Origin of the sequence: Iningainema tapete BLCC-T55, from assembly GCF_014698965.1 — a bacterium.
Classification (GTDB): Bacteria; Cyanobacteriota; Cyanobacteriia; order Cyanobacteriales; family Nostocaceae; genus Iningainema; species Iningainema tapete.
The window spans coordinates 1-57,671 of the sequence record NZ_JACXAE010000013.1 but is presented as its reverse complement, the minus strand read 5'-3'; the positions used below and the strand labels follow the sequence as shown (position 1 = coordinate 57,671).

General features: G+C 41.1%; 47 protein-coding genes and 1 pseudogene (1 of these 48 running past the window's edge). 24 read left to right on the top strand and 24 right to left on the bottom strand.

The window, feature by feature from the left end:
- Window positions 1-687, bottom strand: the 5' portion of a protein-coding gene (locus tag ICL16_RS02730; protein WP_190825358.1) for an alpha/beta fold hydrolase. 165 nt of this gene lie to the left of the window's left edge; only the first 687 of its 852 coding nucleotides appear in the window; it begins with the start codon at window positions 685-687; its stop codon lies beyond the left edge, outside the window.
- Between the two features lie 62 nt (window positions 688-749).
- Window positions 750-1,478 carry a lysophospholipid acyltransferase family protein gene (locus tag ICL16_RS02725; protein WP_190825357.1) on the bottom strand — a complete coding sequence of 243 codons (729 nt, stop codon included), beginning with the start codon at window positions 1,476-1,478 and terminating at the stop codon, window positions 750-752.
- Between the two features lie 493 nt (window positions 1,479-1,971).
- On the opposite strand from ICL16_RS02725, the gene metG reads away from it, so the two are divergent.
- From metG to lptC, 3 genes are all read left to right on the top strand, one after another.
- Entirely contained in the window at window positions 1,972-3,564 is a 1,593-nt protein-coding gene (gene metG / locus ICL16_RS02720; protein ID WP_420485244.1) for a methionine--tRNA ligase, read from the top strand.
- 140 nt (window positions 3,565-3,704) lie between these two features.
- Complete coding sequence (locus ICL16_RS02715) at window positions 3,705-4,334, top strand: LabA-like NYN domain-containing protein (RefSeq protein WP_190825580.1); 630 nt, start codon at window positions 3,705-3,707, stop codon at window positions 4,332-4,334.
- Window positions 4,315-5,514, top strand: a complete 1,200-nt coding sequence (lptC, locus tag ICL16_RS02710; RefSeq protein WP_190825355.1) for an LPS export ABC transporter periplasmic protein LptC — start codon at window positions 4,315-4,317, stop codon at window positions 5,512-5,514. Before ICL16_RS02715 ends, lptC begins: the two co-directional genes overlap by 20 nt.
- 53 nt (window positions 5,515-5,567) lie before the next feature.
- Here lptC and ICL16_RS02705 read toward each other — a convergent pair whose 3' ends face one another.
- Window positions 5,568-6,890 (bottom strand): D-alanyl-D-alanine carboxypeptidase, encoded by a 1,323-nt coding sequence (locus ICL16_RS02705; protein WP_190825354.1) that lies wholly within the window; start codon window positions 6,888-6,890, stop codon window positions 5,568-5,570.
- Between the two features lie 454 nt (window positions 6,891-7,344).
- On the opposite strand from ICL16_RS02705, the gene plsX reads away from it, so the two are divergent.
- The 6 genes from plsX to ICL16_RS02675 all read left to right on the top strand — a co-directional run bounded on the left by plsX (window position 7,345) and on the right by ICL16_RS02675 (window position 12,415).
- Complete coding sequence (gene plsX / locus ICL16_RS02700) at window positions 7,345-8,358, top strand: phosphate acyltransferase PlsX (protein WP_190825353.1); 1,014 nt, start codon at window positions 7,345-7,347, stop codon at window positions 8,356-8,358.
- Window positions 8,359-9,378, top strand: coding sequence for a beta-ketoacyl-ACP synthase 3 (locus ICL16_RS02695; protein WP_420485243.1), 1,020 nt, complete (start codon window positions 8,359-8,361; stop codon window positions 9,376-9,378). It begins immediately after the preceding gene.
- Window positions 9,379-9,458: 80 nt separating this feature from the next.
- Window positions 9,459-10,340 (top strand): ACP S-malonyltransferase, encoded by an 882-nt coding sequence (fabD, locus tag ICL16_RS02690; protein ID WP_190825352.1) that lies wholly within the window; start codon window positions 9,459-9,461, stop codon window positions 10,338-10,340.
- A gap of 4 nt (window positions 10,341-10,344) precedes the next feature.
- Window positions 10,345-10,980 (top strand): lysophospholipid acyltransferase family protein, encoded by a 636-nt coding sequence (locus ICL16_RS02685; RefSeq protein WP_190825351.1) that lies wholly within the window; start codon window positions 10,345-10,347, stop codon window positions 10,978-10,980.
- 84 nt (window positions 10,981-11,064) lie between these two features.
- Window positions 11,065-12,102, top strand: coding sequence for an AI-2E family transporter (locus ICL16_RS02680; RefSeq protein WP_190825350.1), 1,038 nt, complete (start codon window positions 11,065-11,067; stop codon window positions 12,100-12,102).
- Window positions 12,103-12,106: 4 nt separating this feature from the next.
- Window positions 12,107-12,415 carry a DUF2288 domain-containing protein gene (locus ICL16_RS02675; RefSeq protein WP_190825349.1) on the top strand — a complete coding sequence of 103 codons (309 nt, stop codon included), beginning with the start codon at window positions 12,107-12,109 and terminating at the stop codon, window positions 12,413-12,415.
- 33 nt (window positions 12,416-12,448) lie between these two features.
- On the opposite strand, the gene ICL16_RS02670 is transcribed toward ICL16_RS02675, so the two are convergent.
- The 6 genes and pseudogenes from ICL16_RS02670 to ICL16_RS02645 all read right to left on the bottom strand — a co-directional run bounded on the left by ICL16_RS02670 (window position 12,449) and on the right by ICL16_RS02645 (window position 16,346).
- The gene (locus ICL16_RS02670) at window positions 12,449-12,913 is read right to left on the bottom strand and encodes a type II toxin-antitoxin system VapC family toxin (protein WP_190825348.1); all 465 of its coding nucleotides are present in this window, start codon (window positions 12,911-12,913) and stop codon (window positions 12,449-12,451) included.
- The gene (locus ICL16_RS02665) at window positions 12,910-13,152 is read right to left on the bottom strand and encodes a hypothetical protein (RefSeq protein ID WP_190825347.1); all 243 of its coding nucleotides are present in this window, start codon (window positions 13,150-13,152) and stop codon (window positions 12,910-12,912) included. The genes ICL16_RS02670 and ICL16_RS02665 overlap by 4 nt, the downstream gene beginning before the upstream one ends.
- A gap of 181 nt (window positions 13,153-13,333) precedes the next feature.
- Window positions 13,334-14,002: a serine protease family protein gene (locus tag ICL16_RS02660; RefSeq protein ID WP_190825346.1), complete on the bottom strand. Its 669-nt coding sequence runs from the start codon at window positions 14,000-14,002 to the stop codon at window positions 13,334-13,336.
- Window positions 14,003-14,157: 155 nt separating this feature from the next.
- The gene (locus ICL16_RS02655; RefSeq protein WP_190825345.1) at window positions 14,158-14,517 is read right to left on the bottom strand and encodes a hypothetical protein; all 360 of its coding nucleotides are present in this window, start codon (window positions 14,515-14,517) and stop codon (window positions 14,158-14,160) included.
- Complete coding sequence (locus tag ICL16_RS02650; protein WP_190825344.1) at window positions 14,510-14,851, bottom strand: DUF5674 family protein; 342 nt, start codon at window positions 14,849-14,851, stop codon at window positions 14,510-14,512. The genes ICL16_RS02655 and ICL16_RS02650 overlap by 8 nt, the downstream gene beginning before the upstream one ends.
- A gap of 187 nt (window positions 14,852-15,038) precedes the next feature.
- A pseudogene (locus ICL16_RS02645) lies at window positions 15,039-16,346 on the bottom strand (AAA-like domain-containing protein).
- A gap of 253 nt (window positions 16,347-16,599) precedes the next feature.
- Here ICL16_RS02645 and ICL16_RS45230 point away from each other — a divergent pair.
- Window positions 16,600-17,487: an AAA-like domain-containing protein gene (locus ICL16_RS45230; RefSeq protein ID WP_238360566.1), complete on the top strand. Its 888-nt coding sequence runs from the start codon at window positions 16,600-16,602 to the stop codon at window positions 17,485-17,487.
- The gene (locus ICL16_RS45225; RefSeq protein WP_238360565.1) at window positions 17,384-18,526 is read left to right on the top strand and encodes a WD40 repeat domain-containing protein; all 1,143 of its coding nucleotides are present in this window, start codon (window positions 17,384-17,386) and stop codon (window positions 18,524-18,526) included. Before ICL16_RS45230 ends, ICL16_RS45225 begins: the two co-directional genes overlap by 104 nt.
- Before the next feature lie 39 nt (window positions 18,527-18,565).
- Here the strand turns inward: ICL16_RS45225 and ICL16_RS02635 are convergent, their stop codons facing one another.
- From ICL16_RS02635 to hmpF, 4 genes are all read right to left on the bottom strand, one after another.
- Window positions 18,566-18,868, bottom strand: a complete 303-nt coding sequence (locus ICL16_RS02635) for a hypothetical protein (protein WP_190825343.1) — start codon at window positions 18,866-18,868, stop codon at window positions 18,566-18,568.
- A 24-nt stretch (window positions 18,869-18,892) separates the two neighbouring features.
- Window positions 18,893-19,633 (bottom strand): phosphodiester glycosidase family protein, encoded by a 741-nt coding sequence (locus ICL16_RS02630; RefSeq protein WP_190825342.1) that lies wholly within the window; start codon window positions 19,631-19,633, stop codon window positions 18,893-18,895.
- A gap of 121 nt (window positions 19,634-19,754) precedes the next feature.
- Window positions 19,755-19,997, bottom strand: coding sequence for a hypothetical protein (locus tag ICL16_RS02625; protein WP_190825341.1), 243 nt, complete (start codon window positions 19,995-19,997; stop codon window positions 19,755-19,757).
- A 1,160-nt stretch (window positions 19,998-21,157) separates the two neighbouring features.
- The gene (gene hmpF, locus ICL16_RS02615) at window positions 21,158-22,870 is read right to left on the bottom strand and encodes a pilus motility taxis protein HmpF (RefSeq protein WP_190825340.1); all 1,713 of its coding nucleotides are present in this window, start codon (window positions 22,868-22,870) and stop codon (window positions 21,158-21,160) included.
- A 393-nt stretch (window positions 22,871-23,263) separates the two neighbouring features.
- Between hmpF and ICL16_RS02610 the strand changes: the two genes are divergently transcribed.
- From ICL16_RS02610 to ICL16_RS02580, 7 genes are all read left to right on the top strand, one after another.
- On the top strand, window positions 23,264-24,421 hold the full coding sequence (locus ICL16_RS02610; RefSeq protein ID WP_190825339.1) for a response regulator: 1,158 nt from the start codon (window positions 23,264-23,266) through the stop codon (window positions 24,419-24,421).
- Window positions 24,422-24,618: 197 nt separating this feature from the next.
- On the top strand, window positions 24,619-24,984 hold the full coding sequence (locus tag ICL16_RS02605; RefSeq protein WP_190825338.1) for a response regulator transcription factor: 366 nt from the start codon (window positions 24,619-24,621) through the stop codon (window positions 24,982-24,984).
- A gap of 14 nt (window positions 24,985-24,998) precedes the next feature.
- A complete protein-coding gene (locus tag ICL16_RS02600) occupies window positions 24,999-25,529 on the top strand; it encodes a chemotaxis protein CheW (protein WP_190825337.1) in 531 nt (176 codons plus the stop codon).
- Between the two features lie 15 nt (window positions 25,530-25,544).
- Window positions 25,545-28,340, top strand: a complete 2,796-nt coding sequence (locus tag ICL16_RS02595) for a methyl-accepting chemotaxis protein (RefSeq protein ID WP_190825336.1) — start codon at window positions 25,545-25,547, stop codon at window positions 28,338-28,340.
- Window positions 28,341-28,440: 100 nt separating this feature from the next.
- Window positions 28,441-32,829, top strand: coding sequence for a hybrid sensor histidine kinase/response regulator (locus tag ICL16_RS02590; protein ID WP_190825335.1), 4,389 nt, complete (start codon window positions 28,441-28,443; stop codon window positions 32,827-32,829).
- A gap of 43 nt (window positions 32,830-32,872) precedes the next feature.
- Window positions 32,873-33,676, top strand: a complete 804-nt coding sequence (locus tag ICL16_RS02585) for an Rpn family recombination-promoting nuclease/putative transposase (protein WP_190825334.1) — start codon at window positions 32,873-32,875, stop codon at window positions 33,674-33,676.
- 291 nt (window positions 33,677-33,967) lie between these two features.
- Window positions 33,968-36,031, top strand: coding sequence for a prolyl oligopeptidase family serine peptidase (locus ICL16_RS02580; protein WP_190825578.1), 2,064 nt, complete (start codon window positions 33,968-33,970; stop codon window positions 36,029-36,031).
- A gap of 68 nt (window positions 36,032-36,099) precedes the next feature.
- Here ICL16_RS02580 and ICL16_RS02575 read toward each other — a convergent pair whose 3' ends face one another.
- The 4 genes from ICL16_RS02575 to ICL16_RS02565 form a co-directional block, all read right to left on the bottom strand.
- Window positions 36,100-37,548, bottom strand: a complete 1,449-nt coding sequence (locus ICL16_RS02575) for a Fic family protein (protein WP_190825333.1) — start codon at window positions 37,546-37,548, stop codon at window positions 36,100-36,102.
- The gene (locus ICL16_RS45220; RefSeq protein WP_238360564.1) at window positions 37,538-37,693 is read right to left on the bottom strand and encodes a hypothetical protein; all 156 of its coding nucleotides are present in this window, start codon (window positions 37,691-37,693) and stop codon (window positions 37,538-37,540) included. The genes ICL16_RS02575 and ICL16_RS45220 overlap by 11 nt, the downstream gene beginning before the upstream one ends.
- A 12-nt stretch (window positions 37,694-37,705) precedes the next feature.
- Window positions 37,706-38,113, bottom strand: a complete 408-nt coding sequence (locus tag ICL16_RS02570; protein ID WP_190825332.1) for a hypothetical protein — start codon at window positions 38,111-38,113, stop codon at window positions 37,706-37,708.
- A 341-nt stretch (window positions 38,114-38,454) separates the two neighbouring features.
- Complete coding sequence (locus ICL16_RS02565) at window positions 38,455-38,844, bottom strand: winged helix-turn-helix transcriptional regulator (protein ID WP_190825331.1); 390 nt, start codon at window positions 38,842-38,844, stop codon at window positions 38,455-38,457.
- A 228-nt stretch (window positions 38,845-39,072) separates the two neighbouring features.
- On the opposite strand from ICL16_RS02565, the gene ICL16_RS02560 reads away from it, so the two are divergent.
- Window positions 39,073-43,542: a two-partner secretion domain-containing protein gene (locus ICL16_RS02560; RefSeq protein ID WP_190825330.1), complete on the top strand. Its 4,470-nt coding sequence runs from the start codon at window positions 39,073-39,075 to the stop codon at window positions 43,540-43,542.
- 103 nt (window positions 43,543-43,645) lie between these two features.
- Window positions 43,646-44,089, top strand: a complete 444-nt coding sequence (locus ICL16_RS02555) for a hypothetical protein (RefSeq protein ID WP_190825329.1) — start codon at window positions 43,646-43,648, stop codon at window positions 44,087-44,089.
- Between the two features lie 151 nt (window positions 44,090-44,240).
- Here ICL16_RS02555 and ICL16_RS02550 read toward each other — a convergent pair whose 3' ends face one another.
- The 5 genes from ICL16_RS02550 to ICL16_RS02530 form a co-directional block, all read right to left on the bottom strand.
- Complete coding sequence (locus ICL16_RS02550) at window positions 44,241-44,735, bottom strand: hypothetical protein (protein ID WP_190825328.1); 495 nt, start codon at window positions 44,733-44,735, stop codon at window positions 44,241-44,243.
- Between the two features lie 159 nt (window positions 44,736-44,894).
- Window positions 44,895-45,137, bottom strand: a complete 243-nt coding sequence (locus ICL16_RS02545; RefSeq protein WP_190825327.1) for a hypothetical protein — start codon at window positions 45,135-45,137, stop codon at window positions 44,895-44,897.
- A gap of 45 nt (window positions 45,138-45,182) precedes the next feature.
- The gene (locus tag ICL16_RS02540) at window positions 45,183-45,443 is read right to left on the bottom strand and encodes a hypothetical protein (protein WP_190825326.1); all 261 of its coding nucleotides are present in this window, start codon (window positions 45,441-45,443) and stop codon (window positions 45,183-45,185) included.
- 265 nt (window positions 45,444-45,708) lie between these two features.
- Window positions 45,709-47,271, bottom strand: coding sequence for a serine hydrolase (locus ICL16_RS02535; protein ID WP_190825325.1), 1,563 nt, complete (start codon window positions 47,269-47,271; stop codon window positions 45,709-45,711).
- A 172-nt stretch (window positions 47,272-47,443) separates the two neighbouring features.
- Window positions 47,444-48,181 carry an RNA methyltransferase gene (locus ICL16_RS02530; protein WP_190825324.1) on the bottom strand — a complete coding sequence of 246 codons (738 nt, stop codon included), beginning with the start codon at window positions 48,179-48,181 and terminating at the stop codon, window positions 47,444-47,446.
- A gap of 359 nt (window positions 48,182-48,540) precedes the next feature.
- Here ICL16_RS02530 and ICL16_RS02525 point away from each other — a divergent pair, with 359 nt between their 5' ends.
- On the top strand, window positions 48,541-50,826 hold the full coding sequence (locus ICL16_RS02525; protein ID WP_190825323.1) for a glycosyltransferase family 2 protein: 2,286 nt from the start codon (window positions 48,541-48,543) through the stop codon (window positions 50,824-50,826).
- Window positions 50,827-50,926: 100 nt separating this feature from the next.
- Here the strand turns inward: ICL16_RS02525 and ICL16_RS02520 are convergent, their stop codons facing one another.
- Complete coding sequence (locus ICL16_RS02520; protein WP_190825322.1) at window positions 50,927-51,565, bottom strand: fasciclin domain-containing protein; 639 nt, start codon at window positions 51,563-51,565, stop codon at window positions 50,927-50,929.
- 271 nt (window positions 51,566-51,836) lie between these two features.
- On the opposite strand from ICL16_RS02520, the gene ICL16_RS02515 reads away from it, so the two are divergent.
- Window positions 51,837-52,802 (top strand): NAD(P)-dependent oxidoreductase, encoded by a 966-nt coding sequence (locus ICL16_RS02515; protein ID WP_202895385.1) that lies wholly within the window; start codon window positions 51,837-51,839, stop codon window positions 52,800-52,802.
- 20 nt (window positions 52,803-52,822) lie between these two features.
- Here ICL16_RS02515 and ICL16_RS02510 read toward each other — a convergent pair whose 3' ends face one another.
- Complete coding sequence (locus tag ICL16_RS02510; RefSeq protein ID WP_337906892.1) at window positions 52,823-53,689, bottom strand: DUF4058 family protein; 867 nt, start codon at window positions 53,687-53,689, stop codon at window positions 52,823-52,825.
- A 115-nt stretch (window positions 53,690-53,804) separates the two neighbouring features.
- Here ICL16_RS02510 and ICL16_RS02505 point away from each other — a divergent pair, with 115 nt between their 5' ends.
- On the top strand, window positions 53,805-56,078 hold the full coding sequence (locus ICL16_RS02505; RefSeq protein WP_190825321.1) for a DEAD/DEAH box helicase family protein: 2,274 nt from the start codon (window positions 53,805-53,807) through the stop codon (window positions 56,076-56,078).
- Between the two features lie 17 nt (window positions 56,079-56,095).
- Complete coding sequence (locus tag ICL16_RS02500) at window positions 56,096-57,514, top strand: coiled-coil domain-containing protein (RefSeq protein WP_190825320.1); 1,419 nt, start codon at window positions 56,096-56,098, stop codon at window positions 57,512-57,514.
- Window positions 57,515-57,671: the final 157 nt, after the last annotated feature.

Sequence of the window (57,671 nt, the reverse complement as noted above, 5' to 3'; positions counted from 1 at the left end):
TGGGAGAACATTCGCTAAGCGTTTGGCTTCACTCATTGAAGGTAAAAGCCGATCTTCAGCACTGCCTACTACCAAAACTGGTTGAGTCAGTTTACGTAACTGGTGATCATTAACATTGAACTCCCTAATTAAAGATAACCGCCACAAAACGGTTTCTGGTGGTACTGAACGCACTGTTTTCAAAAGTTCTTCGCGATCGCTCCGCGAAATTCTTGTCAATGCTGCTAAAAATGGTAACAAACCGACTGCGCCGATGTCATATAAGAAAGCTGGTGTAAAGTAAATTAATTGTGAAGCCCAATCGTACCAAGAGCGAAGATGAAAACTAGAAGCTGGATTAATCAAAATGATGCGCTTAAATAACTGCGGTGCAGCAATCGCCACTTTTTGCGCCAAACAACCTCCAAACGATTCCCCACAAAGGTAAACAGAACGTGGGGAACTTTTTTCCAGTTCAGCGTGAATTAAGTTCAACACGTTGTGAGTTAACACATGCCAACTAGTCAAATCGTTTCTGGGAATTGCTAAACAACGCACATCAAACCCTGCTTCTAATCCGGCAGTTTGCGATCGCAACAGTTGCCCAGTACCATCCATTCCGGGCAGATACACAAATAACGGATACTCAGGCTGCAACCGTTTAGGCGTGAGGAAACACGGATTTAGCTCAACTTGTGGAGTAGTCATGGGTTAGGAGACAACAGACAACAGACAACAGACAGTACAGACGTTCCGTCGGAACTTCTTGACTAATAAGAACCTTGATGTAGCAAGTTAGTAATTTCCGAGTGACAGTGATTAGTTAGTTCTGCCACAACAGTTTTCGCTTGTTTTCCCTGATATTGTTTTTGATGTTGCGCCTGAATCCAAAAAGGACGCCCAACTAATACCGCAACACGACGATAAATAATCAGAGGATGCCAACCTGGTTGATCGAATAAAGGTTCTGTTGGGTCAAAGATACTTAGTAGTTTGAGCGGTACAGCGGATGTGTTAACTTCTTCTAGGGAGGCGATCGCGATCGGTAAAATTGCTAAATCTTCCACACCAGCCCGTAATGCTAAATGGGCAAATCCGCGTTGAAATTCGTAAACATTGTTTGGCTGAGTAAATTTCACCATTGGTGCAGTTCCTTCTGGAAATACTCCCACCACTTGCTTTGATTGCAGTAGCATCTGTGACTGCTGAAAAAAGCTCAACTGACGTTGTTGAGTCGCTTCTGACAAAGGAAAGCATCCCAATTGTCCTGTGACAATTTCCCGCATTACTGGTACTTGCCCCATATAATGATGACAGGCAAAGCGAATTGGACGCGATATCGCTGCCATTAAAACTGGTGCATCCATGAAACTGCGGTGATTGCTTACCACTAGTACACTTGCGTCTTGGGGAATGCGGTCTTCATGGTAAAGAAACATTTTCGTTGACCATAACGCTAGTATTGCGCGAGAAATATCTAAAGGACTATTTAAACTCATGCCTTTTCAATATAATTTTTCCAACAATATTTCCATTTATCTTAATTGACGTTTACATTTCTTAACCTATTATACGACTTCCTTTAGATAGAAATGACTTGTATAGGGACGCGCTCATTTTCTTCGGACAAATATTTTATGTCCTGTTTCTATATTTGCTTTCTTGTATAGCACTCCTAAATGATTTGTAAACACAAGTCTTTCTTTTCTTGGCGTTCTTCTCAACTCCAGTCGGAGACGCTGCGCGTTCGCGTAGCGTCCCGAAGGGAAGGTGTCTTGGCGGTTTATAACTCAATCAGGATTCCCATAGAAAGAATAATTTTGAATTTATACCGCTCATTTACCAATGCCAAAACAGAGAAATTTGCTAATATTAAAAGTGACAGTTGAAAAAAAAGTAGTTATATTGTATAATGGCGTGGTTTTATCTACATAAGTTAAGTAAGATAGAAAACGTTTTAACAAGTAGTTTTTCCGATGTGCATGAATGAGCGTGAATAAAATAGAAAAAACATTTGCCCTAACGACACCGCTATACTATGTCAACGATTTGCCCCATATTGGCAGCGCTTACACGACAATGGCGGCAGATGTGGTGGCAAGGTTTCACAGACTCAAAGGAAGTTCAGTACTGTTGATTACAGGTACAGATGAACACGGACAGAAGATTCAGCGCACAGCTCAAAGTAAAGGACAGCCACCCCAAAACTTTAGCGATCAAATGTCTGCTGGCTTCATGTCTCTGTGGGAATTACTCAATATTCAACACGACAGATTTATCCGCACCACTGATGAGCGTCATCAAGCAATAGTCGAGGAATTTTTCCAGCGAGTATGGGAAACAGGAGATATATATCTAGGGCAACAAAAGGGTTGGTACTGCGTCTCCTGTGAAGAGTTTAAAGAAGAGAGGGAATTACTATCAGGACATCGCTGTCCCATTCACACTAACAAAGAAGTAGAGTGGCGGGATGAGCAAAACTACTTTTTTCGCTTATCCAAATATCAAACACAACTCCAGGCACTCTACCAAGAATTCCCGGATTTTATCCAGCCCGAATCACGTCGTAATGAAGTCCTAAACTTTGTCAATCAAGGGTTGCAGGACTTTTCCATTTCACGGGTGAATCTAGAGTGGGGTTTCCCAATCCCAGTAGATCCTAAACATACCATTTACGTCTGGTTTGATGCATTGCTGGGTTATGTCACCGCCTTGCTAGAACCAGAAGAAACGCCAACTTTAGAAAATGCCCTCTCCAAATGGTGGCCAATTAACTTACACCTGATTGGCAAAGATATCCTACGATTTCATGCAGTTTACTGGCCAGCAATGCTTATGTCAGCAGGCTTACCTATGCCAAATCAAGTATTTGGGCATGGCTTTTTAACCAAAGATGGTCAGAAAATGGGTAAAAGTCTGGGTAACACCCTCGATCCCATTACGCTAGTTAAGTGTTATGGTGCAGATGCCGTTCGTTATTACTTCCTTAAGGAAATCGAATTCGGCAAAGATGGCGATTTTAATGAAAGTAGATTCATTAATGTTTTAAATGCAGATTTGGCAAATGATTTAGGTAATTTGCTCAATCGCACTTTAAACATGGTGAAGAAATATTGTGCTGGCAATGTGCCGCCAGTAACAAATGAAGATATCCCCAAAGATCATCCTTTGAAAGCCATTGGATTACGTCTAGGGGAGCAAGTAAAAGATGCCTATGAAACGCTAGTTTTCAGTCAAGCATGTGAAGCTATTCTTTTGCTAGTGCAAGCTAGTAACAAGTTTATCGACGAACAAGCACCTTGGACATTATACAAACAGGGACAACAGCAAGCTTTAGAACAAGTACTGTATGCAGTTTTGGAGTCAGTTAGATTAGCCGCTTATCTTTTGTCTCCAGTTATTCCAAATATTAGTAGCGATATTTATCAGCAATTGGGCTTTGGAATAGACTTCAACAATCAAGTGCAAACTTCTATTGCCGCACCTTTTACCATTCATAGTTCATGGGGAATACTAACTAATCAAAACAAGTTTGGTGAACCCCACCCAATTTTTAAACGCATAGAACAGCCTAAAAACGGGTAAATCCTTTCAAACTTAGATTTTGTTAAATTTACAGGGCTAAATAAAGCCCTATAAGCTTATCATAAGCCGCTCTAACTTGTATCTACAAAGTAAAAATTAGTATCAATTATTACATTGATAATAAACGAGGTATGACAATGATGTTGAATAATTTGGAAAATGACTCAATCTTCACTCCGGAACAAGTTCTGGAGAATCGGGGTCGTGTAGCTATATTTATTGATGGTTCAAATTTATTTTATGCAGCACTACAACTAGGAATTGAAATTGATTACACTAAACTATTGAGCAGATTAACAGGTGGCTCTAGACTACTACGAGCTTTCTTTTATACTGGCGTAGACCGGACAAATGAAAAGCAACAGGGTTTTCTGTTGTGGATGCGTCGTAACGGTTATCGAGTAATTGCGAAGGATTTAGTACAACTACCAGATGGTTCAAAAAAAGCCAACTTGGATGTAGAAATTGCAGTGGATATGATGGCTTTGGTGGATTCTTATGATACAGCAGTGTTAGTTAGTGGAGATGGCGACTTGGCTTATGCAGTGAATTCGGTTAGCTATAGGGGTGTAAGAGTAGAAGTGGTGAGTTTGCGCTCAATGACCAGTGATAGTTTAATTAACGTTTCTGATCGCTACATTGATTTGGAAGCTGTCAAAGAAGACATTCAAAAAACGCCTCGCCAAACTTACCCATATCGACCTTTATCTGGTATGGGTTTTTTGGAACAGCCAAGCGATAGTGACGGTCATGTGGAAATTTCTGAATGAAACTTGGAGAGCAGGGGGGCAGGGGAGTAGGGGAGCAATTTTCTCCCTTACTCCCTCACTCCTTTACTTCCTCATTCTCATTAGTCTAGTCGCTTGTAGCGCTCAACCGCCCAAAGTCAACCAAAAGCCTACTCAGAGTCCATCTCCCCAAGAAAAGGATAAAGATAGCAACTTAACTTTCTATAATGTCACCTTAGAACAAGCAGATGAAGTGGGGCGACCAGTTTGGAAAGTCAATGCTAAGCAGGCGAAATATACCAAAGAACGACAAATTGGGCAGGCGGAAAATCCCTATGCTGAACTATACCAAGATGGTAAAGTAGTTTACCAAGTACAAGCACAAGTGGCTGACATTGAACAGGATGGTAAGCAACTTCTTCTTAAAGGTAAAATTGTCGCTACAGACCCTCGCAATCAAATTGTGTTGCGAGGTAATGAATTGGAGTGGCGACCTCAAGAAGATTTATTGATTGTTCGTAACCAACTCAATGGGAGTCATAAACAACTGCAAGCTGTGGCAAACGAAGCACGAGTTAAAACTCGCGAACAGCGCATGGAATTTAGTGGTGGTGTTGTTGCTAAGTCAATGGAACCAGAGTTACAAATGCGCACGGATCATTTGATTTGGCAAATTAAAGAGGAAAAGTTAATTGGCGATCGCCCAATTTTGATCAACCGTTATAAAAATAATCAAGTTACCGACCGTGGTCAGGGAGATAGTGCTGAAGTATACTTAAAAACTAAGATTGTTAACGTGACTAAAAATGCACAAATAGAGCTACTAGATCCACCCATGCAGATAGCTAGTAACTCTATGACTTGGAACTTGAATACAGAAACTATCAATACAAATGCTGCTGTGCGCGTATTTCATCGTACTGAAAATATTAACTTAAACGCCAATCAAGGCGAAATGAAAATAGCGCAAAAAATTGTGTACCTCCGAGGTAATGTCTACGGTGTGGGACAGCGGAACCAGTCACTAAAATCTAATTCTCTCACTTGGTATCTGAATAATCAGTTAATTGAAGCCCAAGGCAATGTGCTTTATCGTCAAGTAGATCCACCCTTAACATTAACAGGTCAAAAAGCCTTTGGCAATCTCCAATCAGAAACTATTAAAGTTACTAGCAGTAGTGGTGGGAAAGTAATTACAGAAATTGTTCCGACAAAACAGTAAATTGCTAATTGCTAATTGCTAATTGCTATTAGCCATTAACCATTAGCTATTCCCTATCCACCATAAACAATTTCATTGCGATTTACTGCACCCAATGTAGGTACACTACCTATTGGTGAATGGGAATTTAAAGCAGTAGGAATGCCAGGAGATACTTGAAGTTGTTTGACTAAATGCTGTAATAGTTGATCTTGCTGATTACGGAAAGCTGAGACAGAAAAACCACGGTTCATGATGGCAAACCAAACCAAACCGCGATCGCGTGTTGGAATTACTCCAGCTAAAGCACTAACATCATTGAGAGTGCCAGTTTTAAATACAGTAGTTACAGGCATGTGTCTTCCATGCATTGTACCACGTTTGTCAAACCCTGAGACTGGAAATAAGTCAGCTAGTGTGAGCTGATGGGACATAGCTTCACGTTGCAAAACCATGAACATAGCACAAGCCGCTCTGGGAGAAATACGATTTTCTTTTCCTAATCCTGAACCATTGATTAATTGGATTTCTGCGAATGGTACTCTAGCTAGTTTAGCGGCTTGATATTGTACCACAGATGCCCCACCTACAGCCTCTGCCAGCATTTGTGCCATTTCATTGTTGCTAAAAACGTTCATTTCCTTAATTAATTGTTTCAAGGGTAAGGAATGGTGACGGATTAGCACTGTTTGTGGTGAAGAAACTTGGTGTGGTACAATCACATTTCCAGCAATAGTAACTTGAGGCTTGGGAGTTCCTTTCGGCATCAGTGAGTGTGAAAATTTAGCACTACGGGACCAAGTCGCAGATGATAATGCTTGCTTGAGCATCTGCCCTGCTAACTGAGGATGACGTTGGAAATTCATGGCAAAATTTCCAGTGATGACTAAATTTCCTTTGACTTGCTTGATGCCCATTTGGTTAAGGCTATTACCGATCGCGATCGCTTCTTCCCATACAAACAAAGGATCGCCGCCACCAATAATTACCAAATCACCTTGCAAAACTCCATTTTTTACTGGTCCTGTGGCACTCACCAACGTTTGAAATTGATGTTCTGGTCCCAAATTTTTTAAAGCTACAAGTGTTGTAGCAACTTTAGTGATCGACGCTGCTGGCATTGGAGTAGTACCTTGGTGATTAGCCATTAACATTGGTCCTGACTGCATCCAGATCCCTTGACTTTCGATTTGATTTGGCGGCACTAATTTTAATGAAAGTAGTTGCTTGAAATATTCTTGCACTACGAACGCGCCTACTGGTTTTGGATCGGCGGCAACAACAAAGCCAGGGCTACTTTGCCAAGCCAATACATCTAAGGCTTCGATTGGTTTGACTTCTACCCCAGCCATAGATAGCCAAAGTGAAACCATCCCTGAACCAACTAATTCCAGCATCCTCAATTCCCCTGCAGAATGTGCTACTTGTGCGCATCATAAATTTCTGAAGCAAAGCATACCATGATATCTTTGCTTCATTCTTACAGCATTACTAATTGTGTGTGCTTGGGAGGTAGAATAATGCCGCTCCCAAAAAAACCAAGATTGGTAAGGTGCATTCCGTTGTTGGGACTGTACTCGCACGCAACGAGAATTCATTACCCAAACGAGCTTGCAGTACCTGCCAATATCTTCCTAAGTTTAGATCCTAAATCAGGCAAATTTTGTTCGTGTTGATCTTTGGCAAAAGCCAAACTCGTTCTTTAATGTATATGCAGGAACAAGGATGGCACTGATTCGTGTTATCTTGGTTTAGCGACTAGCAGTAGTCAGAACTTAGATTTGAAAGTTATAAATCTACTACTTGCAGAGGCATCTGGTAAAATTTGTAAGGTTTCTAGAACTGTGAGCAATGGGATCGACAGGCGTAAGGATCGCAATTGACGCAATGGGAGGGGATCACGCACCAGGTGAAATCGTCGCTGGCGCATTGCGGGCACGAGAAGAATTGGGTGTGTCCGTATTGTTGGTAGGTGATCCCCAAGAAATTGAACGCCGACTGCCGCCAAAAACAAATCTGGAGCAGGTGGAAATTGTAACGGCAAGTTCGGCGATCGCAATGGATGAGGAGCCTTTAAGCGCAATTAGGCGCAAACCAAAGGCTTCAATCAATGTAGCGATGGATTTGGTCAAGCAAAACCGGGCAGATGCTGTGGTTTCAGCAGGACACTCCGGGGCAGCAATGGCAGCAGCCTTACTGCGATTGGGACGATTGCCGGGAATAGACCGTCCAGCAATTGGTGCGGTGTTTCCCACAATCAAAGCGGGTAAACCAGTGCTGATCCTTGATGTTGGTGCTAACGTAGACTGTCGCCCCAAGTTTTTAGAACAGTTTGCTGTGATGGGGTCTGCTTACAGTAAGTACGTTTTGGGCATTAGCGAACCTAAAGTAGGTTTGTTGAATATCGGTGAAGAAGACTGCAAAGGCAATGATGTAACTGTTCGTGTCCACCAGATGCTACGCGAGAACACCCAAATTTCTTTTATTGGCAATGCGGAAGGACGTGACGTGCTGAGCGGGGAATTTGATGTGATTGTCTGTGATGGTTTTGTGGGCAATGTGTTGTTAAAGTTTGCCGAAGCAGTCGGGTCTGTAATACTGCAAATTCTTAAAGAAGAATTACCTCAAGGATTACACGGTCAAATCGGTACAGCTCTTTTAAAACCAAACCTGAAGCGCATAAAGCAGCGTATGGATCATGCAGAACATGGCGGTGCTTTACTTTTAGGTGTGGCGGGAATTTGTATTATCAGTCACGGTAGTTCTCAAGCACCTTCAATTTTTAATGCAATTCGTATGGCAAAAGAAGCAGTGGATAACCAAGTGCAGGAACAAATTCAAAGGCAATATCAAAGCCAACTTTGAATGCCTTTACTCTTAAGCTTGGGAGAAGCAATGCAAATGGGAATAGCAATTATCGGTAGCGGCTCGGCAGTACCAGCCGCAATCCTAGATAACCAGGGAATGACTCAATTAGTAGATACATCAGATGAATGGATTACCACAAGAACGGGAATTAGTCAACGGCGGTTAGCATCGTCAGGGGAATCTCTGACATCATTGGCAACAGCTGCTAGTCTTGAGGCGATCGCCGCCGCCGGAATTACACCACAACAGTTGGATTTAATTCTACTAGCAACCTCCACCCCTGAAGACCTATTTGGCAGTGCTTGTAAAATACAAGCTGAATTGGGAGCCACTAAAGCCGTAGCTTTTGACTTAACAGCAGCCTGCTCCGGTTTTATCTTTGGACTGGTAACGGCATCTCAGTATATTAAAACAGGTGTGTATCAAAATGTACTATTAATAGGAGCAGATATCCTCTCTCGTTGGGTAGATTGGCAAGATCGGCGCACTTGTGTTTTGTTTGGAGATGGTGCAGGGGCAGTAGTTATACAGGCGAATCAGAGCGATCGCTTATTAGGATTTGAACTTAAAAGCGACGGTAGGCTCAATCATCAACTCAATCTTGCCTACACACCCGAAAAACAAGAACTTACCTCTAGCATTGAAGTCGGCAAAGGAAACTTCCAAAACATCACCATGAATGGCAAAGAAGTTTACCGCTTTGCTGTGCAAAAAGTGCCAGAAGTGATCGACAAAGCTTTGTTTCATGCCTCTCTTAGTGTTGATCAAATAGATTGGCTCATACTGCATCAAGCAAATCAGCGGATCATCGACGCTGTAGCAGAGCGCTTAAACATTCCCCAACATAAAGTTATTAGTAATGTTGCTTACTACGGCAACACCTCAGCCGCCTCTATCCCTCTTGCCATAGATGAAGCAGTGCGGCAAGCAAAAATTAAACCCAACGACATAATTGCTACATCAGGCTTTGGTGCAGGACTAACTTGGGGGGCAGCAATTTTTCAATGGGGAAGATAGTCAATTGTCAATTGTTAATAGTTAATTGTCTCATACTATTAACTATTAACCATTAACAATTAACAACCAACCAATTACCAATGACTAAAACCGCATGGGTCTTTCCCGGACAAGGTTCCCAATCATTGTCTATGGGAATAGATCTAATCAACTTACCATCAGCTAAAGAGAGATTTGCTCAATCTGAAGAAATTTTAGGCTGGTCTGTAATTGAAATCTGTAAAAATGAAGACAAATTATCGCGCACACTCTACACTCAACCCTGTCTGTACGTAGTAGAAAGCATTCTCGCTGATCTTTTGCGCGAAAAATACAGCCCAGATTTAGTTGCAGGTCATAGTTTAGGAGAATACATCGCCCTTTACATTGCTGGTGTCTTAGAGTGGGCGGCTGGATTAAGCTTAGTAAAACGACGTGCCGAACTCATGGAAAACGCCGCAGGTGGCATGATGGCTGCTTTAATGAATTTTGACCGCGAACAGCTAGAAAAAGTTATTGCTCAAACTCCCAACGTAGTGCTAGCAAATGACAATAGTCCAGCTCAAGTCGTCATTTCCGGCACTCCAGAGGCAGTACAAGCAGTCATGTCTCAAGTAAAAGCAAAACGCGCTGTTCCCCTTCAAGTTTCGGGTGCTTTTCACTCACCAATAGTTGCAGCAGCAGCAGCAGAGTTTCAAGAGATTTTAGAAACTGTTGAATTTCAACAGGCTACTATACCAGTTTTATCTAATGTAGAACCAGTTCCTAGCATAGACGCTGATATTTTAAAACAGCGCCTAATACGACAAATGACTGGCTCTGTAAGATGGCGGGAGATAGTACTCGCATTACCAACTCAGGGAATCGAAAAAGTTGTAGAAATTGGACCTGGTAAAGTGCTAACAGGTTTAATTAAACGCACTTGCCCTGACTTAATTTTAGAAAATGTGAGTAGTGCAACTGATTTGGGGGTGTACAGGTAAAGATATGTCTCGAAACCGCGAACCGTTTGTAAGTCTGTTGCTTTACCATGCCTTTAAGTGGTCGATAGTTAGCCCCATGCTGCACGCTTACTTTCGGGGTAGAATTTATGGTGTCGAAAACGTGCCTCTAACTGGACCGCTGGTGGTAGTCAGCAATCACGCTAGTTACTTTGATCCGCCAATTGTTTCTAATTGTGTACGTCGTCCTGTAGCGTACATGGCTAAGGAAGAGTTGTTTGATATTCCAGTGTTGGCACAAGCAATTAAATTATACGGTGCTTACCCGGTAAGTCGCGGTAGTGCCGATCGCACCGCTATTCGTTCTGCACTTAAGTATCTTGAAGATGGTTGGGCTGTTGGTGTTTTTTTACAAGGTACTCGCACAGAAAACGGACGTATTACAGATCCCAAACGTGGTGCAGCACTGCTAGCTGCTAAGGCAAAAGCACCAATTTTACCTGTGAGTTTGTGGGGTAGTGAGGGAATTTTGCAAAAAACAAAGATACCTCGTGCAGTTCCACTTACAATTAGAATTGGTAAATTAATTGATACCCCTAGTTCCACTGATAAGCAGGAATTAGAAACGGTAACACAACAGTGTGCAGCAGCTATTAATGCTCTCCACGATTTGGGACGATAATCTGTGGAAATATGCTCAACGGAAGTAGCGCTCAGTGTATCTGGTACTGTAATTTTAAATTCAATTCAAAATCCACGCATCCCTATGAGCCGCTTAGAGGCAAACAATTTTTGGGCTTGGCTAAACAATCTGGTTTTAGTCCGTTTTTTACTTTTATTTGCTTCTGGTTGGGCAATTACACAGTTATTAGCTTATTTTGAAGCAGTCATTGTTATTTTCTCCTTCGCCGCCATTCTCGCTTTTTTGCTTAGCTATCCTGTACAATGGCTGCGGCGTTTTTTGCCTCATGGTGTAGCAGTTTTTATCGTTTTCTTAGTGAGCATTGTTATTATTGGGGGTTTAACTATTACCGTTGGCGTAGCCATTTTATCTCAAGGACAACAGTTAATTGATAGTGTCAGTGCGTTTTTAAAATCTTTAATACCATTATTAGATCGAATAGAAGTTTTTTTTAACAAACGTAATATTAGTATAGATTTAACTGCTTTTGAGCAGCAATTGCAAAATCAAGCTTTATCAGCAATTGGCACAAGCTTAACTATTTTCCAAAGTTTTATAACTAATTTTGTGACTTTTATACTAATTGCGGTAGTTGCTTTTTTCATGTTATTAGAAGGCGAAAAACTTTGGAGTTTTATTATCAAAGCAGTACCAGAAAACAGACGAAGAAGATTTACAAATATTATCAAACGTAACTTTTTAGGCTTTTTTCGTGGTCAGTTGATATTAACTTTATTCCTGTCATGTTCAACTTTCCTAATTTTCTTGATATTAGATGTACCTTTCGCTTTAATCTTGTCGGTGATAGTCGCGATTCTTGATATAATTCCAGGTATAGGAGCTACATTAGGCGTTGGTGTAATTACTTTAATTGTTTTGCCTCAAAGTGTTTGGTTAGCACTGAAAGTGTTGGTGGCTTGTGTTATTCTTCAACAAATACAAGATAATTTGATTTCACCACGCATTATGCAAGATGCGCTTAATTTAAATCCGGTAGTAGTGTTTTTTGCTTTACTTGTCGGCGCTAAGGTAGCAGGTTTATTGGGAATTTTTATTTCTATTCCTATTGCTGGTGTAATAGTTTCTCTGTTTGAAATTGATGAAATGAAATCAGAGGTGTAATTCAATGACTAATCAGGATTTAAGGGCAGCATTAACAGAAAATTTGGATGAGGCTGAGTGGGAGTGGTTGATTCCCCATGTGCAGCGAGATGCAGTGATTGTGGTGGCGGTAGGATTGGATTTGTTGGATGTGGGGGTGGCGATAGCCAGTGATAATACTTCACAGGTAGGGACTTGGATTGATGAGGTATTGATTGCCAAACCCTCTACACATCAAGTGGGCGAGTGGAATCTTGAACGCACGAAGCGGTTTCACACTCTGATTGTCCAGCCTTATGTGCTTGTGCAAGAAAAGGCTGCGGCTTCGGCTTAAACTTGAGTAAACATACCTAATTATTTCCAAAAATTACGTAGAACTCTTCGCCTCTTCTTCCTGTGGATCAAGAACAACCAATCCTGATGATCTCGCTGCAACTTTCAATTCATAATCTGATGTTACCAAAATTAATTGATCGCCTTGAGATAGACGACGCTGCAATAAAAAAGCAGATCCTAGATGTACTGCATCTGCCCCACGCAGAGCCAAACTCACTGCCAAGAGTTTTGATCGATCTACAACTTCAGCAGTCAGTTGCACCTGAGTAAAATTTTGCCAATCTACTTCTAGATCTTGGATTTTCTGCTGGAACTGTGAAGAGTTAATCTGTCCTGCTTTCTGTTTGCGGGTTAGGGTTGCTACCACTTCCACAAATCCCAAAGTTGCACAAGCAAAGTTTGGGTTTTGAGCAAACAATTTTTGTAACCAGATTGTTCCTAATTCCTGATAGTAGCGTTTTACCCAAGCACTGGCATCAAGGTAGTAGAAGATCAACGGCGATCCTCCACCAGCAACTCAGAGGCGGCAATACCTTCACCCTGAATAGCTTCTATAACTTCAAAAGTTCCGAATCCTTTGGCAGGAATGTTAAAGGTTGGATCATTTAGTAGACTTTTCATACTTGATGGAATGGTTTGCTGTAAATATTGGATGAACTCCAGAAGTTGTTGGCATTCTTCTTCGCTCAATGTTTCGATAGTGTTATGTAAGGAATCTTTAACTGAGGTCGTCATACAAGTGTGAGAAGATTAAATCCTAATTCTAATACAAAAGCAATCTCTTAATTGCTTAAATAAATGCTATCAGATGCTGTGATTTTTGTGGCGGCAGAACTAGACTTGCGCTTGTGTGGGAATACCGAACGAAAAGATTTAACACTTTCAAAGACCTTGCTCCCCAACTTCTCTTACGAAGTCAGGGAGCAATTTTTATCATTTTGACTTTGAGTATTGCAATATCTTTGCCTCGATCAAAAGGCGCACCTGATGCAATCACGGCAAAAGGTAGTTTGTCTCCATTCGGTAGGATTACTAAATTAATTTGCTCAAATTCTTTTGGTTGAGAGTGTTCTGCAATGAACTTTAGAGCATCCGAGTCTTGCGACAATTTGTCTAGACTCAAATTGTAGTCCTGAGCGAGTTGCATAACAAAATTCTCAAAAAGCCGCTCCATGCATTGGTTTTTCTTCTCAAATAGTTCAGTTACATGAGCGTTTGTGACGATATAGCCATTGGCAGTAACAAAATAGCCAGATCCAGAAGTACCAGCAGTAACGACATAAGTTTTTTTATTGTCAGACCAATAAACTTTAGCACTACAACCAGCTACAATCCGAGGTACTGCGGGTTGCGTGGATTTTGCCAGCTTCCCTAGTTTAGTGGATTTTGCCAGTTTAGTAGCTTGGGGAATTTGCTCTGGTTGAGTTTGAACGGCTGTAGACTTAGTTGACAACTTTGCGTAAGCAGGAAAAGCAGAACAGGGGGGTATCACAGAAGAGACTACAGCAGAAGCAACAAGGAAAGCTTTGAATTGTTGTTGGATTGTGTTGAACATGGAACTGCCTGTTGAACTCGACAATTCCATCAAACCCTGCTGCTACCTGAGTTCAGAATGGAGAACTTTGGCTTTCAATTAATTTGTCATTGACTTACAAAAATTTTCGGCGAACTGTGTTTTTGAGCCTCAGTTAAAGGCGCAAAGGCGCATAGCGGCGATCGCAACAAGCATTTCTCACGGAGTTACGCGCTCATTGACTCTGCTGCAACCAGCAAGCCTGACATATCCAACACCCAATCCGACCAAGCTGCGGCTAGCGTTGCAAGGTTTGCAATTTCAGTTGAGCGATCGCAAATACTCAACCAATTGCGCTGCCATTCAATCAGTTGGTCTTGGATTTGACTCAATTGGGCGATGTAGTTTTGTTCTTGTATTAACTTGATATACAGCAGGTTTTCTTCTAACAACACCGGAACTATTTCACAACTGGCACTTTTTTGACTCCAAGATTTGAGACGTGCCAAACTTGCTGCTAATTCTCCCAACTGCTGCTGGTGGGGTTGACGTAAAAAACTTGCTTCAATTGCACTCCAGTTAGGCATTATACTCTCCTAGTAATCGCTCGGTAATAGCGGTAATTCTTTCAGTTATAATGGGAGACTTTACTATCATAGTACGATTGTTCTGACTCGGACGAATATTAATAATCGACTCAAAAGATATTTCCCGCGTGTAAGGATACCAATCAGCACCCCAAATATCTTTTTGTCTACTGCCATCTTTCAGCAATTCTTGTTCGCATTCATAATGCCGTTCTGCACCACCAGCTAAAATTTCCCGCTCAATATCTACAGCTATTTTAATAAAAACTCCCCACATTTGAAGCATTTCATCTAATTGTTCTTTAGTTACGCGCTCGCGAATTATGAAAATCAATTTACCCCATCCAAACAGTTTTTACAAAATTAAATACGCATCGATTTTATTATACATACCTGTTTTCCATATCTCTCTTATTTTCAAACATGAAGATAAAAAAAGATACTACATTATGTTTGTGCCGGATGAAAATGCTCCGTGTACGTTTAATCTAACTATGCGTGTGTGAGAAAGCTCACCTCTTTTAGTGGTTTCGGAAATATTGACGGTACAACTCGCAGCTTGGCGTCACTTCATCACCTTGCAGCTTTACCAGCCCGATGCCTTGTAATTTAAACTTTGGGACAGTCTTTAATCGCACTGGAGTAATGGAAGCAACAACTTCTCTCATTGCTACTTCTAATTCTGGCTGTTCGGCAAAAATCAACTCCAAGCGGCGCAAATGATCGTTATAAATTCCTGCTTCTGTGGGTGCTGTTTGCAGCAGTTGAGTTAAAGTAATGTGTTGACGTGCAATGTTATATAGGGCTAGCCGCACCAAAAATGGATGTCCCCCCACCACAGCCATCAATTGCTGAACTTCGGTTACACTCCAATTTAGTTGATGACGCTGCGTTAAATCTTGTACCTGGGTAGGAGTAAAATTAAGTAATTATACTGATTAAACCCCATTAAAGGGTGATTGATTCAGATCCATTGGCACATACACTTCTGTTGAGTGTACTATGACCAATCGCAGTTTTTTCCAGATATCGCGCCGCTTCGATTCCTCATGTAAATTTCGTAACAATCCGAAAAAGTCTCTGTAGATTTCCGGATATTCAAATACTCGATCCACCTCGTCTAAGCCCAAAGTCAACGGTTTGTCGATTTCTGGCAACAGATACTCTTCAAAGTAAGCTTTGCAGCACATATTGCTGCCCACAATCTCGGCTAAATCCCAATAATTATTTAACTTGTTAGGTAGCTGTAATGCCATAGCGACACTAGCACAGAACCATTTTAAGAATGTATCCGAGTTGGTGAAACACTTGTGAGTAGCTAATTGCAAGCTCAATTCCACAGTGCGATCGCCAAGCTTGTCAGCTTCATGAAGAATCCGCGCTAACAGCGAAGTTTTACCCATTTGTCTGGGCGCTTTAATCCGAATTAGGGAACCAGGCTTGCTGATTTCCTCGTAACAACGCAGTTCTCTAGGAGGACGTTCTACATAGAAGGGAGATGTAATTTCTACCCGTCCCTCTGGGAATTCTACTGTAGTAGGTTGTGAAGTGGATACAGGAGAAGTAGAGACAGCAGGTGTTGTAGGAGTTTCTTTCTCCTCAATAGGTGCTTCTAAATCAGCAATATCTCGCCACTCCAGTCCCAATTTATCGGAAATTTCAATGAAGTACGAGTAATCAACGGGTCTGCCATTGAGAAAATTACTCACCGTTGATTGGGATATGCCTAATTCTAAAGCTAAAAGTTTTTGGCTGATGTAGGCATTTCGCTTTAGAGCCGATTTAACTCTAGGTATGCATCCTACACTGACTCTTACTGAGCGTGGCATTGCTGATTTTTATTTAAATTCCCATAAATAGCTTAAAGTATGGGAATTTATAAAGTAAAGTCGATGACAAGTCGATGAGTAATCGATAATCTCCAGTTCCAACTCAAGCAAGGTGACGATTTGATTGAAGTAGTGGTTTGTAGTAGTGCTGCTCAATTTTAAGCACTAAAGTGCTTACTACGAACTTCCTTCACCCATCAGAACTAATGAAACGAACCAGTAGGTATATTAACAAACATTTAGCAAAATACTTATGACTAAAAACTATGAATATAAAGTTGGAGGAAGTCTGGCGAATGATGCACCCAGTTATGTGGTGCGCCAAGCAGACTCTGACCTTTATCACGGACTGAAGGCTGGTGAATTTTGTTACGTCTTTAATTCCCGGCAGATGGGGAAGACTAGCCTGCAAGTCCGGATTATGAAAAGGCTGCAAGCAGAAGGAATTGCCTGTACTACGATTGATGTTTCTGGGCGAGGTAGCCAAGATATCAAGCCAGAGCAGTGGTATGGTGGTATTGTCTACACACTGGTAACAAATTTTAAGATTGCTAATCCCAGCGAGTTCCTGCGGAGTTGGTGGCGCGATCGCATCGATTTGTCACCTGTGCAGCGTTTGGGGGAATTTATAGAAGAGGTGCTGCTAGTAGCAGTGCAAACAAACATAGTCATTTTTATCGATGAAATCGATAGCATTCTCAGCTTAAACTTCCCCAGTGATGATTTCTTTGCTTTTATCAGAAGCTGTTATGAACAACGCACCCGCAACAGCAAATACAATCGTCTTACTTTTGCTTTAGTTGGGGTTGCCACTCCCTCGGATTTAATTGCCGACAAAACGCGCACACCGTTTAATATTGGTAAAGCAATTCAACTAAAGGGCTTTCAGATACATGAAGTAGAACCTTTGTCAAGAGGTTTAGAGGGAAAAGTAGACGACCCCCAAGCTGTGATCAAAGAGGTATTGGCTTGGACTGGTGGGCAGCCGTTTCTCACACAAAAGCTGTGTCAAATCATAGGGAGTAGGGAGTGGGGAGATGAGGAGAACTCCCAATCCAAAATCCAAAATCCAAAATCCAAAATCCAAAATCAAAGAGTTGGTGCGATCGCACATCATCGAAAATTGGGAAGGACAGGATGAACCGCCACATTTGAAGACGATACGCGATCGCATTCTCATGAGAGAACGACGTGCTAGTGTGCTGCTAGGGCTGTATCAGCAAATTTTGCGCTCCTCCCAAGAGGCGATCGTCGCCGATGACAGTCCAGAACAAATAGAATTGCGGCTGAGTGGATTGGTGGTAGAACAGCAGGGTGCGTTAAGAGTTTATAATCGCATTTATCAGACAGTTTTTAATTTAAATTGGGTAGAGAAAGAATTAGCTAATCTACGACCCTATGCTGAGGTTTTCACAGCTTGGGTAGCTTCCAACTATCGAGATGAGTCGCGGCTATTACGTGGGCAAGCCTTGCAGGATGCTCTAAAATGGGCTGCGGGTAAAAGCTTGAGCAATGTAGATTATCAGTTTTTAGCTGCCAGCCAAGAATTAAATCAAAGAGAAATTGAAAATGCTTTAGCAGTCCAAGAAGAAGAGAGTCGGATATTAGCTCAAGCAAACGAGACATTAACCAAAGCGCAACGAAAAGCCAAACGGCAGATACGTCTTGGGGTTACTATTGGGGGTACGATACTGGCATTGTCCATAATAGTGGCAATAATCGCAGGGGTAGTGGCAGGTAATGCAACTCAACAAGCATGGGAAGCACAAGAAAGTACTAAACTGGAGGTGGCAGGAGTCAGTGCTTTACAGCAGTTTGAGTCTCAAAAAATAGAAGCATTACTGTCGGCTATGGATGCGGGACAAAGGTTAAAAGAACTGGTTAAAGACGGACGCCCCTTAGAAAAATATCCAACCGCCAGCCCCATCCTGGCTTTACAAACAATTCTCGATCATATTTGGGAGAAGACTCAACTCACTGGGCATCAGGGTTCAGTCAACAGTGCCAGTTTTAGCCCGGATGGACAGCGCATCCTCACCGCATCATACGACAAAACCGCTCGGGTGTGGCGGGTTGAAGGATTAGATCAACTGTTAACGCGGGGTTGCGATTGGCTGAAAGATTACTTTGTCACCCATCACGAAGCACGGGAAAAACTTAAGGTGTGTCAGAAAAGGTAAGTGGGGAATTAGGTGAAAAGCTAGTAAGGAGTTTCCTGTTTATGAAAAAGCAGCTTGGATTTCATCACGATGCGCTTCGTAAAGACTTTGCCCTGATTGTTTCATCTCCTCAATAGGGGTGTGAGACACTACCACTTCAGATGTTTTGCTTACCAAAATTTCTCCTACCTGCCCCACAGATCCAATCAAGGGATAAGTTAGGATTACAGGGACTTCCCAGACATCATTTGTTGCGCTTATCTTTGCTTGATCTGCCGTGAAGCGATCGCCTAAGATATCGCTGAGAAAAACATTAGCTGCTGCTTGTGCTTGCAAAGCTGTTACTTGAGGTGCTACTTTCATCTAATTTTTGTTTTTCTTCTAATTTTAAGGTTTGAGACGAAATCCCAGGTAATGGGGAAGATTACGGTAGGTAGGATTATTTCCTTGATTACCTGATTTAGGTAGGATAAGATTCCCGCGTTGGGAATTGTACAGGTAAGTTGAACCACCGCCATCAATGGTGATAATATCTCCTTTTACGCCTGATTTACGTAATAAATTAGCGGCTTCATCTAGTGTTGCTTGATTCACTGTCACAATTAACAGTAGCTCATCACCGGGGATACCATCTTTATTTAATGTACCGACAACATGATACTTATTTGCTGGATTTTTGCCTATTATTTTAGCCGGATGATCAGTATACTGATACGTGACGATCGCATTTTGAACGCTTTTTGAATTCAAAGACGCACCAGTAGCTGGGTTGTAATTAAAAATGTAGGCTTTTTGATCGTCCCAAACTAAAGCTTTCAAACGAATGTTAGCATAACGTGGATCTTTTGGTTGGCGAATCGGTCCATAAGGGCTATTTCCTCCAGTGATAACTTTACCATTAAGTTTCACGGGGAATGAAAGTTGTGAACTAGATTTGAATTGCTCAAAAAAAGCACAGTTAATCACAGAAAAAACTGCATTGCCGTACAGCTTTTTATATCTGTCAGTTACTTCACTAAACAGTTTGCTTTGAAAAAAAGGGCTGTCATACTTACCTTCCCCTTGATAATATTTTCCCTCCCCTTTACCTTGATTATCTACTTCTCCAATCAATTGGTCTATTTGCATTTTGCGTAAATCAATCACTTGCAAATAAGCTAAGTTACCGTTTGTTAATTTTTAGACATTACAAATTTGTCGCCATTCTATAAAAAATAGCGAGATCTATACTTAAATCGATTTTCATTTGTTATGCCCTAGATTCACCCACTAATCGGGAATTATTTTCTTTTAAGGCATTTTCTAGGGCTTCTACTCGTTGTTTTAAATCTACTAGATCCACTTTCTCGGTTTCATCAATGTAATCTTCGATCATCCGCAAGATCACATCAGTGATTTTTTTCCCTTCCTGTTCAACCTTACTCGTGAATTTACTTTTCACTCCTGGGTCTATTTGGATCTGGATAAAAGTTCTTTCTCTTTTTGCTGTCATATTCGATTGCAAATGCTGCTTATTCTCAAACTAGCAATCTCTGAAGGTAATGACAAGTGTAATGAATACCCTTGACTTTTTCATGAAAATACCGGTACAATAGAAAGGGAACACCAATGGCTCCCGACTAAAAATAGGAAGGCAATCGCCAATCTAGCCAGAAGTCGCGATCGCCCCCAACGTCAACCCTAATCAAGGGCAAATAAAGGCTCACCAATTCTCAATAAAGGTTTACCAGTAAAGGCGTACCAATACTTAATAAAGGCTCACCAATTATATGATGACACAAGAACAAGCAATTGCATACAACGAGCAAATAATCGCCCAGTCAGAGTTGGAGCAGTACGTTAGCCAACCAGCAGCGGTGCAACTGAGCAGTAACTTAACACTAGAGTCAGCTACTAGCAGTATCCTGTATCATGCATTCTTCTTGGCGTCAGAGAAAAAGCGATCGCCAAAAGAGTACAAAAAGCTGCTTCAAGAACAAGGTTGGAAAGGCGAAGAAAAAAAGTATCTCAAAGTGGCACAGGCATTTGCGAAGTTTTCGCCCGAAGACTTAGCTCAAATTGAACCAGCAACTATATTCCGACTAGCAAACAATTCCAAGAAATACAAACCAGTAATTGAAGCCCTGCTCGACTTGCCAGAAATCACTCAAGCAGCAGTAAGAGAATTAATCCAACAACAGCGCCAGCCGAAGGAACCTGCTTCAGAACCGCTTAGTATTTGGCGGCGTGCAGTTGATGGTAGGCGCTACTGCCAAATCCCACCCATTCACGAAGAGGATGAGCAAACTGGCACTATCCTACAAAGGGCAATAGATTTTCTGGGATTACTACCACAAGCAATCGTCAGAGAAGCTATGGAGTTGTGGCAGGCGTATCATGAAGGGCGGTTAGTGGCAGTTGAGAACGTTCCCTCGCCTGTTGAAGAAATTTCCACCGAAGATGTGGAGCCACAAGCAAAGGAAGATTTATCAAGTCATTCAGATAGCACAATGCCTCAACAGGCTCCTGATAGCATCTGCGCTCTGGTGAACGAAGATGCAGTTGAAGCTCAACCATCTTTTGACAACTTACCTGATAGCTGTAGTGAAGATGTGGAACAAAAATCAGATGACGACTATGAGGATGATGCGATGAAGGCAAAATTATCCGAGTCTACAGACTTGAAAGAGTCTGACGTAACTGAGCGATCGCTTGAAGTTGCTCCTCTCCAGTTGCTTGCGCCTGTGCCAAAGCTTCTCCTATTCCTTGTAACTTGTGCCTTAGCCCATCAAGAGAATCCTGAATTGGTTGTAGCATTTCTTGATAAAGATTTACTCCACCCCAAGATTCAGCAATTGCTTTGCGTAATGACAGCAAGTTTTGCTCCATAGTTTGTAATTCTTGACGTTTCAGAGACTGCTGTTGAGTTTGAGCGTTAATACTTTCCTGTGTTTGCTCAATTTTGCTTTGGATCTGCTCAATTTCACTTTCCAAGTTTTGCAGTACTTGTGATTGTTGTTGTCGCTGTGTTTCAATTTGTGCAAGTATTGGTTTTAGGTCAATTTTTTGCGCCTCTTGCCCATTACTAGGCATTCCTTGTCGTCGTAACAAAGCTGCTTGGTGTTTTTGGAGAACTTCCTGCTTTTCTACCAAGCTACGTCGTTGTCCTACTAAAGTTTCGTTCAACATTTGGTAGAGATCTTTTTCATCAGCTAGTTCTTCTTCTAATGCCGCAAGTTCTAAAACAGATGCTTGATTTAACTTATTTTGTAGTTCTTCTATAGCTTGTTGTTTGTATTGTAGTTCTTGTTCTTGTTCGTCAACAAAACTAGAGTCTACCTTTAACTTTTCTGTAATTTCTTGCACTATTTTTTGCAGTGCTTCATCAGATAAGTTCTGTAAAGATTCTTCTTCAAGCGGCGAGTCAACTACATGACTAGATAACTCATGAATTTGTTGATATAACTCTTTTTTATGTTGTAAATTAAGAGTCAGAGTTTGTACAAATTCTTGCTTAGAGTTGAGATTAACCTGATGCGCAGCTAACTCTTCTTTGTGCTGCCAAAGAGAACTTTCGGCTTGTTCCCATTCATTTTGACGATCAAGTAAAACTTGCGCCAAGTGGTCAATTTCTACTTGTTGCTCGTTAACTACTATTCTTTGCTGCTCTAATTTTTGCCAGTGTGGGTTGAGAAGAGCTTGCTGACTCTCAACCATTTCAAAGGCAAAATTCAGGTGTTCCCTCGCTGCTTCTTGTGGCTGAGCAGTATCGCAGAGGCGATCGCATAACTCAGTTAATACCCGAATTTGTTCAGAATCCAGCGCCGCTGATGGTTGTTGTGCGCCATACTCTTCTAAACGACGCTGTTCACCTCGTAAATGCTCCCAAGCTCCTTCGAGTTCTTGGCGGTTCCGGGCAATTTCTTGTCGCAGTTGCTCAATTTCCTCACGGGATGTTTCTAGTTCCTGTTTTTGTCCTTCTAAGCGTTGAATCTCAACTTCTGTGTTTTGCAGTTGTTCTAAGCGAGCCTCAAAATCCATTTCACGGCGATTTAATTCTTGCGCTTGAAATGTTAAGGACTGCTTCCACTGATCAATTTCTTCTTCCTTGTGTTTAAATTTTTCCACCTGACGAGAAAAATTTTGCAACACGTTAACTAGTGGGCGACTAGCTTCTTGAATCCGTTGCACTTGACGGTTATTCATTTCCACTAATACTAGAACGCCATCATTTAATTTGTTGGCTTCCTCAGCGGCGACTGCTTCTTCCGATGCTGTACTCCAACTCTGATCTGTCCGTTGACAAGCCAGTAGTTTCAGTTCAGTTTTGGCACCACTACCTAGTAACCCACCTTTTTGCTTTTGTACTTCTGCTAAATACAGCACAACTTTAATCCTTATGAAGTACTTGTTCCCTATGTTTTAGGCTATACCTTAAATTAATTTGTTAGGTGGTTTTATTTTCTCTGATTTGAGAAAAAATAAAACCGACATAATTAGCTATACACGACTAAAGTCGTTTGTTGACTTATATAAAATCTAGTAATTGCATTCTTAATATTTTGTACAGTGTTTAGCTCTATTGCCTACCGTGTTATTACTTATTTGATAAAAGTATATTAAAAAAGTTTAAGATTTTTGTTTTTAGGTATCCTCTTATAGTGAGGTAGAGAGGTAAGAACGCAAAGAATGACAAATGAAGGCACAAAAATGGGCAAAATAAAGCCGTAGAGGAAAAAAGGACAGAAAAAATGATTATAAGGAGTTTGCTACGCTCTCATGCAAGGAAATTTGAATGAAATTGATATTCGTAGTATTCTACAGTTGATTGAATTGGGGCAGCGAACAGGGTTGCTGTTTGTTGAAGATTATGGCTACCCAAATTGCCCTGAATATGACTGGAAAAAACGGTCTTGGTATGTATTTTTTCTCAACGGTCAAATTATCTACGCTGCTAATGGTGATAGTAGTTTATCGCGGTTGGGCGATTACTTGCGTCATTACCAAATTAAGGTACAACTTGACGAGATGGAACTAGCGTCCATCGCATCACTGAACGCACCAGAGTATGGCTACTTGTGGACACTTCTATCACAAAATACTATCACCCCAAAACAAGCTCGTAGTATTATCCACGGAGTGGTACACGAAACCTTGTTTGACTTGTTGAGTTTACACAAAGGTAGCTTTATTTTTGAGTTAGGTTCGCCGCTTGCGCCACAATTAACTACCTTGGAGATTGCACCAATATTAACAAGAATTATTAAGCAAGTCCAAGAGTGGAAGCAACTGTATCCGTATATTCAATCTCCAGATCAATTTCCGGTGCTTGCCGATTTAGCTCAGCTACGCTCATCACTGCCAGTAGCAACGGTAAATAAGCTACAAAACTGGGCAAATGGTAAAACGTCACTGCGTCAACTAGCTCGTTATTTAAACCGTAATACTCTGACAGTGGGTAGAGCAATATACCCGTACATACAACAGGGTTGGATGCAACTAGTGTATTCTGTATCTAGTGAGAGTACAGATAAGCATTGGGGGTTAAATTCGGCGGGACAAAAAGCACGGATTGTGTGTATTGACGATGCGATGACTGTATGTGAGGTAGTAAAGACAATTTTACAACCCCAGGGCTTTGATGCGATCGCTTTCACCAATCCCCTAGAGGCGCTGAGTCTTGTGTTTCAACTCCAGCCAGATTTAATTTTGTGCGATATTGCCATGCCACAACTAGATGGTTATGAAATTTGCGCGATGCTCAGACATTCTACAGCATTTCGGTTGCTACCAATAATTATGCTGACTGGTCTAGATGGGTTTATCGATCAAGTTAAAGCCAAAATGGTAGGGGCTACAGACTATTTGACGAAACCGTTTGGAGACACTGAGTTACTTATGCTCGTAGAGAAGTATCTTCAGCCGAGTAACTCATAAAGTAACAAACAAGACACAAGACTTGTTAATTTGCTCAAATATGATGTAAAAAATATTATCACATAACCCATCAATCTCTGTAAAACATCCACAGGTAAATTAGTGAACAATAAAATTAATTTATACAAAAAATGCTGGTGGATAACCAGGGAATGTTCCAGATAGGGACGTCTACATCAGGAGGTAGATAAGCTTTTATGAGTACAGTTCTGATTGTGGAAGATAGTATCGCGCAGAGGGAGATGATTACAGACCTTCTTTTAGCCAGTGGCTTAACTGTCACTCATGCTAGTGATGGACTAGAAGCGTTGGAGGCAATTCAAACCACTTGTCCAGATTTAGTGGTACTAGATATTGTCATGCCCCGGATGAACGGCTACGAAGTTTGCCGGAGATTAAAGTCCGATCCAAAAACCCAAAATGTTCCCGTAGTCATGTGTTCTTCCAAAGGTGAAGAATTTGATCGCTACTGGGGGATGAAGCAAGGTGCAGACGCTTACATAGCCAAACCGTTTCAACCTACCGAGTTGGTGGGAACCGTTAAACAACTGTTGCGGGGATAAGGAAGTATAAGCAGATGGTTAGTAAACCAGACTTTTTCGGAGGCAGTGGACAAGATCACTTTCGTCCTGAATTTCAAGTAGAAAGTCCTGAAGGTGAGTTGTATCTAAGGTTTTACATTCCCGGACATCAGGAGTTTGCACTACTAGCGACAGGTATTCGAGAAGTAATCGAACTTAGTCCCGATAAAATTACCCCGATACCTAATGCTTCTCCATTGCTTTTGGGTACTCTAAATCTACGAGGTCGAGTTATTTGGGTGGCAGATTTGGGTCAATTTTTAGGAGAAGCAACGGCATTAAACACAGATCGAGCAGAAATTCAAGTGATTGCAATTGAAGAACAAGACACGATTGTCGGTTTGGCTGTAGAGGAAATCGGCGGTATGGACTGGCTAGATGTACAGTATCTAAAAGCACCAACAAATGTGCCGGATACTATGGCTCCCTATTTACGGGGGGAGTGGTTATTGGATGCACACAGTAATCACTGTCTGCGACTGCTCGATCAGACAGCAATTTTGCGAAGTGCGCGGTGGGCAGGATAAATAGGGAGGCAATAAATGGCAGCTAGTATAGATGATTACGAGCAAATATATCAGCAGGCGTATAAAGCCTATGTTCAAAGGAACTATGAACAGGCGGCAACATTAATTGATCAAGTAGTGCATAAAGTACCAGATGACCCTAACACTCATTTGTTACGGGGTCATGTTTACTATGTTTTGCAACAATACGATGTAGCAAAAGAAGAATATCTTCAGGTATTAGCATTAACTAATGAGCAAGAGATTATTGATTTTGCTAACAATGGTTTAGAAAATATTAGTCAATACCAACAGCAATCAGAACAGGATGCTCAAGCAGAACCTGAACAAAACAGTTTACACTCAGAGCAAATTTTTACAGATGAAGAATTAGAAAATTTAGGAGATAATCTGCATGATTTATCATTCAACAGCACAAGTTTTAATCTCGACTCATTGAGTAATATTCAAGTTACAGATGTTGACTCATCTTCCAGCAATCCCTTTGACTTATCTCTAGACCTTACTCCCCTTGATTCAACATCGAATCAAGGTACAGCCGCAAATGAAAATCCTTTTGCCAATCAAGATTTAGAAGAAAAACTAACTAATAGTGGAGAGGCTCAATCAGAATTAGAATTACCTGCTTTCTGGCAGAAAAATTTTACATCAGAACAGACAAATGGTACTGCGCACAAAAAAAACTCTCTCGCAGAAAATTTGAGCCAACCATTCTCTCAAGTTCCTCCAATAATTAAAGAGGGTGAAAATTCTACCAACTTTATTAATGATGATTTGAACTTACCTTCTTATTTAGAAGAAGATGAAACTCTGCTGTCTGGTGAAATTGTACCTATTCTAAATTCAACAAATAATCAGATAGCATACACAAATTTTGAAGATTTTTTACCTAAAGCCGAACCTAAACCACCAGAAAAATCTGAGCAGGAATCATTATCAACTAGTGATTTATCTGGAAAGGAAAAGCCGTTTCATTCTGTTAAGAATACATCTCAAAACAACTTTGATGATGACAGTTTTGACTTTGAAGCATTTGAGTCGGCTTTTGGTACAGAAGTCCCAGAAGAAGCCAATATACCGACAAATGGAATTGGCACAAGCAAAAACATAGAGTTTCTTGATGACTTTGAAGAATTTGACGATTTAGGAAATATTCCCGGATTTGACTTTACGAAAGATTCAACATTTAGTAAAGAGCCTGTACTTTCTCAGCCAATCAATAACGGTAGTGGTAACGGTATTGCACAAAGTAGTGTACCAAATACTGACACAGGTCGTGATGCCGAGCTATTTAGTATTACTGGTTCACAAGAAGCAGTTCCCGTCTTTACCCAAACAGATGTCACTTATGTTGAACCTCAAGTTAACGTTGAGCAAGGCTTTTTAGCACCATTGGAAAATGCCTCACTACAAACTAAGCAATGGTTTATTGCTGGTACTGTAGGGGTATCTTGCGCACTAGTTGTCGCCGCAGTCAGCTTTGCTGCTGCTAACTTAGGCGCTCCCCAACAAAGAGAATCGCTCCGAAATACTGGTTGGGCAATGACACTAACTGCTGGAATTGTCGGGTTTGCGACAACGGGTTTGATGGGTAACTTGACAATGAGGCAAATTCGCCGCACAACTAGAGACTTGCAAACTCAATTTGATGCTGTGCGTCAAGGTAATCTTAATGTCCAAGCTACAGTATATTCGGAGGATGAACTTGGGCAGTTAGCCACGGGCTTTAATGAAATGGCTCAGGTAATTTTTACAACTACGAATGAAGCTACACGTAAAGCGCAAGAACAAGAAGAAGCGAAGGAAAATCTACAACGTCAAGTGATTCGGCTGCTCGATGATGTAGAAGGTGCTGCCAGGGGAGATTTGACGGTACAAGCAGAGGTGACAGCCGATGTACTCGGTGCTGTAGCTGATGCTTTTAACCTGACAATTCAAAACTTGCGGGATATTGTGCAACAGGTGAAAGTCGCCGCACGAGAAGTGACAAAAGGAGCAACTAATTCCGAAACTTTTGCCAGAGCATTATCTAGTGATGCTTTGCGACAAGCAGAAGAGTTGGCTGTTACTTTGAATTCTGTACAGGTGATGACTGACTCCATCCAACGAGTAGCAGAAGCAGCACGAGAAGCAGAAACTGTTGCGCGTGACGCTAGTGCGATCGCTCTTAAAGGTGGAGAAGCAGTAGAAAATACTGTAGCGGGAATTTTAGAAATTCGCGAAACGGTGGCAGAAACAACCCGCAAGGTGAAACGACTGGCGGAATCATCCCAAGAAATTTCTAAAATTGTGGCTTTGATTTCCCAGATTGCTTCGCGCACAAATTTACTTGCACTCAATGCTAGTATTGAGGCAGCAAGGGCAGGAGAAGCTGGAAGAGGTTTTGCGATTGTCGCAGATGAAGTACGTCAGTTAGCTGATAAGTCAGCTAAGTCGTTGAAGGAAATTGAACAAATTGTCATGCAAATTCAGAGCGAAACAGGCTCTGTAATGACGGCTATGGAGGAAGGTACACAACAAGTTATCCAAGGTACAAAATTGGCAGAAGAAGCCAAGCGATCGCTCGAAAATATTATTCAAGTTGCCAATCGCATTGACATCTTGGTTCGCTCAATTACTACTGATACAGTCGAACAAACCGAAACTTCCCGCGCTGTTGCTGGTGTAATGCAATCCGTCGAGTTAACAGCGCAAGAAACATCTCAAGAAGCTCAACGTGTTTCTGGTGCCCTACAACACCTAGTAGGTGTATCCCGTGACTTAATTAGTTCCGTTGAACGTTTTCGTGTAGAAACTGCTGAAACTAGATAAAAACCATGAATTATGAATTATGAATTATGAAATGAAACAAACTTCTTTCATAATTCTTTGTTCAAAATTCATTTAAAAATTCATTTAACATTCTTTAGACATGCTGCCAGAACAACAACAGCGCATTTTGGGTTACTTCATTGAGGAAGCACTCGATCACCTAAATACAATCGAGCAGGGTTTGCTGAATCTCCAAAGTACCCTGAACGACTCGGAGATGATTAACGAAGTTTTCCGGGCGGCTCACTCCATTAAAGGTGGAGCGGCAATGCTAGGTCTGAGTAGTATACAGCGCACCGCTCATCGTTTAGAAGATTGTTTTAAGGACTTGAAGGAACATCCAGTCCAAGTAGACCAAAAGTTAGAATCTTTGTTCCTGGGTGTATCTGATACTTTAAAAGCGCTGTTGGAACAATTGCAAAGTCCATACGGGCTTTCTGAAGAAGCAGCTAATACTTTGATGTCAGAAGCAGAACCTGTCTTTACATGGCTACACGAACATTTAGAGTTACTAATCAAACAAAAAAATAATGGCGTAGCAACTAATACACCTACTGTAGTCATTTCTGTGCCACCAACAATAGTAGTCAAGGAAAGCGATAGTAAACAGGAAATTCAAAATCAAGTAATCCAAATACTACGGGAGATGTTGCAACTATTTAAACAGACAGCAACATCCGAAAATCGGCATAACCTTCAAGAATGCTGTCACCAATTAGCGCAAATTGGTGAGAACTTAAATTGGTTGCAGTGGTGTAATTTGTGTCGCCAAGCAGCAAGTGCAATCAAAAATCCGAATAACACTTATTTAAATTTAGCAAAAATCGTTATTACCGACATTAGACAAGGTTTGGAATTAGTTTTAATCGGCAAGGAAGCCGAAATCACTACTAGTGAACAACTAGAAGCGCTCATTGGCTTCCATGATATTGAATTTATAGAAATACCTCTTGAGGAAGATGAATCTTTAGAAAATAGTACAATTACCGTTCTTGATAGCAGTGACGAATTTCCATCGACGACAAATGTGGTGGCTGAATTTACTGCTGACATTCAACCACAAGATTGTATCACTTCTTTATTAGAATTAGAAATACCTGACCAAGTTAAAAATCACAGTGATGACAATTCTATTCTGAATTCAAACTTAGGATTTAAATCTCAATCTGAGCCTAATGGTCCAGTAGTAGGCATAGCAGAGTTAACAGAACTAGATGATTTATTTAAAGACGATACTACTGATTTAGATGATGGAATATGGGTTGAAGAGGAAATTTCTGCTCTCTTAATTACTACAGGGACTGAGCAGGTAAATAATAGTAAGGAAGATGTTGATACCATTGACTTTTTCTTAGAAGAAAATCATCAGCAAAATCAAATTAATACAGATGAACAAACTTTAGTACAGTTATTTGGTAAGGAGTTTTTAGAAGAAGATAATAAAGATTCACAAAGTCAAGAAGACCCACTTTTTATTCTTGAATTCAGTAGTGATGATGTAGAGACAAATATAACAGCAGTTGGTGATACACAAATACAACCTACAAGTGAGATCACTCGTAATGTATCCACAGATAATATATTATCAACTAAATCAGAGGTGATTCCACATGCTGACGAAATTTTGTCGCTAGATGATTTGTTTGCCTCTGTTGAAGAAGAAACTAGTTCAACTCCACATCCAGACAAGTCAAGCAGTGATTTAGTGCTTACACCTCCTGTATACGATCTAAATAATTTTTGGGAACAAGAGGAAGAAAATAATCCTAACGAAGAAAGTGCTGCAGTTGCTTTACAAGAAATATTACTAGCTACTACAGGTAGTGAAGATATTTTTGAAACGAGTTCACTAATTGATGTTGATGATTTCTTTGCCGAATTTAGTTCAACAGACGACAATAGTGAAGTATCTGCCGCTACATTACCGCCAGAAGCAGTTGAATTGACACCAAATTTTACTACGTCTACAGAAACGGTTGTACAAGAATTACCTTCGGAAAACGAAATTGATTGGTTTAACTCGGTTCAGCCTGAAAGTATAGATCATCCTTTTACAGTCCAACAACAGAATTTAGGCGATGATGATTTACTGGATATTGACACATTAGTAGATTTTGATTTTGCTGATCCTGAGTTTTTCATCCAAACAGAAGTAACAGAAGTTGTAGACATTGAGAATATTTCTAATTTAGAAGAAGAGAATTTAGCAAATTTTCTCCTAGAACCACAACTAGCAGAGGGAATAGAGGAACCTGCGCTGTTATCTTTTCCACAGGAAGAAGCTCAACAAAAAGAACTAGAGGAAGTAGAAGACGATATATCTATTGCTGATGAGTTTGCTCTGTTAGATCATTTACTAGGTGAACAAGTAGCATCAGGGACAAGTAATATCTCTTTACCACAACAAGAAATCTCTGCTCTAGAAGAGTTGCTAAACTCTGTACCAAAAGAAGTTGTCAAAGATACAGTTTTAGTCAACTTTGAAGAACACTTCCAAGAATTAGAGCAGATGGTGAAAGGAGATTTACCTTTGCGCCCATCTGTTAGCCGCGCTCCTAGATTTGAACAACTAATGAAGGTTCCAGTTAAACATCTGGATGACTTAAGTAATTTGGTTGGGGAGTTGGTAGTAAATCGTAATACTTTAGAACAGGATCAAGAGCGTCTGCGACAATCTTTAGATAATTTGCTGATTCAAGTACAACAGTTGTCGGATGTGGGAGCAAGGATGCAAGAATTGTATGAGCGATCGCTACTAGAAGCTTCTTTGTTAGCAAGCCGCAAAAACAACGGTAATTCTAATCTAAACACAGATCGAGGTTTTTCGGAATTAGAAATGGATCGGTTTACACCTTTCCATAGCTTGTCTGGGGAAATGATTGAACTAATTGTGCGGGTGCGGGAGTCAGCCAGTGACATTGATTTTGTCACGGAAGAAACTGAGCGAGTCGCAAGGCAATTTCGCCAGGTAACTACTCAGCTACAAGAAGGAATCACACGCAGTCGCATGGAGGCTTTTGGCGAAATTACTACTCCTCTGGAGCGAGGAGTGCGTGAAAACGCAATCAAATACGAAAAACAAGCGCAACTGGTGATTGAAGGACGAGATACTTTGATTGATAAGATGATTCTAGAGCATCTTAAAAGTCCAATGACACATTTGCTCAATAATGCGATCGCTCATGGAATTGAAACATCACAACAGCGAGAAGCCGTAGGTAAAAAACCTGTGGGAGTCATCACAGTTCGCGCCTTTCATCAAGGAAACCAAACTATTATCTCCGTTAGTGATGATGGCGCAGGTATTGATATAGAACGGGTGAAAGCAAAAGCACTTCATATCGGTTTGATTACTCCACAGCAAGCCCAAAGCATGTCTCGTATTGATGTCTACGACTTACTTTTCCAACCCGGTTTCAGTACCAAAGATGAAGCCGATTTAATCGGTGGACGTGGTGTCGGAATGGACGTGGTGCGCACAAAAATCAGTGAAGTCCGAGGGACGATTACTACTGATTCTACCATAGGTAAGGGAACTACTTTCACAATTCGTTTGCCCTTAACTCTCAGTATTTGTAAAGCTTTGTGCTGTGTCTCTGATAAAGCCCGCATTGCTTTCCCTATGGATGGTGTAGAAGATACTCTAGATATACATGTAAAAAATGTTCAGCAAAATATTGATGGACAAAAATTTATTCAATGGCGTGATATTGCTTTGCCATTTAAACCATTAAAGGAGCTTTTAACTTTCAACCGTCAACTCAGTCGAGGCAATGTGTATGGTGGTAATCGCGACGATGATATGATTTCTGTTGTTGTGGTGCGATCGGCAAATACTATGATTGCCCTACAAATTGACCAAGTGCTCAGCGAGCAAGAAATTGTGATTAAGCAATTTGAAGGACCAGCTCCTAAACCAATTGGCGTAGCTGGTGCTACTGTATTAGGTGATGGTCGCATTATGCCTATTGCCGACGTATTGGAAATCATAGATATCTTCCAAGGACGAACCTCCACGCAACGTGGTGTTAGTCTTTGGGATCACAAGTCGAATGACGATGTATCAGAAGCTACTGTGATTAAGATCGATCCGACAGTGCTAATTGTTGATGACTCAATTACAGTTAGAGAATTGCTCTCTCTCACCTTTAATAAAGCAGGGTATCGCGTAGAACAAGCGCGAGATGGTCAAGAAGCTTGGGATAAGCTCCGTTCTGGTTTACCTTGCGACATCGTATTTTGTGACATTGAAATGCCCCGTTGCGATGGTTTGGAATTACTTTCTCGCATCCAAAAAGACACCAACCTCAACCATCTACCCATTGCCATGCTTACCTCAAGAGGTGCTGACAAACACAGACAAATGGCAATTCAACTCGGTGCTAGCGGTTACTTCACCAAACCCTATCTCGAAGAAGCACTTCTCGAAGCAGCATCTCGAATGCTCAAAGGCGAGAAACTAGTTGTTCCCATCCCTGAAAAGGATTAATCAAAATATTCCGGTATAATAAATACCTTTATGGGAACGGCTTGTGCGAAGAGATGCCATTTTTTATACCATTTTTAAGCGATCGCCCTGGTTGCTGTTTGAGTTGGTAGAACAACCACCAACAGAAGCCAGGAATTACCGCTTTGAATCGGTGGAGGTGAAAGAACCAACTTTTAGAATTGATGGCGTGTTTTTGCCTCCGCCTGATGCGACGCAAAGAACCGTCTTTTTTGCCGAAGTTCAATTTCAGAACGATGAATTACTGTACCATCGCTTCTTCGCGGAATCGCTTCTGTATGTGTATCGCAATCCATCACTTTATGATGATTGGTACGGAGTGGTAATTTTCCCCAATCGTAGTTTAGAACCAGAAAACACCAACATACATCGCTCACTACTCAACGGTGAGCAAGTACGACGGATTTACCTTGATGAGTTGGGTAGCCCAGATGAACAACCTGTAGGCATCAGCTTGATGCAGTTGACTACTGCCACTGAAGCACAAATGGTCGAACGGGCAAAACAGTTAATTGAGCGGGTGCAATCAGAACAGACAGGCACTCTAGCCAAGGATGACATAATAGATGTAATTACAACAATTGTTGTGTACAAGTTTGCGCAATTGAGTCGTGAAGAGGTGGAAGCAATGTTAGGAGTCAAATTAGAAGAAACTAAAGTTTATCAAGAAGCGGAAGCGAAAGGTCGAGTCAAAGGTCGCGAAGAAGGTCGTGAAGAACTAAAGCTGGAACTTGTACCTCGGATGTTGGCGCGTGGTATGACACAGCAAGAGGTGGCTGATTTACTTGGCTTGGCGATCGCACAAGTTGAACAAGCTGCCCAATCATAAACGTTTTACGTGATCAAAAAACCGTTTTCCACTGAAATTCATCATCAGCATAGGAAATCTGAAAATGTTCGGTTAAAATTTTCCGAATCAGTTTTACTCTGCTTTGAATTGTAAAACTTGAACGATTTCCTAGCGCCATTAACTCAAATGCTTTCACGATCTCGTCGGTTTCTCTTAATTTTATTGACAACTATTCTCATCTGTAAGTTATTGCAGGTTCCTGCTGTTGCAGCTCATCCCATCACCCCATCAAACGAGTACCATGTACAGAGACGATTATCATCTCCAACTATGACGAACTCAAAACGCTTAACTTACCCAACAAGCCGTAAAAGCGATCAAGTCGATAACTACCACGGTACTCAAGTAGCTGATCCTTACCGCTACTTAGAAGATCCTGACTCAGCCGAAACTAAAGCTTGGGTTGAGGCGCAAAACAAAGTTACCTTTGGTTATCTTAACGAAATTCCCGCTCGAGAAAAAATCAAGCAGCGTCTTACCCAAGTTTGGAACTATGAAAAATACAGTCTTCCGTTTAAAGAAGGCGCGAACTACTTCTACTTTAAAAACGATGGCTTGCAAAACCAATCTGTCTTATACACTTTAACCTCCCTCGACGCTGAACCAAAAGTTTTAATTGACCCCAACAAACTTTCCGAAGATGGTACTATCGCCCTTGCGGGATTATCCATCAGCGAAAATGGTAAGCTTTTAGCGTATGGTTTATCCACCTCTGGTTCTGATTGGCAAGAGTGGAAAGTCAGGGATGTGGAAACTGGTAAAGATTTACAAGACCATTTAAAGTGGATAAAATTTTCTGGCGCATCATGGACACACGATCATAAAGGATTCTTTTACAGTCGCTACGATGAACCCAAGGAAAAAGGCAAATTAGAAGATGTCAATTACTACCAGAAATTATACTATCACAGATTAGGCACACCCCAATCAGAAGACATACTAATTTACCAACGTTCCGATCAAAAAGAATGGGGATTTAGTGGTGATGTTACAGAAGATGGACGTTACTTGATTATTTCAGTTTGGTTGGGAACCGATCCAAAGAATTTAGTTTTCTATAAAGATTTAACGAATCCTAAAGCAGAAGTAGTAGAACTGATTAACAAATTTGAAGCAGATTACAGCTTTATTGACAATATTGATAGCATCTTCTATTTCCGCACTGATTTAAATGCATCAAGAGGACGAGTCATAGCCATTGATACCAAAAATTCCTCTACAGGGGGAGCGCAAGAAATTATTCCTCAAGCAGCGGAAACATTAGAAAGTGTCGGCATACTTAATAACCAGTTTGTCGCTGATTATCTCAAAGATGCTCGTAGCCAAATTAAAATTTTTGACCTCAAAGGTAACTTTGTGCGCGAGGTTGAATTACCAGGAATTGGTTCTGTAAGTGGGTTTAATGGTAAGCGCAATGACACAGAAACTTTTTATAGTTTCACTAGCTTTACTACTCCAGGAACTATCTATCGGTATGACATGGTGAGTGGAAAAAGTCAAGTGTTTCGTCAGCCTAAAGTAGATTTTAACCCGGCTGAATATGAAACAAAACAAGTTTTTTACCGCAGCAAAGATGGTACACAAGTGCCAATATTTATTACTCACAAAAAGGGAATTAAACTAGATGGGAATAATCCTACATACCTCTATGGTTATGGAGGTTTTAATGTCTCTCTAACGCCATTCTTTTCTGTTAGCAACTTGATTTGGATGGAGATGGGTGGTGTTACTGCTATAGCTAACCTACGCGGTGGTGGAGAGTATGGGGAAGAATGGCATCAAGCGGGAATGAAGCTGAAAAAGCAGAATGTATTTGATGACTTTATTGCGGCGGCTGAATGGCTGATTGCGAATAAGTATACAAAATCTGCTAAATTGGCGATCGGTGGTGGAAGTAACGGTGGATTGCTGGTAGGTGCTTGCATGACTCAGCGCCCCGATTTATTTGGTGCAGCGTTGCCAGATGTGGGCGTAATGGATATGTTGCGCTTCCACAAATTTACTATTGGTTGGGCTTGGATTTCTGAATATGGTACACCAGAAAATTTAGAGGAGTTCAAGGCACTTTATGCCTATTCGCCACTGCACAACCTCAAAGCGGGTACAGCTTATCCAGCAACAATGATTACTACAGCCGATCATGACGATCGCGTTGTTCCGGCACATAGTTTCAAATTTGCTGCTACTTTGCAAGCCGCTCATGCAGGTGATGCACCAGTGCTAATTAGAATTCAGACTAAGGCAGGACACGGTGCGGGTAAGCCAACAACTAAGATTATCGAGGAAGCTGCTGATAAGTGGGCTTTCTTGGTAAGGACTTTAGATGTGATTTAGCCTCACGCAAAGACGCAAAGGCGCGAAGAGAACTACTTTGCGTTTTTGCAAAGGACTGGTAGTAATCATTAAAGTTGCTTCCTCCATTGATCCAGCCCTACTAGGAGGACATCATCTAGCCAAGGCATAAACCTTTGAACAACTGTATCTTCTTGCTCGTTAGATGAAAATTGAAAAACTTCACTACACAAAACACGCGGAATTTCAGAGGTAACTTCTTGCTCGTCAGTTCTATCCCGGTACTCAATAAAGGCAGATGCTGCCATAATGCCAAGAAATTCAAAACCTAGCGCGTGGAATGAGAGGATAATCTCAGTTTGCCTATCCTCTTTAATTTTTAGTTTGACCCATGAACGGTAAGTTCTTGTATCTGCATAATATTCCAATGATCTTGCAGTTTGAATAATCTGCTGCCTAAACCAATAATCGTTGCTTTTGTCACTTCGTTTCACATCAGAAAAGTAACTTTCCTCTAGTTCATTCAATTCATTGTTTAGCGTCAGAGCAACTGCTCCAAACTTTTCCTCGGCAATGTCTTCTAGTTTTTCAGCAAGTGCAAACGCCTGGATTTGCATTTGCTGAATTTGTTTTTCTTTCCTGGCTTTTAAGCGCTCTATCCCCGCTGAAATTACTTGTTTAAGTGGCTTATGGTCGTTGAGAACATTTTCCGAAAGACTTAGAGCTTTGACAAATGCTTTTTTTTGAATTTTGGCAAATAAATTAACTAAAGAAGCTAAATCTCCCTTGTCAGCATCTTGTAGCGCATCAATATATTCATTCCGCAAGTCACGGTTAATGACAAGAGGAAACCAACCTGCTCTAAGAAAAATCAGTGAAGCTAATGCACGCGCCACTCTACCATTACCATCTTGAAAAGGGTGAATTTGGGCAAATCGATGATGTAACCAAGCAGCTTCTATTTCCGGTGGAACACATGCGTTTATATGCTCTAAATGCATAGAGACTAAACGTTCCATTTCAGATTGAACTTGTAGGGGAGGACAATACTCATGGATTGTTCCATCTCTTTGAGTTGGATTGTTAGGATTTTGCTTCCACTGCCCGTGTAACAAAGGAACCTGTACTTTATGACCAAAAGCATCAACAGCATCAACTATTTCTTGATGCCTTGTAAAAACTTGGTGTAGTTCTCTAAGATAAAACAATGAAAGTTCCCGTTTATGAGCTACGAAACTAAATAATCCTTCTAGGGCTTCAAGTTGATCAATTAAAACAGGAACTATAATCTCTGCTGGTTTATCAGTTGCTCCATGAGGTATCAAAGCTGTTTCAATTCCTTTCTCAATCAGTAGTTGTGTCGTACCTCTATCGATAGAATAAAGATTTTCAATTATTCCTGTTTCAATCGCCCACTCCCGACTTAGTTGCTCATTAAATTTCCTTACTGCATCTGACTCTTTCAGCTTCTTTGCCTGACTTTTCCAAATTGCAGCAAGACTTTCAAGTTCTGTGGCAACTAGTTCATTCCAATTTTTTGGCAAATCTTCAATGTACATTATGTATCTCAACCAAAGGCTCAATTTCTGATACAACCTGCTCAGGAGGACAGTATTGATGAGTAGTACCATCAGGACGCTGGGGATTATTTGACCTCGCTTTCCATTGTCCATGCATTAGAGGTACTTCAACAATATTTCCCAAAGAATCCTGCGCTCATGTAGTTACTTGATTCCTTGTTAAAATTTGATGTAATTGTCTAATGTAGAAAGCGGAAAGATTACTCTTATTTGTAACAAAACTAAATAATCCTTCAATATTTGCAGGAACACTTAATTCTGCTAATCGTGCTTTGGAGCTTGCAGTTGGCAGACTAAATTCAATACCTTGTTCAATGAAAATTTGTGTTGTACCTCTATCTGTCGAATAAAGATATTCAAGCATATCAACTTCAGAAAGCCACTCCTCCCGAAGGCTGCCTTTAAAATTCTCTAAAACACCAGAGCCTTGAAGCTGCTGTACCCGATTTTTCCATGCATTAATTAGTATAGCTAATTGAGGCGATCGCAAATCAGTCCAGTTGTATGGAAGGTCTTCGATGGGTTGCCACACATATGAAGTCATTATTACAAATCATCCCCCAGTTCTCGTAGGTAAGCAGGTTGGGGTACAAGTTGCCTCACAGTGTTGTGTCAGCCGTCTCTGGTACAAGGTAGGGAATCCAAACGCTTGTGTCTATTGTCATAGCTTCGCGTTCCATAGCAGTATTTGCTACCAGCTTAAGATACCATATATTATAAATAATATATGATACTAAGTAAGTAGGTGGGAATAAACCATACTATGTTAAGAAATGTAAATACCGCAAAACTCTTACGAATGACAAAGGACGACCCTTACTAGTTAACTATATTTGTACCGACCTACTTAAAGACTGATTGCAATGGTTTGAAGCAGACATTTGCTTATTCTCGATTGGTAGCAAAATCTAAAACAACGGTTTCATTCTCAGGGGCAACCTGGGAATATTTTTCTTGAGGATACCATTTGTGAGCGATCGCCGCTAGTTGATCTAAAACTACAATTAGATCTTGCGATCGCTCAGTTAATCCGTAGGTGACTTGTGGTGGAATAGAAGGCTTGTAGGAGCGGTAGACTATTTCTGCCTCTTCAAGCATCCGTAATCTTTCCGTCAGAACCTTTGACGAGATACCTTCCATTTGACGTTTGATAGCACCAAAGCGAGTAGGTCCATTATTGCGCAAAATCCACAGAATGTAGAAAGTCCAAGGTCCACCAAGCAGGTTTAACAATGTGCCGACTGGGCAACTCCCTGATTCCTGAGACACAGACATAGCTTTCTAGTTTCTCCTACGTACTCTAGTTACTTTATATTACCTAATTTTACATTTTTTACTAGTAACTTAAAGTAACTATAAGTCATGTGTATCCGGAGTGATTTGTTAAATTAATTAACAAAAACGCTTTGCACCCTAAAAATATTTAAAACTAAATATGGTTTATGAATAAGTGGTGCTAAATTACTAACATTTCACTAGGGCAAAAAGGGAGTACATCCTCGTATGAGTACTAGCTGTTGGAGTTGGCTCTCAATTGCCAGCTTGTGTGCAAGCCTTGGATGTGCAAACTGCGCTCAAGCTCAAATTACTCCTGATGCCAGTTTACCCAATAATTCTATTGTTACTCCTTCTGGGAACACGAGCATTATTGAAGGAGGAACTCAAGCAGGAAGCAATTTGTTCCACAGCTTTCAACAGTTTTCTGTTCCTACAGGTGGCGCAGCTTACTTCAACAATGCCCAAGATATTCAGAACATTATTAGTCGGGTAACAGGCGGTTCTATCTCCAATATTGATGGGTTAATTGGCGCGTCGGGTAATGCTAGTCTGTTTTTGCTCAATCCCAACGGAATTATTTTTGGTCCGAATGCATCGCTAAATATTGGTGGTTCTTTCTTTGCAACTACAGCCAACAGTCTTAAGTTTGCTGATGGTAGCTTTTTTTCCACCAATCCAAGCCCATCTTCCCCTCTACTCACAATTAGTGTACCCACTGGCTTACAACTTAACGGCAATCAGTCAGGAGCTCTTGCCAATGCTGGCAATTTAGTTGTTAAACAAGGGCAAAATTTAACTCTGCTTGGTAGCAACGTCACTAACAACGGGCAACTATCTGCAACTGGGGGGCAAGTTACAGTAGCAGCTTTCTCTGGTAATGCACAAGCAACTTTTGGACAAGCAGGAGTGTTTGTTGCAACTGATCATAGCAGCAATGGGCTTGGTGGTACTGCCATGATCGCTGGTATTGTTGATGCTTCCAACTTGAGTGCGGGAGAAGTTGGAGGCAAAATACAAATTTTAGGCTCGCGCATTGGTTTGCTAGACTCGTATCTTGATGTATCTGGCGATGCAGGTGGCGGAGTCGTGCTAATAGGAGGTGACTACCAGGGTAGAGGAATTCCTCAAGCAAGTGCCACTTACATTAGTCCGCTTTCAACTATCAAAGCAGATGCTCTAACTAAAGGCAATGGGGGACAAATCATCGTTTGGGGAACCGAATCAACCCGTGCTTATGGTAGCTTGAGTGCTAGAGGTGGAATTTTAGCTGGTAACGGTGGTTTAATAGAAACATCAAGTAGCAATTTTCTTGATGTTGCAGGTATTCGCGCTGATGCCAGTGCTACTAATGGTAGGAGTGGCACTTGGCTACTAGATCCGCGCAATGTCACTCTTGCCTATTCAAATACATCTAACGGTTCATTTAGTGATAGCAATCCCGACATTTTTACTCCCAATGGTGACGATGCAGTTGTATTTATTCCAGATATTCAAAGACAACTAGATAACGGCACAAACGTTACTATTACGACAGGGGCTTCGGGAAGTCAATCTGGAAACATCACTGCAAAAGAATTTGGCATTACTAAGACTACAGCAAACCCCGCAACCTTAACTTTGCAAGCGGCTAACGATATTAGCATACAAAGTTTTGAAATTAAATCAAATAATGGTCCACTTAATATAGATTTGCTTGCAGATAACGACAGTTCTGGTAGTGGGAATGTGAGTATTAGCTTTGGTGCTATTGAGACTGGAGGAGGAGCATTCACCGCAAAGGCGGCAGGTTTGATTGCATTAGAAGGCTTAGGAATTAGTAGCAATAACGCTTCGGTAAGTAGAGCAGTTCCCATCGCAATTACAAGCAAAGATATTACTTTAAAAAACGTTGGCATCGCATCAAGCAGCAGCCCCTTAGACGTGTTACTTACTTCTAATGGCGGGAATGTGAGTTTCAATGGTGGTGGAGTTGAAAGCAGGGGAGGAAGATTCACAATCCAAGCTACAGGAGGAGTTGCATTAGAAAACTTGGGAATTACTAGCAATAATGCTCAAAGTACGGTAAATTCAATTGCGATCGCAGGCAATGATGTTACATTGAAAAATTTTGGGTTCACATCGAATCACAATCGCCTCGACGTAGTGTTACAAGCAGTGGGTTCTGTTCCGGGGAATTTGAACCTTAGTAGTGGTGCATTTGAAACTAGGGGAGGAGGATTTACAGCAATAGCTGCGGGTTCTATTTTAATCGAAAGACTGGCAATTAACAGTAACAATGCACTTGCTGACACGGCAAACCCCATCACTATTACTGCACCCTCTGTATCAATTACAAGTGCTGGTATTAACAGTAACACGACTGGAGATGGCAATGCAGGATTAATATCGATCAATACTAACTCTCTCAACCTCCAAGTAGGAGGTATTAATAGCAACAGCACTGGTAATGGTAATGGGGGAACAATTGAGATCAAAGGCGGTTCTCTTACCGTTCAACAAGGTGTAATTAATAACGTAACTAATGGTAAGGGTAATTCAGGAAACATTAATATTGATGTCAATTCACTTTCCGTCAAAGAAGGTACGATTAGCAGTGAAGCCAATAATATTGGTAATGCAGGAGATGTAACCATTAAAGCTAACTCAGTTGAATTAGCACAAAATGGTAGTTTGGCAAGCAGAACTCGTGGCAATGGAAATGCTGGTACAATCAGTATTAATGCTGCTACTATGGTAATGAGGCAAGGGGGAATCAACCTGACTACTGAAGCTGAAGGAAAAGCAGGTCAACTCAACTTAACTGCTAACTCCCTAGAGATGATTGAAAAAGCGGGCATTGGTAGTAACAGTTCAGGAATTGGTAATGCGGGAGACATCACAATTAATGTTGGCACAGCCGTACTAAATAGGAGCGGGATTAATGCCAGCACTACTGTGCGGGGAGACGCAGGACAAATTAATCTCAAAGCAGGAACTTTGTTATTAAGTAACGGCACAGACATTAATAATAATACTCTTGGAGCAGGGAATGCAGGAGCGATCGCGATCATTGCTGACTCATTAATCATGGAAGATAGTGCAGTGATTAGCGATACTGGAGCAGTGAGACAAACAAGAGGTGTCACGTCTATCAACAACACAGGCAATGGTGGACGTATCAACCTCACAGCAGATACTATTTTCTTGAATAACAATGTCTTAGTCAGTAGTGAAACTGGTGGCACAGGGGCATCAGGAGAAATTACCATCAATGCCAATTCCCTTGTGAACAAAAGCAGTAGCATCAGCACAAGTACGCTGGAAAACTCTACAGGTAATGCGGGAAAAATTCAAGTTACTGCTAAGTCAGTTGTATTTGAAAATGATCTTCCTGGGCAACAAAGTGGATTAGGTAGTGTCACTAGAGGTACAGGCGATGCTGGAACAATTATTCTCAATGCTGACGCTGTAGTGTTGCGGAATGGAGGAGGAATAGGCGTTAATACCGAAGCGCAAGGCAATGCTGGTAAATTGTTTCTCACTGCTAACTCCTTGGTAATGGAAAATGGAGGAATTGGTAGCGAGAGTCAGCAGAGTACAGGCAACGCGGGAGAAATTGATATTAGGGTTAACACTGCTTCGCTCAACAATAGTCGTATTCGCACCACCACCTTTAATAGTGGCAAGGGTGGAGAAATTAGATTCACTGCAAAAGAAGCGCAACTCGTAAATAATAGTCAAATCGGCAGTGAAACTCAAGGTAGCGGTGCAGGCGGCAACATAAATTTGGAAATTGACGGAGCTTTAAGAATAAGCGATCGCTCCAGTATTTCTGTCTCTTCAACTACCACTAATACCAATAGCACACAATTAGGTAGAGCAGGCGATATTGAAGTACAAGCTAATTCTATTTTGCTAGATAACCAAAGTGCAATTCAAGGAGAAGCAAGATCCACAGATGGTGGTAGTATTACTCTAAAACCGCGAGACTTATTACTGCTACGTCGTAATAGTAAAATCTCCACAAGTGCAGGTACTGCGCAAACAGGTGGCAATGGTGGCGATATCATCATCAATACAAACAGTGGTTTTATTGTCGCCGTACCAGAGGAAAATAGCGATATCACCGCTAATGCCTTTAGTGGCAGTGGAGGGAGTGTTAATATCAATGCGATTAAAATCTTTGGGCTAACATCCCTGAGTCGGGAAGAACTTTCTCAACGTTTAGGAACGGCTGATTTTACTCAACTTAACCCCAGTCAATTGCGTACTAGTGACATCACCGCAATTTCTCAGGTTAACCCTTTCCTCGGTGGCGAAATTAATATCACAACTCCTGATGTTGAACCCAATCGAGGATTAGTGCCACTACCCTCAAATGTAGTTGATGCCTCACAACAAATTTCCACTGCCTGTACCCCTGGTAGTGGAAAAAGTAGTTCCTTTATTGCCACTGGGCGGGGAGGAATTGCATCCAGCCCTAGCGAACCGTTGATTGTGGATACAGTGCTGGCAGATTGGATTAAACTACCAGGAGAAAGAATAGTAGGGGAGCAGGGGCGTAGGGGAGCAGAGGAGAAAATTACTCCCCCACCCTTAATTGTGGAAGCCCAAGGATGGGTGGTGGATACTAATGGTGAGATTACCTTAATAGCGATCGCACCAACTGCCAATGATCAAATCTGGGTAAATGCTTCTTGCCCTATTCAGCGCTAAGCTGAGTTTTTTAAGATTAATCTAGACAATTTTCATACCTGAGACATAGAAACTATCAGCTATTCTTAGCGTCTAATTATTGTATGAAGTCTGGGTAAAAAATATGCTGCGCAAGATTTTATGCTTGGCAATCCCGATTACAGCAATGCCTTTTATCTCCCTAGAAATTGCACCTGCTGTGGCAATATCATCTGATCAAGGACACATTTCTGCACAGATTAGATCTAATAGTACGACTAGCAACTCATTACTAATATCACAGAGGTACGAAAGAGAACGAGAGTATAGTCAAGAATGTAGGCGTAGGTATCGTGAGGTATACCGAGATATTCAGGAAAATCGTCGCAACCTCGCGGAAGCTGACAATGATCGAGAGTATCGCCGCGCTCAGCAGAGGCTTGAGCGCAATCAAAGAAGACTTCAAAACATCAGCAATAGGTGTGACTCTGGTAATAGAAACTACCGCGATCGCGATTACCGTGACAGGAACTATCGAGATTACCGCGACTCCTCCCCGGTTAGGGTACCTATCGTTCCCCCACGATAAGCACTTTTACTACCAAAACTACTAGAATCGCGCTCAAGTTTTCCGACATAACACATATAGTTTTCAATCCAAACTATATGTGCCAACAAATATCTTTTGATTAAAGGTAAATTCACAAAGGACGTTGTTAATACTCCCAACTGTAGTTAACTTAACCAAGAAACAAGATTGTGCCTACAGAGTTAACGGATAGGGTAAAACTATCTTTTAGTAAGTCTAATAAGCGTCCTTTAGGTTTTTCCTTGATTGGTGATGTAAGTTGTTGAATACCTTTTGGTGGTGTAAATTCTTGGATAGCTTGTTCTTGCGCTAACAAAGTATCTTTACTCTTAAGTTCTGTGACTGTGGAATCTTGTTGATTATTTTCTAAATCGTTTTGCTTTTGGTGCAGCGGAGTGTCAATAACTTGGCAAGCTTGTACTAGCTGATTTAGTATTTGATTGGATAAAAGTTGGACATGTTCTAACTCAGGCTGACCCTGATTACTAATTACTACCGCAGATTCAGAATTACCTTCTACTTTGCTGTGAATTGTCGATGGCATTACTGATAGTTCTAACTCTATGTCAATAGGCATTTTTAACATTAAAGAGATATGAACTTTGCGTCCTTCTGAATGGGGGTTATGTAAGTTTACAGCAGACATAAGCTTTGAGAAAGATTAAAGTGTTTAAACAAAGACAAAAAACAAACAATGGAAATGTAGTTAAGAAGGCTACTACCTTGAAAAGGCAGTTAAAAAGCCTTCTATAACAAACATTTGCCTTAAATCAACAGTTAAACTCCGAAACTATATTGCGACAAATTACTGTAGTTGGGTAGTTGGCTGCTGTTTGTTGTAACCATTTTCAGGGAGACATTCACACTTCTGTGGTAGAGCCAACACTTGTGGTGTTAAGAAAAGATCGGGTTGTAAATAAACAGGTAATTTCTCTTGCTGAGCTGGTGCTGGATACACATTTACTTGTGGATAGATGTCGATGGGTACGTTCAATTTAATGGGAATAGTGAACTCGCAAGGGGTAGAATTACAATTTGGATAGGTCATGAGTAGATCTCCTGGTAATTGAATGATTTGAGTTGATGAGATTAGTTATGCAGAGGGTTGGATTGGTTGAGTAGGCAACTGCTGTCTGTTGTATGCATTTCCATTTTCGGGGAGACACTCGCACTTTTGTGGCAGTGCCAACACTTGTGGAGTTAAGAATAAATCTGGCTGTAAGTAAACAGGTAATTTCTCTTGCTGAGGAGGGGCGGGATGCACATTTACTTGTGGATAGATGTCGATGGGTACGTTCAATTTGATGGGAATAGTGAACTCGCAAGGGGTAGAATTACAATTTGGATAGGTCATGAGTAGATCTCCTGTGATTAATAAATGATTTGAATTGAGTGTGAAACTTAGTTGGGAATTTCCCTGATCCTTTATAGATGCAAGAAAAATTTACTTATGCACTAAGTTTTCTTGAGTTCAAGGTAAGCTTGGCTTGCCCTCTTTCTAATCCTTTATAGATAGAAGCAAAATCTACTTATGCACTTCAAGAATATTTACTAAAAATCTAGTTCCCTCCCCTTGCCAAGGGGAGGGTGAGGGTGGGGTAGAAGTTTCAATAAAATATTTATCTTTGATAAGGATAATAATACTGTGGATTCATCATTGGTGCTTGATAACCAGTTGGAGGCATAACGCTTCCGGGAGGGTTGCCATACCCAGGAGCTATAGTTGGTGGCTGTGGCTGGTATCCGACAGGGGGCATAGTTCCTGGTACTCCATTGGGGAAGGGAGGAGTAATTACTGGCGACTGGTAGCTAGTTGGAGGTACAGGAACTGTAGTATTAGGGGGTACGACAACACCTTGAGTGAACTGTTGGTAAGCAGCTTGAGAAATTGACTTAATTAATTTTTCGGCACTAGGATCGTTCTTAGGACGTTGTACCATGACGGCGACTATGTAGCGTTTGCCGCTGGGCATATCAACTAAACCTGCATCTGCCAACATTGTACCGATATCCCCGGTTTTATGAGCAATAGTTGCACCAGTTCCCAAACCAGTAGGGAGCAGATGGTTTCTAATGGTACGACGCATAATATCCAGTATGCGATCGCGTGAGGGCATACTCACCAAATTACCTTTGCTCACCATTGCCATCAAATTTCCCAACTCTTTAGGGCTAGTACTATTTGTACCTTGCAAATCAGGAAGTAGATTGCGAATAGCTGTGTTTGTCAACCCCCAACTCTGAAAACGTTGATTGAGCAACTCAATGCCACCCAAGCGAGAAATTAACATATTTGTTGCTGTATTGTCGCTCACAGTCATCATCTTCGTTGCGACTTCCAGTGCTGTAAACTGAGTTCCCACAGGTTTGTACTGCATTTCTCCCGAACCGCCTGCAACCATTTCTTTTTGCAAAGTCAGTGTTTCATCCAAACGGATTTTACCTGCATCTACATCTTGGAAAAAAGCGATCAACATGGGAATTTTAATTGTACTTGCAGCCGGGAATACTGTCGAAGCATTAACATCCACATAAGCGCCATTCTCCAAATCTACCAAAAAAACCCCTGGTTGAAGATTTGGGTAACCAGCTGCTAGAGTTTGTACAGCAGTTTTCAAAGCAGTATTCTCTTGAGATAGGAATAAGCCAGAAGCTGTTGGGGTATTTGACGGCGTTGCGGATTGTGTTTGCTCAACCTGAGGATGAGATTGTGACACTGCTGTGGTGATGCGAGTAGCAGGATCTAATATAGATAACACAGTTCCAACAATTGCGCCGATCCCAACTCCAACAATTAACAACCGCATGGCATATAAAATGGTTCTTGCCATCGGTTTTAATCGCGCCCTTCGAGATGAATTGCTTTTTTGTGCTGTTTGCTTTCGCACCCGTACTTTCGTTTTTGGCTTCATAGCGTGGGGGTTAAAGGGAGGAATTTTTTCCACCCTGACAGCATTTGGATTGAAGGGCGGAATTTTTCCCTTGATTGTAGCGGTTGGCTGAACTGAAGGCATTACCCCCTTTCGCCCGATGGATGCTATTGGGCGCACTTTACTAGCCGACTGCGATTTTGTAACTTTTACTTTATCCTGTCTTATATTTTGGATGGGGACACGTTGATCTTGGTGTCCTCCTTGTGGTTGACGCCGCGAGAAAGCTGATGTAGCGGTTCTCTTTTGCATAAAAATAAAAATGGGAATAAAGTGTAAAATTTATCTAGTAACTCTAGTTTAGGTTTTATCTAATAAAAATGCAGATTGGACTTATGAATGTGCGGTAATTGAGGTCGTGAGTTTAGTTTATGCCATGATTAGTACATTTGAGAGGGTGGTTGGATACATCCTGAACAATTATTTACGAGTTGTCTGTTGTGTTAAGATTTTTCAACGCCCATTCTACCTGTCGTAAAATACCTCGTAACATAGCTACTTCTGTTGGTTGTAACTGAGCGCGATTATACAATTGCCGAAATTTCTCCATCCGGCTAGCTGCTGTGTGTGGGTATATATAGCCAATCTTGAGTAGTAGCGATTCTAATTGCTGGTAATATTCCTCCACAACGTCCAAAGATGCAACTTCGTTCTCTCCATTGCTTCCTAATTCTACCTCTTGAGCTTGAGCTAATTCAGAACAGCAGATTGCTACAGCAGTAGCTAAATTCAGCGCTGAATAGGTGGGGCTAGTAGGGATGCGCACAAAACGTTGAGCATAGTTTAATTCTTCATTACTTAATCCCCGATCTTCTCTACCAAAAATTAATGCTGCTGGTTGTTTTGGTGCTTCTAGTAACCAAGGTAGTGCTGTGCGGGGATTTTGTAGCGGCATTTGCCCATCACGTACACGCGCAGTTGTGGCGATCGCCCGTGTACATCCTTGTAAAGCTTCTGGTAAAGTAGCTACTATTACGGCAGATTCTAAAACATCTTTAGCATGAACAGCCATGTGCATAGCTTCCACACTAAGCGGATCGCATTGGGGATTCACCAACACTAAATGATGTAACCCAAAATTCTTCATCACCCGTGCTGAGCTTCCCACATTAATTGGACCTGCTGGTTCTACTAGTATAATTCTAATCCAGTCCAATGCCAATATTTACCTCCACCAAGATGTACCTCGATTTTATCTTTTCTTGGTAAAGGTACGCAAAGCAAAGTAGGGTACGTTAACGAAGTGTAACGCACCTCCTCCTATAATCTATTGCAATGGAGTACGAATTCAAATAAGCTCTAGTCTGTTTTAACCAACTAAACAGTTGCTTTTTAGTCCGTTTTAACGGACTTGAGCTATTAGCTATGTACTTGAGTACATGGCGATTGTGTATAGAATGAAATAGCCCTGAAATCAAGTTTAAAAACAATAGTTGATTCTCAGGTAATTCTCATCTTATCTTCAGGTAAAACTTTGTTTAATCATTATATTAAAAGATAAATGGGTGAAAAATTACCAATATGACATCTTCAAATTTTAGTAATCACACTTTGAGTAGTTCTGAACTCAAAGGCATTCAACGTATCCGACTCGCTACTTTATTACTGCTTAGTTTTGTGGTTATATCTGGTGTAGTTGTGGTTGCATGGTTCGCAGGTGTTGGCGCAATTAATCAGATTTTTGCGCAAATACAGTTAATGCAAGAAAACCCCCCTATGTGGTTAAAAGTGCCAATGGTAATGGGAGAATATTTACTTGCACCTACGGTAGTACTATTTTTAATTGCACTGTTTGTGATGAAAGTTTCTCCTCAACCAAGAACTTGGTCACGAGTGTTGGTTGTATGTATATTATTAGGTTTAACTATTCGTTATATATTATGGCGATCGCTTTCTACTTTAAATGTAGCAGATCCTCTTAATGGAGTCTTCAGCTTAGGATTATTTGCTTTGGAAATGTTGCTCCTTATTAATACTACTCTCCAGCTATTTTTACTACTAAGAGTGAAGAATAGGCGTAGGGAAGCTGACATTTTATCATTACCAGTTTTAGACGGCACTTATCAACCATCTGTTGATATTTTAATTCCTACTTATGATGAACCTGTTTTTATCTTAGAACGCACAATTATCGGTTGTCAGGCGCTCGAATACAATAATAAAAAAATTTACTTACTCGATGACACTCGCCGTCTAGAAATGAAACAATTAGCTTCTGATTTAGGTTGTGAATATATAACCAGAGCCGATAATCGTTATGCCAAAGCAGGCAACTTAAATAATGCACTCCCTAAAACGAATGGCGAATTAATTGTTATCTTTGATGCCGACTTTGTGCCAACTAAAAACTTTTTACACCGTACAGTTGGATTTTTTCAAGATGAACAAATAGCTCTTGTTCAAACTCCACAAAGCTTCTACAATATTGATCCTATCGCCCGTAATTTAGGTTTAGAAAACGTACTTACCCCAGAAGAAGAAGTTTTTTACCGCCAAATTCAACCACTTCGCGATGCTGCTGGTAGCGTCATTTGTTCTGGAACTTCATTTGTAGTTAGACGTAGCGCTCTTGACGCTGTTGGTGGTTTTGTCACTGATTCTATTAGTGAAGATTATTTCACAGGCATTCGGATTTCTGCTTTAGGTTATCGCCTAGTTTATCTAGATGAAAAGTTGAGCGCTGGTTTAGCTGCCGACAATATCACAGCACATGCTATACAAAGACTGCGTTGGGGAAGAGGAACTTTACAAGCATTTTTTATTAAATCTAATCCCCTCACTATTCCAGGACTACGACTTATACAAAGATTAGCTCATTTAGAAGGATTACTTCACTGGTGTTCCAGTATTTCTCGTGGCGGATTTTTACTGATGCCACTCGCATATTCATTTCTCAGCGTCAATCCGATCCGAGCCACTCCTTTAGAATTAATATATTTCTTTTTGCCTTACTATGTGGTACAATTAACAGTTTTTTCTTGGTTAAACCAACGTTCTCGCTCAGCATTGTTATCAGACATCTACACTTTAGTACTGACTTTGCCTTTGGCACTGACGGTGATTCAAGTAATGTTAAATCCCTTTTCTCAAGGATTTAAGGTGACGCCAAAGGGAACAAGAAGCGATCGCTTTTATTTCAACACTTCATTAGCCATACCGCTCATAATAGTGTTTATTGTCACAGCCGTAAGCTTTTGGCGCAACTTGGGCATGAGTATGATGATGGGAGCGATGGGTTCAACCATGACACCAGAAATTGCTCAACAAATTAAAGGTATTAACTTGGGTTGGATTTGGGGTGCTTACAACTTGCTGACGATTGGCATCTCCCTATTAATCTTAGTAGATGTCCCTAAACCAGATGTATATGAATGGTTTAATCTGCGGCGGTTAGTCAAACTAGATGTTGCCGGAAAAACACTATGGGGAGTAACTACAAGTATTTCACAAGTCGGTGCTGAAGTTGCTCTGACTCAAGCGATGGGAAATATCTCCACAGCAGATACACCCATCACGCTCTTAATTTTAGAAGAAGGACTTGTTTTGTCAGGACAAATTACTCAAACTGGTTTCAAAGGAGAATTTCCCACTATGCAAATCATGTTTGAGCAGATAGCACTTCCGCAACAAAGACGTTTAGTGGAGATGTTATTTTGCCGTCCCGGACAGTGGATACGTCAAAATGCACCAAGTGAGTTACAATCTCTATGGCTGTTGTTAAGAATATTGCTCAAACCACGAGTTTTGTTTGAGCGTAATCTAAATAGTAGTGTGATCGCCAGAGCCATCGCTGTTTCTCAAGTATAGTAAAAAAATCTCACGCAAAGACGCCTTGGCGCAAAAAAGACTTTCGCGTCTTTGTGTGAGGCTAAAAAATCATTTACACAACAATTCAGCAGTGTGCTAATTATTTACCAGGAGGCAGAAGTACCTTGTCAATAGTATGAACTACGCCATTGGTTGCGGGAATATCTGCTTGAAGCACATTCGCATTATTTACCCCAACTTGAGAGCCACCAGTAACTTTTACAGTGACAGATTGACCCTCAACAGTTTTCACCTTACCAGATTTAAGTTGACTTGAAGTTAATTTACCAGGTACAACGTGGTAAGCCAAAACCTTCGCTAATTTGTTCTTATTTTGTGGCTTAAGAAGATCTTCTAAAGTTCCTTTTGGTAGAGCAGCAAAAGCAGCATCATTAGGTGCAAATACTGTGTAAGGTCCTTTTTTGGTTAATTGATCCGTCAAACCAGCAGCTTGTACAGCCTTGAATAAAGTTGTATAAGAACCAGCACTGTTTGCTGCCTGTGCCAACTGAGCTAAGTTTTGTGATTGAGTTGTGGTTGTGGATGGTGTGGCTGGGGCTGTAGTTGTGGATTGAACTTCAGTTGCAGATGGAGTGGAAGCGACAGGCGATTCTTCAGCTTGTTGTGGTGTTGTATTTTGTGCAGTTGGTTGGTTATTACATGCTGATAAGGCAACAACACTGCCGACACTAATTATTCCAAACAGAACTTTGCGTAAAATCAGTTGATTTGGTTTCATGAAGTGTTTGTAATTTAACGTTTCAACTTCACAGGGTTTTCTCACCAGTTAAAATTGTGGTATTAAACAAGAAATTGAGGTGCTTTTCTAAATTTGAACGAACCAATTTAAATGCACCTTGGTATTAGCAGCCTTGAATAAAATGCAACTGGTGCAGCTCAACGTTGCCGAACCAACCCTGTGTTAAGTATTTATAAGATTATCACAAATTGTTGCGGAAATCGCTCCTACTTAAGTAGTACTTGAAACCCTTGCAAAAATCTACATAAAGATGCAAGCTGATTATAAAGCTGTGTCGGCACAAAAACCCAATGTAAATGACTTTGGAGGGGGAATGCAGATGAAAGTCGGATTTATTGGGCTAGGTAACATGGGTCAAGCAATGGCAGGTAATCTGCTTAAAGCGGGACACGAACTAACAGTTTACAATCGTACACGCAGTGCTGCAGATCAGCTTGAACAAGCAGGAGCAAAGGTGGCGGACTCAGCCTCGTCAGCAGCGCACAATGCTGAAGTACTAATCACCATGCTTGCTAACGATGCAGCAGTAGAGGCAACAATTCTGAGTGAAGAGGGATACAGTACCCTTGAGACTCTCAAGCAAGGGGCAATTCACGTCTCGATGAGTACGATTAGCGTAGCACTTTCTCAAAAACTGGCTAAAGCACACCAAGCAGCAGGACAAGCTTATCTAGCAGCACCTGTCTTTGGTCGTCCTGACGCGGCTGCTGCTGCGAAGCTATGGATTGTCGCGGGTGGAGAGTCTGAACTAATCGAGCGTTGTCGTCCTTTATTTGATGCAATGGGACAAGGAGTGCTTACCGTCGGGGAAGAACCGTGGACTGCCAACTTGGTTAAGCTGACTGGCAATTTTATGATTGTCTCGATGCTAGAAGCTTTAAGTGAAGCTTTCGCACTCATGCAAAAGTCGGGCGTTGAACCTCAGCAATTCTTGGAAATTGTCAACACAGCTTTGTTCAAGTCGCCTCTTTATGAAAAATACGGCAGTATTATTGTTGAAGAGCGTTACGAACCAGCTAGTTTTAAGTTAAATCTAGGTTTGAAGGATGTACGGCTAGTTTTAGAAGCTGCTGAAAAGGCTGCTGTACCAATGCCGCTTGCCAGCCTAATTCGCGATCAGTTCCTTTCTGGTGTCGCCCGTGGACACGGCGAGATTGATTGGGCGGGTTTGGGGCGAGTAAGTGCTGAGAATGCGGGTATCAGTCCTTTAACATAGGTACTTTACTCCCTTTTTCACTATTTGGACGCTCCATTACTACCTCGAATTGGTGCTAATAATTCATCAACCCACTGTTGATTAGCTGGAGACAAAGCCGGAGGTGGAACCTGCTGTTTATAATCAATGCGTTGGTTATAAGCAGCCCGTTCACATACGCCATCGACAATCATCTGCAAATCAACAGTCAATTCTTCACCTTCTGACTTGAGTGGCAAGGGAAAACTAGGAATTGGTTCGGGCAAATTGAAGCCATATAAATCTGCTTTCGGACGTTGTGTACTTCTACTAACGACAATACGGTAGTCTGTTGATTGTACCGAACCTTTCATGGTCATTGGTAAGTTACCACGCAGTAAGTCAATTTCAATCAGATGCGTCATACTACCTAAAATTAGCCCCCGTTTCTTTTCGTAAGTTGTTCTACCCTTACCTTTTTGCTTATTTTTAGGTGATAATACTTCAATTACGGTAATCACAGCATCACTGCCCATTTCTCTAACTTCCAAATACCGCTCTTTCACGGTGATGGGCATAGGTAACGTGATTGATTGCGGACGCTTCTGTATTAGAGTACCTGTGTCTTTTTGAAGTTCAACTCTTGCTGGTTTAGATAACGCCATCAATACTGTAGCATCAGGAAGACCTACTAATACCTCGTCTTCATCTTGATCTTGGTAGATACGGGTTTCGACTTCTATGTAATAATTTGGTAGCAATTTAGGTGCAAGGGTATCAGCGATCGCTACCAAAAGCCGAGTATGGAATGATGACCAAAAAGCTGGTTGTTCGAGGTAGGGATTCATCCGGTGGAAACGGCGAAGGCATCCTTTAAACTCTGACGTTTCAGTATTTGATGGGGATTTGTAAAAATCATTTCTTACCACTATTCACAGTATATCACATTCTTGGACGGAAAATGTTTTCAACCCAAATGAAAACAGCTATCCCGAACATGGGAACAATAAGACTATGAGAATATCACGGTGTAGTCAGTAGTTTATGCTACAGGTTAAAATCATCAGGGCAGCCTTCCGTGAAATACAGAAACTGCCACTTCCCCATCTCGAATCAGTATACAAAATCTTGCGTCGTTTAAGTCAGCAAGATGAGAGAGACACAAAATCTCTAAAGGGATATGATAACCTGCTAAGAACCCGACTGGGCGACTTGCGCGTTATTTGGCAACGAGAGTCTAGTGGGGACATTGTGGTAATTAAAGCTGGTTTGCGCGGCGATGTCTATGACGATGCATTTGATGAGCGCGATCGCGATCTTCCAATCACAGTAACAGAACTTATCAACCCTCAAGGAATAGAACTTGCTGAACATCCAGCCTACCACTGGAATCACGAACAAGACGACCATTGGTACAAATTTGTATATGGTACTTATCGCTACTCTCCTATACTGACTCCTTACCAAAGAGGAGTACTTGAAGAATTACGTTCAACCTTATCAAACAGATTTAATCCGGATAGAGCTTGGATAGTCCAAAGCTCCCCAGGAACAGGTAAAACGGTATGTGCTACTCTATTTGCCTGTGAAATTCACAGACAATATGAGTTTAATACAATGCTGATCGTGCCAGAAGCATTGCGTGGAGATATAGCAGAATACTCTGATGTCAAACAGGCACTCCAGCAGGAAAACTTTTGGTTAGTTACGTTTCGAGAGTGGCTAAGTAGGATCAATCCCGAATTCCAAAATTGCCTTGCTTCGCCAGATGAAGAATTATATGCTTTGCGGGAAGCAACTAGGCGCACTCATCGACCAAACCGTCCTCACCCAGATGAAATTACTTCCAAAGATGTTTTACTTTATCAATCTTTCGTACTAGATAAAGCAAATATTAACCAAACTAAAAATGCAATTTTTCAAGTGAATATTAAGCGGATTCAGAGATTGAATCATATTGATATAAATCGTTGGTTAAATGCATTATCTGGTCGAAAATGTCGTGTGAATGCTGCTGATGAGTTGAAGCAAAACCCGCCTCATCCACCTTTGAATAACGGCTGTACGCTGATCATTGTTGATGAAGCTCAAGATTTCATGCTGTGTGAGATGCAAGCGCTAATTGCAGTGTGTCAAGCATGGAGAAAACAACAACATCCAACATATTTATTATTGTTGGGAGACTTAAATCAGCGAATCCAGCCAACAGATTTTGACTGGGGACAATTACACCTGAAACAACCAATAAGGTTAGGGCGGAATTACAGAAACTCACGTCATATATTGGAATTTGCTAACCAATTTTGGAATTTAGCACAAAATATCAGTAAAAATGTTGGTGGTAAACACTTACCACCACCTGCTTCTGAAGAAGATGCCTTTGAAGTAGGAGAATCAGTGCGTTTGTTGGAATGCGCTTCTAATCATGACGCTCTCAAATTTTTGCAGCAACTAGCTCAAGAATATGAACGTGAAGAAGATAGACGTTATCTACTTCACCACTTAGCTAACGCTGTCAAGGTAGTCTCGCCTAAGTTGGATACTTCTTACAACAATCTGGTAATTTTAAACGCGGAACAAGCTAAAGGGCGAGAATTTGAAGCTTGTGTTGCTTTTCGTTTATTTGACGGAACTGGTGAACCATCATTAGAGGAGAGTTTTCAGTGGTATACTCTGCTGACTCGCGCCCGTTCTCGGTTGCTGGTGGTGGTAACAAAAGAAGAATTAAATCGCCTCAATGGACACAATTACTTTAAGAAGTGCGATCGCATTGACAAACATACAGCTATAAGTTGGATTACTGAACTAGCCAGTGATGTTGAACTCAATCAAATGACTGGTGATGTTCAACAGCGGTTGCTACAACGCTGTGAAACTGGATATTTGTACTGGGATACTTACTTAGCTCTGGAATTGGCAGGAGTTGAGCAAGACTTGTGGGAGCAAGAGGCGATCGCTCACCTTAGTAAACATTCTCAACAGCATCTAAATGATGAATTGAAAAACACTCAAAGCATTTCCCTACGCTGTTTGCTATTAAGAGCAATGCAGCATTCTTGGCAAGCAGTTGCAGAAGCTTCTAAGTTACAAAATAGTAATTTTAAGGAGTATGAACGTTTACTCAACAGTATTGCCAGGGATTTAGAAGCAAAAGGTTTTCCTTATGAAGCAGCCCGAGTCAAAACACAACTTAGACAAGACAATGCCAATCAAAACCTACCTTTTTGGTCAGAAGTAAGCCATCCGTCTAATCAATCTAAACCTTTAGTGACATTACTTTGCCAAGCTTTTACAGATCGTCTTGCCAATCTTATATAAAACAGGGAGATCACAGAGTGACATACACAGATGAGCAAATAGCACGACAACTCGAAGACCTTTTGCACATAATTCAAGAAGAGAGAAATTCTGCTAACCAAGTTTTACAGCAAGCAAAGACAATCCAGGCGCAAGTCTCTCAATTAGTTGAAAGAACACAATCGGAAATTAGTCTTTCACAGGATCAAGTTTCCCAATCGGCTAACCAAGTTTTAGAGCAAGCGCAGACAATCCGAGAGGAAGTTTACGAATTCGTTGAAAGAAGAAAATCGGAAATTTTGCAAGTTGCTGAGCAAGTTAGAAACACTGCACAGTCAGTTCAAAATTGGCGTTCTGAAATTCAAGAAAATCGCAATGAAGTAGTAACAACAGTAGCTGATATAGCCAATCGAGAAACTATAGAAAAAGTGCGGCAAGAAATTGAGACAGCTCGTACTCAAATAACTGTAGCGCAAACGCGATTTCAACAAATAGATAGTAGGTTACCTGCATTTGGGCAGGAATTACAGCAACGTTTAGCACGAGCAAGCGAATTAGCATCTCAAATTGCAAATGACAAAAGCACAGTTTCTCAGTTAGCTCAACAAACAGATGACAGAGCTAATCAAATTTTACAAGTTCAATCAGTGACACAACAGTTACATCAGGAACTGGTATCAATTGTCAACGAAATAGGTGGAACGCAAGGCTTGGAACAACTGCGGCAAGAATACCAAGCAGTTCGTAATAGCTTGAGCGAAACTTTGCAAGCAAACCAGCAGCTAAAGAATGAAGCTGAACAACAGCTAAATGCATTGCAAAGGCATGCTACTATCACGCATCGCCGATTTAATGAAATCCAAGAATTAATATCTACAATGCAGTCGGCGCTGGTGACACAAGCAATATCACAAGTTGAAGAAGTCCAAAGGCGGGTGCAATTGCAGGAAGAGCAAGTTTTGACCCAGCTTCGCACAATGGTTGCAGCAACTTTAACAGAATTGGGGGGACAAGCAGGTTTAGAAAGGCTGCGACAAGAACTTCAGGAGGGACACCAGGTATTAGGTGAAATCCAGCGCGTTAATCAGCAGTTGCAGTCAGGCATTGGGGTATCACTGAGTAAACTGCAAGATATGTTGCAAGTACATTCAGCAGTGCAGGAAACAGTGTCTGGGCTGGAGACGATGCGTTCAGAAGTTTCCGATCAAGCTCTACAAGTTAGATTAGATAGGGAAGCAGTTCAAACACTGAGAGTAGAAGTAGAAACTTTCAGCACTGAGGTAGAAAATACAAAGAATGCCTTGGTAATTGAACTACGTGGGGAAATTAAGCGCCTACAAAGAGAGCTTCAAAAACTACAAACTCAGGGAAAAACTCAGCAAAATATGCGTAATTTGTTGTTTGGAATTGCATTTAGCACTGCTGTTTTAGCCCTTACCTTAGCAGTAGTACACTAAAGGAGCGAGTTTCTGCTCGATCGGGAACATCCAGTTTTGGCAAAAACACTCGAATAGTCAAGAAAAGCACATTTAATGTTATACGAAGTTGCTAAAGATAGTATCATTTGATGGAAGATAAAAGAAGACCATCAACTATGCCACGCTTGAGAATTCA

Bases quoted from the DNA above. Each gene is read 5' to 3' on its own strand.
- ICL16_RS02725 (WP_190825357.1), bottom strand. From the start codon at position 1,478: ATGAGTTTAAATAGTCCTTTAGATATTTCTCGCGCAATACTAGCGTTA.
- ICL16_RS02715 (WP_190825580.1), top strand. From the start codon at position 3,705: ATGTTGAATAATTTGGAAAATGACTCAATCTTCACTCCGGAACAAGTT.
- lptC (WP_190825355.1), top strand. From the start codon at position 4,315: ATGTGGAAATTTCTGAATGAAACTTGGAGAGCAGGGGGGCAGGGGAGT.
- ICL16_RS02705 (WP_190825354.1), bottom strand. From the start codon at position 6,890: ATGCTGGAATTAGTTGGTTCAGGGATGGTTTCACTTTGGCTATCTATG.
- plsX (WP_190825353.1), top strand. From the start codon at position 7,345: ATGGGATCGACAGGCGTAAGGATCGCAATTGACGCAATGGGAGGGGAT.
- ICL16_RS02695 (WP_420485243.1), top strand. From the start codon at position 8,359: ATGCCTTTACTCTTAAGCTTGGGAGAAGCAATGCAAATGGGAATAGCA.
- fabD (WP_190825352.1), top strand. From the start codon at position 9,459: ATGACTAAAACCGCATGGGTCTTTCCCGGACAAGGTTCCCAATCATTG.
- ICL16_RS02685 (WP_190825351.1), top strand. From the start codon at position 10,345: ATGTCTCGAAACCGCGAACCGTTTGTAAGTCTGTTGCTTTACCATGCC.
- ICL16_RS02680 (WP_190825350.1), top strand. From the start codon at position 11,065: ATGAGCCGCTTAGAGGCAAACAATTTTTGGGCTTGGCTAAACAATCTG.
- ICL16_RS02675 (WP_190825349.1), top strand. From the start codon at position 12,107: ATGACTAATCAGGATTTAAGGGCAGCATTAACAGAAAATTTGGATGAG.
- ICL16_RS02665 (WP_190825347.1), bottom strand. From the start codon at position 13,152: ATGACGACCTCAGTTAAAGATTCCTTACATAACACTATCGAAACATTG.
- ICL16_RS02660 (WP_190825346.1), bottom strand. From the start codon at position 14,002: ATGGAATTGTCGAGTTCAACAGGCAGTTCCATGTTCAACACAATCCAA.
- ICL16_RS02655 (WP_190825345.1), bottom strand. From the start codon at position 14,517: ATGCCTAACTGGAGTGCAATTGAAGCAAGTTTTTTACGTCAACCCCAC.
- ICL16_RS45230 (WP_238360566.1), top strand. From the start codon at position 16,600: ATGACTAAAAACTATGAATATAAAGTTGGAGGAAGTCTGGCGAATGAT.
- ICL16_RS45225 (WP_238360565.1), top strand. From the start codon at position 17,384: ATGAGGAGAACTCCCAATCCAAAATCCAAAATCCAAAATCCAAAATCC.
- ICL16_RS02635 (WP_190825343.1), bottom strand. From the start codon at position 18,868: ATGAAAGTAGCACCTCAAGTAACAGCTTTGCAAGCACAAGCAGCAGCT.
- ICL16_RS02630 (WP_190825342.1), bottom strand. From the start codon at position 19,633: ATGCAAATAGACCAATTGATTGGAGAAGTAGATAATCAAGGTAAAGGG.
- ICL16_RS02625 (WP_190825341.1), bottom strand. From the start codon at position 19,997: ATGACAGCAAAAAGAGAAAGAACTTTTATCCAGATCCAAATAGACCCA.
- ICL16_RS02610 (WP_190825339.1), top strand. From the start codon at position 23,264: ATGCAAGGAAATTTGAATGAAATTGATATTCGTAGTATTCTACAGTTG.
- ICL16_RS02605 (WP_190825338.1), top strand. From the start codon at position 24,619: ATGAGTACAGTTCTGATTGTGGAAGATAGTATCGCGCAGAGGGAGATG.
- ICL16_RS02600 (WP_190825337.1), top strand. From the start codon at position 24,999: ATGGTTAGTAAACCAGACTTTTTCGGAGGCAGTGGACAAGATCACTTT.
- ICL16_RS02595 (WP_190825336.1), top strand. From the start codon at position 25,545: ATGGCAGCTAGTATAGATGATTACGAGCAAATATATCAGCAGGCGTAT.
- ICL16_RS02590 (WP_190825335.1), top strand. From the start codon at position 28,441: ATGCTGCCAGAACAACAACAGCGCATTTTGGGTTACTTCATTGAGGAA.
- ICL16_RS02580 (WP_190825578.1), top strand. From the start codon at position 33,968: ATGACGAACTCAAAACGCTTAACTTACCCAACAAGCCGTAAAAGCGAT.
- ICL16_RS02575 (WP_190825333.1), bottom strand. From the start codon at position 37,548: ATGTACATTGAAGATTTGCCAAAAAATTGGAATGAACTAGTTGCCACA.
- ICL16_RS02570 (WP_190825332.1), bottom strand. From the start codon at position 38,113: ATGACTTCATATGTGTGGCAACCCATCGAAGACCTTCCATACAACTGG.
- ICL16_RS02565 (WP_190825331.1), bottom strand. From the start codon at position 38,844: ATGTCTGTGTCTCAGGAATCAGGGAGTTGCCCAGTCGGCACATTGTTA.
- ICL16_RS02560 (WP_190825330.1), top strand. From the start codon at position 39,073: ATGAGTACTAGCTGTTGGAGTTGGCTCTCAATTGCCAGCTTGTGTGCA.
- ICL16_RS02555 (WP_190825329.1), top strand. From the start codon at position 43,646: ATGCTGCGCAAGATTTTATGCTTGGCAATCCCGATTACAGCAATGCCT.
- ICL16_RS02550 (WP_190825328.1), bottom strand. From the start codon at position 44,735: ATGTCTGCTGTAAACTTACATAACCCCCATTCAGAAGGACGCAAAGTT.
- ICL16_RS02545 (WP_190825327.1), bottom strand. From the start codon at position 45,137: ATGACCTATCCAAATTGTAATTCTACCCCTTGCGAGTTCACTATTCCC.
- ICL16_RS02540 (WP_190825326.1), bottom strand. From the start codon at position 45,443: ATGACCTATCCAAATTGTAATTCTACCCCTTGCGAGTTCACTATTCCC.
- ICL16_RS02535 (WP_190825325.1), bottom strand. From the start codon at position 47,271: ATGCAAAAGAGAACCGCTACATCAGCTTTCTCGCGGCGTCAACCACAA.
- ICL16_RS02525 (WP_190825323.1), top strand. From the start codon at position 48,541: ATGACATCTTCAAATTTTAGTAATCACACTTTGAGTAGTTCTGAACTC.
- ICL16_RS02520 (WP_190825322.1), bottom strand. From the start codon at position 51,565: ATGAAACCAAATCAACTGATTTTACGCAAAGTTCTGTTTGGAATAATT.
- ICL16_RS02515 (WP_202895385.1), top strand. From the start codon at position 51,837: ATGCAAGCTGATTATAAAGCTGTGTCGGCACAAAAACCCAATGTAAAT.
- ICL16_RS02505 (WP_190825321.1), top strand. From the start codon at position 53,805: ATGCTACAGGTTAAAATCATCAGGGCAGCCTTCCGTGAAATACAGAAA.